The following is a 57671-nucleotide window of genomic DNA, read 5'->3' as shown; positions in this document are numbered from 1 at the left end:
CGAGGAAATTCTGAAAGAAGCGATGGTTGTTGACCTCGGTCAAACCGTCGATGTTGGCCAGATTTTCCAGCAATCGGTTCTTCTGGGCCAACTCTTCTGTCAGTTTTTCCAGCTCCATCTTGGATTTGATCAACTCGCGGTTCATCTCCTCGTAGGAGAGATTGATCAGGCTGAGTCGAAGGTTGGCTTCCTGAAGAATTTCCGCGACCGATTTGACGGGCTTGATCTTGATGCCGAAATACTGCGCCGATTGATCAATGACCTTATCGATCATTTTCAGCACGGTATTGACTCCCAGTACCTTGAGGCCGAGGAGTTGCTTGGCCTCGGCGCGGAACTGCTTGTGATAATGCTCGGGGGTGTCTGAATAAAAAAGCTCGGCGAGCAGATTGGCGAGATGGGCGGTCCGGATGGTTTGTTGGTGTCGCAGATTGCTCCCCTGAAATGCCAGGGGTTGATGGTGGTATTTGATCGGGAGCAGGAGGCTCTCGGGCAGGCCCCAGGCTTCGGCCACCGCATACCCCACCTCGGCATGGGAAATGCCGAGAATGTCCAGTTCCGCCTCCGCACTCTCCGCGTTTGAAGCGGCATGACCGGAGGAACGGGCAGTGCGTTCGAGGACTTGGCCATACTGCTGAGGCAGGGTGACGGCGAGCACCAATTGCCCGATATTCTGCAGCAGGCCGCAGGTGAATGCCTCTTCGGCGTCGGTGTTGGTCACCTGCTCAAAGATCAACTTGGCGGCCGCGGCTTCGACCAGAGATCGTTCCCAGAATTGTTCGAAATCGAAGGGTGCGTGCCGTCGCTGTTTTCCCATGGAGAGCAGGGAAAAACTCAGGACCAGACTGCGAACCGCGTTGAGGCCAAGAATCGAGACTGCCTGGTTGATGGACGAAACCTGTTGCGGAAAGCTGTAAAAAGCCGAGTTCGCCACTCGCAGAACCTTGGCTGAGAGCGCCATGTCCTGGCTGATCAGATTGGCGATATCGGTGAGCGTGGTTTCCGGGTGGGCGGTCAGTTCCAGCAGTTTGGTGGCTATGATGGGCAGGGTGGGCAGATCCCTTGAAGCGAGAACGTGCTCCAACACCTGTTCTGCAGTGCTGTTCGATCCCGACATGCGCCTGGTATCCACAAGAGTCGATCATCCGGAGGGGTTTGACAACGCCAAAAAAAACAATCGGTATCTAATATAGAGTGTTTTTGGAGATTCTCCAAGGGGGACGCACGAAGAATCTCCGTCAGAGATCGATTCGGTTGGGATAGGAGCAGTCATGGCCCAGGTAGGTGGTGAAATCGAGCGTGTCGTCCAAGCGACGGATATAGGCCGGGGTGAGGGGGATCTTGCCGCCGCCGCCGGGGGCATCCAGGGCATAGGTGGGCACGGCCATGCCGGAGACATGGCCGATCAGGTGGCGCATGATGGCCAGACCGGTGTCCACGGTGGTACGAAAATGATCGGTCCCCTTGGTCAGATCGGCTTGAAAGAGGTAGTAGGGCTTCACCCGAATGCGGAGTAGCCGGTAGAGCAGTTCCCGGATGATCTCGGGGCTGTCGTTGACCCCCCGCAACAGGACGGTCTGGCAGCCGAGGGGGATACCGGCATCGGCGAGACGGGCGCAGGCCAATTCCGCTTCGGCGGTGATTTCGGTGGGATGGTTGAAATGGGTGTTGATGTAGAGTGGATGATATTTTTTCAACATCGCAGCCAGTCCGGAGGTGACGCGCATGGGCAGGGTGCAGGGGACCCTGGTGCCGATGCGGATGGTGGCAATGGAGGGAATCGCCCGCAAGGCTTTGAGGATACGTTCAAGCCGGGCCAGGGGAAGCATGAAGGGGTCGCCTCCCGAAACCAGCACGTCGGATATGGCGGGGGTGCGGCTGAGATAGTCGAGACCGGCGGCAATGGTGGCGTCGTCGATGATCATGTCCGGCGTGCCGACCTTGCGCTTGCGGGTACAGAACCGGCAGTACATGGCGCATTCGCCGGCAACGAGGAAGAGGGCTCGATCAGGATATTTGTGCACCAGGCAGGGGACCGGGCTCAGGTTTTCCTCGTCGAGGGGATCGGTCAGGCCGACTGAATCGGTCAGCTCCCTGGGATCGGGAATCGCCTGCCGCCAGAGCGGCAGGCCATGCTGCCTGATCAGGTCGAGGTAATACCGGCTCACCCGCAGGGGATAGACGGCATGCACGGCCTGTAGCGGTTCGACAGGAATGCCGAGGGCCTGGGCAAGATGCTCCGGAGTGGTGATGAAGGTGGCGGGGGGTGACTGTTCGCTGGGCATTGTTCCGTAAGGAGAAGATATCGACTGACTGACGAACGGAGAAATGGCCGTCTCTTCTTCCGGTCATGGTTGGGGTGACGGCAGGTGCGATTGACGAGCACTACGGCATCGTGGATGAAAACCCCACGGGATGGCGCTGCACGATACCGGTGGGTCGCTCTCCTGTTCCTGCATACCAGAAAACGTCCTCTTTTCCAATCCCGTCGCACCGTCACCGCTGGCCACGACAAAACCATCAACGGAAATTGGGCGGATTTCCCCGGGCAACAGGGACGCAATCAGCAGAAATCCAGCCATTTTGCCGGCGCCATCAATGGGCGCTCAGTGGTATCATTCTGAAATTATAGAAATTTTTTATTGCAACCTTGTCACTGCTCTTTCTTCTGCTAAAATGACTGTTGGAGGGCAACACAGAGAGGCGGCCCGCTTGGTCCGGATGAGTGACTGTGTGCGGGATGGCTCAACATATCAAATGACCACACAAGGAAAAAATCATGTTCAAGACAGCAGTAGCCAAGGCAATAGGGGTAGTGACGATTCTCGCGATGTTTCCGGTAGTTCCGACCTATGCCGAGCCGATCGTCATTACATTCAGCCACGTCGTTGCAGCCGACACCCCCAAGGGGCGTGCGGCCGAGTTCTTCAAGAAGCGGGCCGGGGAACTGACTCAGGGCAAAGTGAAGGTCGAGGTTTATCCGAACAGTAAACTGTACCCGGATAGGGAAGAGATGTCAGCCCTGCAGCTCGGCTCGGTGCAGATGCTGGCACCCTCGCTGGCGAAATTCGGCCCACTCGATATCAATGATTTCGAGGTGTTTGATCTGCCTTTCATGTTCAACGGCTACGAAGACCTCCACAAGGTCACCACCGGCCCTGTGGGCAGGCAGCTGCTGGACAAGTTGGAGTCCAAGGGGATCAAGGGCCTCGCCTATTGGGACAACGGCTTCAAATCCTTCTCGGCCAATACGCCGATCAAAACCCCTGAAGACCTGAACGGCAAGAAAATGCGTATCCAGTCTTCCAAGGTGCTTGAAGAGCAGATGCTCGAACTGAAGGCTATTCCGAAAGTCACGGCTTTTTCCGCGGTCTATAAGGCCCTGCAAACGGGCGTTGTCGACGGTACCGAAAACCCGATCTCCAATTTTTATACGCAGAAGATGTACGAAGTGCAGAAGTACCTGACCGTCACCGAGCATGGTTATCTGGGGTATGCGGTTATCGTCAACAAGAAGTTCTGGGAAGGGCTCCCCGCCGATATCCGTACTCAGCTCGAGACCGCCATGCAGGAGGCGACCGACTATGCCAACAAGATCGCGAAGGAATCCAATGACAAGGATCTGGAATTGGTCAAGGCGTCGGGCAAGACCGAGGTCACGACCCTGACCCCTGAGCAGCGAGCCGCCTTCAAGAAAATATTGGCCCCGGTGCATGAGAAAATGGCCAGCAGGATCGGTGCGAACACCGTCGATGCGGTCCAGAAGGCGGTAGGTTTCACCAAATGAGTGACGTTCGGTGGAGAAGAAAAGAAAGGATTTGAGGAGGAGGCAGGTTGTCCTTTGCGCATGTGAAGCAGGACATGCAAGCAACATGAGAATTTTTTCAATCTCTCTTGGCGAGCACAATGGATTCTTTAACGTTCCCGGCAAAATAGGACGATTCTGATGGCCACCAGGTCACGTTTGCCTGACCGGGACAACACCGGCACCGAAATTGGGCGGATTTCCCCTCTCGACGACGAGCCGATTGGCGGAAATCCGCCTGTTCTGCCGGTGCCGTCGGAGGATGGCAGCACCATTTGGCCAGGATTCAGGTCGGTTATCCATTGCCAGCCTTGTTGGTCTTTATTTTGCTATAACAACCCTTGGAGCACAATACAGAGGTGCAGCCGGTTTGCGCCGGTCGAATGGCTGTATGTGGGATGACTCGGTGCGTCGTCCACAAAGCATACGAAAAGAAAGTGATATATTTTTCTGGTGTTCGGAATCGATTTTTGATAATGCACTTTCGCGATGCGTCAGAGGAGCACGGAGCCACCTGCTGTGTTTGGAGGTGACGGTATCTTGCTCTTCTTGGCGCTTTTCCCGCCGGCAGATGAAGTTACCGGGGTTTGTCACGCCAAAAATCAAAATGGAGGATGGGGTATGAAACGCTTATCGGTGATGATGTTCATGCTGTCAATCGTATGCGGAGCCGCTTTTGCCGGCCCTGCTACGGCTGAAACACTGGAGTTGGGAATTCCTTTGCCACTTACCGGGGCCCAGGCCAAGTTCGGGGAAATGGAAATGCGCTCGTACCAGATAGCCATGGAAGAGATCAACGCCAAGGGCGGAATCAAAGGCATGACCGTTTCGCTCAATTTCGAAGATGGGCAAGGCAAACCGGAAATCTCCCGCGCCATTGCCGAAAAACTCATCGATGTCAAAAAACAGCCAATTATTTTCGGGGATTACAGTTCTTCCTGCTCCAAGGCCATCGCGGCAGTGGCCAATGAAAGAAAAGTCCCCTATCTGGTGGTGACCGGCGCGGATGACGCCATCACCCAGCAAAATTATGAATACGTTTTCCGGATGAACCCGTCCAATGCCTACTATGCCGCCGGCCTGGGTTCTTTCCTTTCGCAGGTCGTCAAACCGACTTCCATCGCCATTTTATATGAGAGTTCGGATTTTGGAACATCCGGCGCCGATGAGATGGAAAAGTATGGCGAGAAGATCGGCATGAAGGTGGTGGTCAAAGAAAAATATGAAAAAGGCGCCGTGGATTTCAAGCCGATTCTGACCAAGGTCAAGGCGCAAAAACCCGATGTCATTTACATGGTATCCTACGTCATGGATGCCTCCCTTCTGATGAAACAGATCAAGGAGTTGCGCATCGAGGCCAAGCTCTTTGCCGGCGGTGCCGCAGGGTTTGCCATTCCCGAGTTCATCAACAATGCCAAGGATGCCGCCGAGTACGTGGTAACGGCCACGCTGTGGAGCACCCAGGTCAACTATCCCGGAGCAAAGGAATTTGCCGAGAAGTATAAAGCCAAGTTTGGCGATTATCCGTCCTACCATGGGGCAGAGGCCTATTCTGCGCTTTATATCGTCAAGGATGCGATCGAGCGGTCAAAAAGCATGGATCCGGCCGATATTCGGGCCGCCATGAAAGCCACCAAGATGATGACGGCGTTTGGCCCCATTCACTTTGCGGACAAAGATGGATACCAGAATCAGAATTTCATGGAAACGCTGGTGCTTCAGGTGATCAACGGCAAACACGAGACTATCTGGCCGGAAAGCACTGCCAGCGCCAAATATGTTTACCCCATTCCGAAGTGGAGAGACAGAAAGTAAGCGGCGAGTCGGATATCGCTTGAGTATTTGCCATTCAATAATGGGGGCTCGATCGGAAAATTTTCCGGTTGGCCCCCCACAAATTGGTGGGCGAGACAGTCTCCCGGTGCCCTGGAAAAATGGGGAAGAGCCAGAACATTGTGGGCGCGGCCGTTTGCCATGAAAAATCAGAAGCAAGAACAATAGCGATGGAGACCGGTTTTTCATTGCCATGCTGAAAAGCGTGGCAATGTGTATCTTCCGCTCTCCAGAAGGATGGGATGATTATGGAAAGTTTTTTACAAACGCTCATTGCAGGAGTGCTTCTTGGCGGTCTGTATGCGCTGATCGGCATAGGCATGACGCTTATCATGGGCGTAATGAAGATCATCAATCTCGCCCACGGCGAACTGATGATGGTGGGCATGTACATCGCCTTTTGGATGTTTACCCTGTTTGGAATCGATCCCTACCTGTCCGTGTTCATCGCAAGCCCGATACTGTTTTTCCTCGGTATCCTCATTCAAAGATTCCTGATCAATCCGGTGCTGAAAGTGGATTCCATCTTGCCGGAAAATCAGGTAATCTTGACGGTGGGCATCGGCATGGTGCTGGCAAATCTGGCAACCATCTTTTTTAAATCCGATTACCGCGCCACGCCGGTCAGCTACGGTACCAGTGCCTGGTATCTTTCCGATTACTGGGAAAGCGCTCCCTTCGATCTTTCCTTGTCCGTACCCTGGACCGTATCCTTTGTCATTGCGGTGGCTATTACCATTGCCCTGTGGTTTTTTCTGTCAAAAACCGATTCGGGCAAATCGATCCGTGCAACGGCGCAAGATCTGGACGCAGCCCTTTTGATGGGAGTCAACGTCAAACTCATGCGGGTGGTCACCTTTGGCCTGGGGTCGGCTTTGGTTGGTGCCGCCGGATGCCTGTTTATCCCAATTTATTATCTGTTTCCCTCCATGGGCGGGCAATTTACCCTGATAGCCTTTGTCATCACCATTCTGGGTGGCCTGGGCTCGACCAACGGCGCCATTTTTGGCGGATTGATATTGGGAATTTTTGAATCCATGACTGCAACGTATGTGGGTATGGGGTGGGCGCCGGTAGGTCGTTTTCTGATTTTTGTGGCTGCCCTGATTTTTCTGCCCGGCGGGATGGCATCTCTTTTGAAAAAGAAACGGATTGGAAAATGAAAAAATATCTCCCTCTGATAGTGCTGGCCTGCTTGGCGGTATTGCCGCTGGTCGGGCTGAGCTCCTACATGCTGCACATGATTGTCTTGGTCGTCATGTGGTCGGCGGTGGGAATGGCGTGGAATCTTCTTGCCGGCTACTGTGGTCAGGTCTCTTTCGGCCATGCCGCCTATTTCGGCGTCGGGGCCTATACATCCGGTATTCTATACTACAAGCTCAACATTTCTCCGTGGTGGGGGATTCCCATCAGCATCGTCGTGGTCACCGTTTTCTCGTTTCTTCTCGGTCTGGTTGTTCTGCGACTCAGAGGACCGTTTTTCGCCCTGGCGACTTTGGCTATGGGCGAGATGATGCGGGTGTCGGCCGAGAATCTGAATTGGCTGACGGGAGGAAACATCGGTATTCTAATTCAAGAAAGGACCTGGATCGACAAAACCTACTACTATTACATCGTGCTGGCGATTGCGACCGCCACTTTTCTCGTGGTCAAATATCTGATGCAATCCAAGATAGGATATTATTTCGTGGCCATTCGCGAGGATCAGGATGCCGCGGAATCTCTGGGCATCGACACCACCTGGTACAAAACCATCGCGCTGTGCATCAGCGGAGCTCTCACCGGCATTGCCGGCGCATTTTACACCAACTATATGGGCTACATTGATCCGCATATTGTCTTTGCTCTGCATGACGTATCCATAGTGACGATCATGATCGTGATGGTCGGCGGCGTGGCCACGCTATTTGGTCCTTTTGTCGGCGCGATCATCATGGTTTTCCTGGCGGAATTGGTCCGTTCCATTCCCGGACTGGGAGTGGCGCATCAGACATTTTTTGGAATTTTGCTGATTTTGATCATCATCTTTCTGCCGAATGGGATTGTCGGAGATTTTCAAAAAATCAAACGACTGTTCAAATTTGGAGGCGCTTGCAAATGAGTTTGCTGGAAGTCAGAAATGTTTCAAAACTCTTCGGGGGATTGGCCGCCTCCTCGGACATTTCCTTTACCATCCAAAAGGGAGAAATCCTGGGATTGATCGGGCCGAACGGCGCCGGCAAAACGACCCTGTTCAATATCGTGGACGGAGTGTATCCTCCGACAAAAGGGCAGGTGCTGTTCAAGGGGCAGGTCATTTCCGGTTTGAAACCCCATCAGATCTGTAAACTCGGACTCGCCCGGACATTTCAGGTCGTCAAACCCCTTCAGCGGATGAGCGTGCTGGACAATGTCATTGCATCGGCGTTTCTGCGGGCCAAAAACAAGGCCGAGGCCGTTGAAATCGCAATGGAGACGATTCAGTTCACCGGACTTGAGGAGGACATGGACGTTATCTCCCGTGGGCTGCCGCTGGGTAAGCGCAAAAAACTGGAAATTGCACGGGCCCTGGCGACCCAACCGGAACTGCTCCTGCTGGACGAATCTTTTGCCGGTCTGAATCACTCCGAGTTGAATGAGTCCATCGAGATTATCAAAAACATCAAAGCCCGCGGGGTTACGATCATGATTATCGAGCATCACATGAAAGTCATCATGAGCATTTCCGACAGGATTGTGGTGATCAATTACGGCCAAAAAATCGCCGAGGGGACCCCTCAGGAGATTCGCAACAATCCGCTGGTCGTTGAAGCCTATCTGGGAGAGTAGAAACGGTGCTTGAAATAAAAAACATCGATGTGTCGTATGGGGATGTCCAGGTCATCTGGGATTTGTCTTTCGGTGTCAAGCAAGGTGAAGTCCTGGCATTGATCGGTGCAAACGGTGCCGGAAAATCCACAACACTTAAAACCATCTCCGGCATTCTTCGTCCGATGAGAGGGGAGATCCTCTTCGAAAATCAACCCATCCATACAATCGAGCCCTTTTATCTCATTGAGATGGGGATTGCGCATGTGCCTGAGGCCAGGCGTCTTTTTGTGGAGATGACGGTTGAAGAAAATCTGGACATGGGGTCGCTGAAAGGGGAGGCCCGCAAAGCTCGCGCAACAACCAAGGAAATGATCTTCAATCTGTTTCCCCGCCTGCGGGAACGCCAATACCAACCCGCAGGCACCTTGAGCGGCGGGGAGCAGCAGATGCTGGCCATTGCCAGGGGATTGATGTCCAAACCCAAACTTCTGATGCTGGATGAACCGTCTCTTGGGCTCGCGCCCATTTTGGTCCGTGAAATATTCAATGTCATCAATCGAATTCGTAAAGAAGGCGTGACTGTGCTGATTGTTGAACAGAACGTCAAACAGACTCTTGCCATCGCAGATAGGGCATACGTGCTTGAAAATGGCAAAGTTACCCTTGAAGGAACCGGTGCTGACCTGTTGAACGATCCGCATGTGCAAGCGGCGTATCTCGGTGTATAATTATTCTCGATGACAGGATCTCAGCAATCTTGATTCTTTTTCGTCATTAGCCAACATCAATACCGGAGGTCATCCCCCCATGCTCGTGAAAAATTGGATGAATACACCAGCCATTACGATAGATATGCACAGCTCCATGCAGGAAGCTATGAATCTATTGAAAACGCACAGGATTTCCATGCTGCCGGTCATGGATAAAAACCGCCTGGTGGGCATTGTAACGGACAGAGATTTGAAAAAATCATCTCCGTCCGATGCTACCACCCTGGAAATTCATGAACTCCTGTATCTGCTGTCAACCGTTCAAATCAAAGACATCATGTCGCCGAAACCGATTACGGTTCCAGCGGATTTCACGATTGAAGAAACCGCCGAAATATTGATGGTCAACAAAATATCCGGTGTCCCGGTTGTGGATAATGACGGCAGTGTCGTTGGAGTCATAACCCATACCGATCTGTTCAAGGTCATTATTTCCCTGACAGGCATCGGAAAAAAGGGGATCCAGTTTGCCTTCAGTCTAGAAGACCGAGAGGGCTCAATCCTGGAAGTTGCCCACATCATCCGTCAGTTCGGGGGAAGAATTGCCAGTATTCTGACCTCGTATGAGAAGGCGCCGGAAGGATATCGCAATGTCTATATCCGTATGTACAGCATTGATCGGGTCAAATTGGAAGGATTGAAAACCGCGCTCAAGGAAAAATCCAGGCTGCTGTACATGGTGGATCATAAAAACAACACCCGAGAAATCTATTGATCGTGGCGGTATTGGCGAAGAGCCCTGCTCCGCAGGGCAATTGCAGCCGGGCACGTCAGCGCTTTCCAGGTCTCCCTTGAAAAGTCGGTTTTCAGTGGGCAAGAAAAGGGGAAACCGGAAGAGTCTTCCATCAATCGGAGCACCCCCTCCCATATTTTTCAGGGCAATCCGACAACAAAGCAATTTCTTCCCAACGTGTTGTGGAAGAAGCCAAACATTCCTCCCGGCTCTGCAGAGCTGGGCATTGTCGCTCGGCATGATGTGAAATGTGAATCGTGCCCGGGGGCGGACGGTAGGGGGAACGTCCGCCTCAGGGTGCATTGGACGATCCCGATAACGCTATCCTCGGCGGCGCACGCAGACGAATATGCCACTCGCCCGTGGCTGTTGTCGCCTCATTTGTAATCGCTTTTGTCCAAACCGTACTTGCGCATTTTGTCGGAGAGCGTTTTGCGCGGGATGGCCAAGGCATCCATCACATCCTTGATGCTGCCGTTGCTGGCCAGCAACGCCTGCTCGATCAACGCCCGCTCGAAACTTTCCACCTGGCCGGCCAGGCTGTAGTCCTGCTTTTTTTCCGTTCCCGACAGCATCCGATCAAGTGACCAGCCATACTGGCTGCCCAGAAGCACGTAGCGTTCGGCAAGATTGCGTAATTCCCGGACATTGCCAGGCCAACCATACGCCATGAGCGCATTCATTTGCGCAGGTTTCGGCAAAGGAACCTCCTGTTGATACCTGTGGCCAGCCACCAGGAGAAAGTGGTGAAAGAGCAGAGGAATGTCTTCAAGCCGAGCCCTGAGGGGAGGGATCTCCAGGCACACCACGTTGAGACGGTAATACAGATCCTCACGAAACCGGCCGGCTTCCGCTGCCTGGAGGAGATTGATCTTTGAGGCGGCCACCACACGCACATCAAGCGGGATCAGCTTGTTGGAGCCGAGCCGTTCCAGCACCCGCTCCTGCAGCACCCGCAACAGGTGCACCTGGGTTCTAAGCGGCATGGATTCAATCTCATCGAGGAGCAGGGTGCCGCCGTTGGCATGTTCGAATTTGCCGATCCTGGTTTTTTTGGCGTCGGTGAAAGCCCCGGCTTCGTGGCCGAACAACTCGCTCTCAATGACGCTTTCAGGAACGGCGCCGCAGTTGATGGCCACAAAATTTTTCGTCCGGCGCTGGCTGTGCTCATGCAGTGAGCGGGCGACCAGTTCCTTGCCGGTCCCGGTTTCTCCGACAATGAGGATATCCGCGCCAGTGTCGGTTATTCTGGCAATGGTGGCCCGCAGCCGCACCATGGCCGGTGTCTTGCCGATAATGCGCGGTCCCGGTGCGCTGTGGGCCTCCAGCTCTTGGCGGAGGACACGATTCTCCAGGGTCAGCGATCTTTTCTCCAGTGCCCGGTGCACGGTTTTGACCAAGCGTTCCGCTGAGTAGGGCTTTTCGATGAAGTCATAGGCTCCGTCGCGCATGGCTTGCACCGCCGTGGAAATGTCGCCGTGACCGGTAATGAGCGTGACCGGGAGATCGCGGTCGATTTTCTGGACCTGCAGCAGAAATTCGAGGCCGTCCATATGCGGCAGACGGATATCGCAGATGACCACGCCAGGCCAATCCATGGACAGATGCGGCAGCGCGCTTTCAGCGTCTTCGAGGCAGAGCACGTCAAAGTCGGCCAGTTCGAGCGTTTGCATGTTGGCCTGGCGGATGTGCTTTTCATCGTCAATGAAAATGACGTTGTTCCCTTTTTCCATGGTTCCTGCTCAAGCTTCCTCGAAGATACACTCGAATTTTGCCCCACTTTCGGTGGCAGCCACCCGAATAACCCCATTCATTTCGCGGAGAATCCGCTCGGTGATGGTCAGGCCCAGGCCCAAGCCCTGTCCGGCCTGCTTGGTCGTGAAGAACGGTTCAAAGATGTGTGGTAAATGATCGGGTGCAATGCCCGGACCGCTGTCCGCCACACTGAGAATCACGTTGCCCTCTTTGCGATAGCCACGAATATTGATCTCCTGGCGCATCGAATCTTCGACCGCATGCAGGGCATTGCTGACCAGATTGACCAAAACTTGCTGCAATAATACATGATTGGCATGAACGTCAAGATCTTCGGGATCAATGACCACCTTGATCCAGATGTCGGTCTTGCGGATGACAGGATACAGAATCTCCAGGGCGCCATCAATGGCCCCGTGCAATGGGACCGTGCTGAGCTGTCCGCTGGTCTTGCGGGAAAACTGCTTGAGCTGGACACCGATTTGGGCCATGCGGTCGGTGAGTTCGCTGATCTGCTCGAGATTCCACAAGGCTTCCTTGAGTCGCCCTTTTTCCAGGAATAATCTGCCATTGTCCGAGTAGCTGCGGATGGCTGCCAGGGGTTGGTTCAATTCGTGGCTGATGCCGGCCGACATTTGGCCAAGAGCCGCCATCTTGGCGGCATGGACGAGTTCCGACCGGGTGTTTCCGAGAGCCAGCTCCACCCGCTTGCGGTCTTCGATTTCCTTGCGGAGCAGCGTGTTGGTTTCCGTCAGCTCCTGAGTTCGCTCGGTCACCCGCGTTTCGAGTTGTTCATTTGCCTCTTGCAGGACCCGACGGGTCTGCTCCTCGAAGCGTTTGAGATCGACTACCCGTTGCTGCCGCTGCTTGAACAGGAGAATGAGCAGGAAGCTCAAGGCAAAAAAGGCATTCACCGTCACGAAGGCGAGGAACACAAATCGCTCGACCCGCCAGGTATCGGTCAGAATATGCACGTTCCATCCCGCCTGTTTCATGGCGTGGGTTTGCAACAGATATTCTTTTACCTGGTGCTGGGGCGTCATCCGAACCCTGACAATTGCACCCGCATCGCTGCGTTCTTCCCGGACCACATCGAGTGCTTCCAAAGGCACGTCGGGATAGCGGTAGCTAGCGATGATGCGTTGGCGAATCTGATCCGGTAAATGTGTGAGCGTGCGGAATCGCCATTCTTTCTTGGTCGACAAAAAGATGACGCCCTCGGCATCGGTGACGAGAAAGGTTTGGTCGGCATGGCCCCAGTTCTTTTCAACGGTATCAATATTGATCTTCAGAACGAGAGCGCCGAGAATGCGGTCGTGCTGGCGGACCGGATAGGCAAAATAATACCCTCGAACGCTCGATGTCATTCCAAGGGCAAAGTATCTGCCCAAGCGTCCTTGCATGGCTTCTTGGAAATAGGGGCGGTAGCCGAAGTTCTGGCCGACAAAGGGGGCCTGTTCCTGCCAGTTGCTGGCCGCGATGGTCAACCCTTCGTTGTTCATGAGATAAATATCCGAAGCATTGCTGATGCCGTTGATCTTTTCCAGATATCGGTTGAGAAAATTGATTTTTTCCGGCGTGTCGGGAGCGTTGAGTTGTTGCACCAGCACCCTGTCGTTGGCGAGCAACTCGGGGAAGTTTTCGTATTTCTCCAACACTCCCTGCAGATAGGTGATGTAGAGTTCGAGCCGCGATGTGCCTTCCTCGGCGAGATCCTTCAATTTCTGATGATAGAGCCAGGTAAAGGACCACCAGACATTCCAGGCAATGACCAACAGAAAAATGAAGAGAGCAAGAAAATAATTGATCCGAGGGGATGGTTTCATGGTGAAACGGGAACAAAGGCCACCACGGGAGCGGCTCGTTCAGAAAGGCCGGATGACGAAAAGAAGTGGTGAACCGGTCTTTCTTCAAAAAACGCAAGTGACAATATGTATGGTCCATTGTCAAGGACAAGGTGACCAGCCTGAGCCCCTCCCGGGGAGGATGCCTGGAGCAGTGAGGACGGTCTATCAAGGACGCTCGATGACGCGTGAGGGCAGGGACAGCGGGGAGGCTGTAACCGGAGAGATCGGCCGGCATAAACGACGCCTCTGTTGTCGGCGGGAACGCAAGACATGCATAAAAAAAGGGCTATACCGCCGTCAAGCGGTATAGCCCTCACATCGAACTGTCAATGAAACAGACGGATATCGATGAGGATCAATGATCAATGGTGAACGAGGCTTTGAGGAACTCCCTGTTCAGCCGGGCGATGTTGCGGATGGTGATGCCCTTCGGGCAGACATTCTCGCATTCCCGTTCGTTGCCGCAGTTGCCGAATCCTTCCTTGTCCATCTGCAGAACCATATTGATGGCCCGCTTTTTCGCTTCCAGCTTACCCTGAGGCAACAGGGCCAGTTGGGAGACTTTGGCGCCGAGGAAAAGCATCGGCGTGCCGTTGGGACAGGCCGCGGCACAGGCGCCACACCCGATGCAGGCGGCTGCGTCCATGGCCTGCTCGGCAACATGCTGCGGAATGAGGATGGTGTTGCCATCCTGCGGGGAACCGGTGTTGACCGACACGTATCCGCCGGCGGCGATGATCCGGTCCAGGGCGGAGCGATCAACGATGAGATCCTTGACAATCGGGAAACCCTGCGAACGGAACGGCTCGATGACGATGGTGTCGCCATTCTTGAAGCGCCGCATGTGCAACTGGCACAGGGTTGTCTCTTTGTCCGGACCATGGGCCGTGCCGTTGACCACAGCACCGCACATGCCGCAGATACCCTCGCGGCAGTCATGGTCAAACGCGATGGGCTCAAGCCCTTTGATGGTGAGCCATTCATTCAGCACGTCGATCATTTCCAGAAAAGAACTGTCGGTGCTGATGTCCTTGAGAGCATGTTCCTCGAAAGCGCCTGTAGCCAGAGGACCATTCTGTCGCCAAATTTTTACATTTATATTGATCGTTTTCGATGACATATTCGTTCTTCTGCGTTGGAGTTTAAACTTCAGTAATGAACCCGTTTATACAAGTGCACAAGTATGCATTACTTGTAGCTGCGCTGTGAAGGAATGACATATTCGAAGGTCAGCGGCTCCTTGTGCAATGCCGGTACCGTTCCCTGGCCTTTGTATTCCCAAACAGCGACATAGCTGAAGTTTGCATCGTCACGTTTGGCTTCGTTTTCCTCTGTCTGGCTTTCTTCTCTGAAGTGGCCGCCGCAGGACTCTTCCCGGTTGAGTGCGTCACGAACCAGCAGTTCACCGAACTCAAGGAAGTCGGCAACGCGACCGGCGCGCTCCAGCGACTGATTGAGCTCCTGACCCGAACCGGGCACGACGACATTTTCCCAGAATTCGGCACGGATTTCGGGAATGCGCTTGAGAGCGTATTCCAATCCTTCCTTGTTCCGGGCCATGCCGCAGTAATCCCACATGATCTTGCCCAGTTCCTTGTGGTAATGGTCGACGGTCTGGCCGCCTTTGCCGCTCTTGGTGTTTTTCATGAGCTTGGTGATCTGCTCTTTCACCTCGTTGGCGGTTGCTTCGAAGGCCGGATCGTCGGTGCTGGTCGGAACCGGCGGCACGGTGGCCAGGTAATTACCGATGGTGTAGGGCAGGACGAAGTAGCCGTCCGCCAGGCCCTGCATCAGGGCGGATGCACCCAGACGGTTGGCACCGTGATCGGAGAAGTTGCATTCGCCGGTGGCGTAGAGTCCAGGAACGGTGGTCATCAAATGATAATCGACCCAGAGACCGCCCATGGTGTAGTGGATGGCCGGATAGATCATCATCGGCTCTTTGGTCGGATCGCTGTCGGTGATCTTTTGGTACATGTGGAACAGGTTACCATACTTCCGCAGGATCACATCCAGGCCGTCACGCTTGATCGCATCGGCGAAATCGAGATAGACGCCGAGTCCGGTCTCACCGATACCCTTGCCTTCGTCGCACGCCTGCTTGGCGTTGCGGGATGCCACGTCGCGGGGCACGAGGTTACCGAAGGACGGATACTTGCGCTCAAGGTAATAATCGCGCTCGGATTCGGGGATATCGGCCGCTTTGCGCTTGTCGCCGACATTCTTGGGCACCCAGACGCGACCATCGTTGCGCAGACTCTCGCTCATGAGGGTCAGCTTGGACTGGTAATCGCCATGGACCGGGATGCAGGTCGGATGGATCTGGACATAGCAGGGGTTGGCGAATCCCGCCCCCCGCTTGTACGAACGATAGGCGGCGGTGACGTTGGAGGCCATGGCGTTGGTCGACAGGAAGTACACGTTGCCGTAGCCACCGGTGGCCAGCACAACTGCATGAGCAGAATACTTCTCGATCTCGCCGGTCACCAGGTTGCGGACGATGATGCCTTTGGCAACGCCATCGACCACCACCAAGTCCATCATCTCGCGGCGGGTGTACATTTTGACCTTGCCCGTGGCTACCTGGCGCATCATCGCCGAGTAGGCACCCAGGAGCAACTGCTGTCCCGTCTGGCCCCTGGCATAGAAGGTACGGGAAACCTGGGCGCCGCCAAAGGAGCGGTTGGCCAGGGTGCCGCCGTATTCACGGGCAAAGGGCACGCCCTGAGCCACACATTGGTCGATGATGTTGTTGGCGACCTGGGCAAGACGGTACACATTGGCCTCGCGGGCGCGGAAGTCGCCGCCCTTGACGGTGTCGTAGAACAGACGGAAGATCGAGTCGCCGTCACCCTGATAATTCTTGGCGGCGTTGATACCACCCTGGGCGGCGATGGAGTGGGCGCGGCGCGGGCTGTCCTGGATGCAGAACGATTTGACATTGTAGCCCAGTTCACCCAGGGTTGCTGCGGCGGAAGCGCCTGCCAGGCCTGTGCCTACGATGATGACTTCGTATTTGCGCTTGTTGGCAGGGTTAACGAGTTTGTTGGAAAAACGGCATTTGTCCCATTTTTCTGCTATCGGTCCTTCAGGTATTTTTGCGTCAAGCTGCATAGTCGTTTCTTTTTGCTGGAGTTAAAAGGAGTGGAACTTGTTGAGATGATGCCCATCCAAGCAAAAATGGCGCCGTGGAGGAATCATCCGTCGTCTCGAATAAACCGTAACAGTATCAGAGCAATTGATTCCGAGAGATGACCATAAGGAAGGTGATCAACAGAAATACGGCGCCCATGATACCTGCCAGCGCCCATGCGACGACGCGCAACGGAGAGTCGTATTTCGGATGGCTGATTCCAAAGGTCTGGAGCAGTGACCAAAAACCATGGCTGATATGGATAAACAGAAGGCTGATGCCCGCCGTGTAGATAAGGGTGAAGAAGGGATTGTTCAGAACTTGCGTGACGAAATCGGAAATGGTTTTTACTTCGGTTTTTTCGACAAAATGAAAGTTGGCCAGATGGATGAGGATGAAGATGAAAATGGCGACGCCGGTGTAGGGCATGGTCTTGGAGCCCAGAGTGCGGCCGCCGGCACTGGTCTCGACGGCGTATTTGCCGCCGCGGGCCTTGCGGTTTTCCAAAAAGAGGATGATGCCGGTGATGACGTGCAGGAAGAAAATGGTGTACAGCCCGATTTCAAAGATGGGAACAAAAATGCCTAATGAGTGCAGATGATGCGCGTAGGCATTAAACGCGCTTCTCCCCCAGAAAATTGTACTGTTGCCTATGGTGTGGACGAGCAGAAACCCCGCCAGCATAAACCCAGTAAAAGCCATGATGTACTTTTTGCCCAGTGAAGATCGAAAAGTTTGAATGAACCACGACATAATTACCTTTCCTGATTGAGAGTTAAAAAGAGAGAAACAGTTGATACGACTGGTAAAACCGGATTTGCACATACACAGTATGCGGAACTGAACGGTGATTCATTACCAACCAGTTGTCCGTCCTGTCAAGGAAAAAAAGGGTGTTGCATCCTGTTCGGAATGATCCGGAACGCCTCGCCGGAGGATGTGTTCGCCTTGTTCGGCACGCGGGAGCTGGCTATTGGCAGATGTTTTTCGGTGAATCGCGCCTAGTCGGTGTTTTTTCGAGCGGATGGCGGCAGGGGGCCGTCCGGAGCCGCCCGCCGTGCGGCTGTCTGTGCGATGGGTGTGATGCTGAAACGATGGGGCGGTTCGACGGCGATGGGATGCCGGGAGGATGCGCCGTCATGGCGCATCGAAAGAGGTGTGGCGTCCGGTGCGGCGGGTGTCGTCACCTGACGGTGGGGCTCGGGCGCTCGTCGACGCGCTGAAGGCCCTCCATGAGCAGTTTCATGAAATAGCCGATTTCCGGGACATCGAAATCCTCGGGGGGAAGCCCCGGAGTGAATTTGAACCGCCCGCTTTTTTCCCTGAGCACCTCGTAGAAGGCTGTCTCGCCCTTGTTGCCGGCGTAGCTCGCTTTGATCAGCGCTCCCTGGCGGAGGGAAAACCGAGCCGTGCCCTTCAGCAGTTGGGTGATGGTGAGTATCCCGGTTTTGTGGTTGAGATTGAGGGTTTGGAACAGCGCCTCGGGCGGTATTTCCTCCAGTTTGCCGATCATGCCCGAGGCGTAGTCGTCGGCCCGGACGCGGTTCGAATCGGCCAGGCGCTTGGCCAGCAGTCGGGTGAAATAGGTCTGAAGCGCCGGATACTTCTGGACAAGCGCCTTGAAGTGCTTGTGGTCGATGGTGAGAAACTGGCAATCGCTGCCGGCCTGGACAGTGGCGCCGACATTCTCTTCGCAGATCAGGCTCATCTCGCCGAACACATCGCTGCGTGCGAGGGTGGAAATGGGAATGCCGGCATCGTTGAGGATGTCGACCTGCCCGGACACGATGACATAGAAATGACCGCCGGGATCGCCCTTGCGCAGGATGATCTCGTTTTTTTTGCAGGTCCGCAGCCTGAAGTATTTGATGACGCTGTTGAGGTTGTTCGGATCGATGTGGCGGAAAAAGGAGAAGCTGCCCAACAGGTGCAGAATGCCGCCGATCTGGCGGTCGATGCCATCCGGCGCCTCCTCTTTGGCGATGGCCCGGAAATGTTCCAGCCGGATGGAGCCGGTACAGCCGGAACAGGAGATCATGCAGTCGGGAATTTGATCGGCCCGTTCGTATTCGATGATGATCCTGGTGAAGTCGCCGTTGAGGATTTTGCAGTTGCCCCGGTCGGACGGCGAATGGACCATGGTGGTGTTGATGAAGGAGTGTTCCCCCTGGCTCTCCATGCAGATGGCGATTCCGGAAATCTGAAAGACATCGCCATACCGGAACAGCGGGCAATGTCTGACCTCGCACACACGAAAACTCATTTTGGGAAACCCCATGGACCACTCCTGAAACAATAGGCAAAACACACGGCACGTGCTAATAAGGCTCCACACCCCCGTGGGCACATTATGCATGAGATATGCCAGGGATACAAGGGAATCCTGCCGCGGCCGCTGGCCGTTTGCCATGGTTTCTCAGGATGCGGAACGGATGGACTGAGACGGATATGCTGACAACATCGATACAACCCGACGGCCGTTTCCGGGTCGGCCGGCACACCCCCTCCTATACGGTGGCCAACCTGCGTGAACGGGACTGTCGTTGCACCCTCGGGCAGCTCGCCGACGGCACCGAGGTGGGCAACACCGCCAATTTCCCCGCAGGCGACGTGACCGTGGCCGGAACTAGGACGATCTACGAAATTCCCAATCCCTTTCCCTTTCGCGGCTGCACGTACATCGATTCCGGCTGGGCCGACGCCCGGGCCGCCGATCCGGGATCGATCCGCATGGCGCCGCCGCCGCAGGTTTCCCTGCGAACCGTGCTCGACCGGCATTGTTCCGCCGCTGCGGTGCGCGAGATCGTCTCCCAGCTGCCCCTGCCGCTCCGCTACCAGTTGGCAGCCTCTTCCACCGATTCCGAGGAATTGACCTGGCTGGCGCACTCCTGCTGCCGGTTCGTCTGCGCTGCTGACGGCACGCCCGCAGGGGTGCGCTATCAGGAACAGAACGGCCGGATTCGCCCGGAGATCGACGACTTCGAACTGTTCGAGACCATTGCCAATAACCAGTATCTCCCCGATAACTATAAGGAGATCATGGTGCTGCGGCCGGGGGTACAGGGCGGCAGCGAAATCGTCGGCGATTACCGCCACGGCGCAACCGAGGTGTTCGAGTATCTGCGCGGCAATTCCTACATCCCCTGGGGACATTACGCCGCCAACTGCGCGCCCGCGGCCATCCGCTACCGCATCGCCGATCTGTCCGATGAAGACATGGTAGGGCTGCGCCATCTCTACTATCAGCGCGTGTTCGTGATCCTTGCCGACAGGCTGGGAATAGCGCCGGAGGTGCGCCGCCGCCGGCTCAGCGGCGAGGAGTTGGAGGCGCTCCGGCAGGCGATCGTCGCGCGTCTGGCCGCCGGCAACACCGATGTGGAGGCCTTTGCCACTCTGTGGGGCTGGAACTTCGGCTACGACTTTTCCGGGTCCGGATACCGGCTGCACGCCTCGCACCAGATGATCCATCAGCAGTATGCCCTGGTTCCGCAGTGGGTTGACGACGCCGATGGTTCGGTTTTCCCCGCCTACTGCTGCGGCGATCTGGTCGCCGAGGTGGTCGCCCGCTATCGTGAGGAGTATCATTCCGATTTCTTTAACGATTATTTGCTGGCCCTGGCCAACAACACTCGCACCGACGGCGGCACGGGCAGGCAGTCGCTCGTGGTCTGGGAGGATGACCGCGTCGTGCTCTTCGTGCCCAAGGCCCAGGTTTCCCAGTGGGAGCTGCAGTTGCTGGTCAAGGCCGACTGCGCCGGCAAACCGGTGGGCAATGTCGTGGAGGCGGATACCTCGGTACGCAGTTCCATCGACACGGGCATGCTCAAGGCGCAGCAAGTGCTGGCCCGCTTGGGTGCCACCATGGTGACCTCGATCGAATACGCCAAACGGCTCGGGACGGCCAACGGTCAGCGGCTGCTGTACGCCTTCCTGCCCAAGCTGCCCTGGTCGATGGGGGGCTTCAGCGAGGCCCAGGGGCGGTTCATCCTCGGGCATTATCCCGAGGATTTTGCCGAGGCCTGCCGCCGCCGACTGGATTGAGGCCGTTTTCGCGAAAAGGCCAAGAAAAGAACTGAAGATTGCGTGGCGACGTGCTACAAATGACGGTTGCCCAGCCGGTGGCGGCAGGTCTGCCTCGGCCTGGTTTCGTCGGATCATTTCACGGATAGAACAGCAATGAAAAAAGGATATTATGGACAGTGGGGCGGGGCCTTCATCCCGGAGGTCCTCCATGCGACCTTTGCCGATTTGAACAAGGCCTACGAGCAGGCTCGGGCCGATGCGTCGTTCTGGCAGGAATATGTCGAGTTGATGGGCAATTACTCCTGCCGGCCGACGCCGCTCACCTTTGCGGAGAACCTGACCCGTCATTTCGGCGGGGCCAGGATCTTCATCAAGCGGGAGGACCTCAACCACACCGGCGCCCACAAGGCCAACAACGTCATGGGCCAGGGTTTGCTGGTCAGGCGGATGGGCAAGAAGCGGGTGATCGCCGAGACCGGCGCCGGGCAGCACGGCATGGCTACCGCCACTATGGCGGCCCGTTTCGGCTTTGCCTGCACCATCTACATGGGTGAGGAGGATGTCGCCCGCCAGCGGCCCAACGTCTTCTGGATGGAGAAATTGGGCGCCACGGTGGTGCCGGTCACCGACGGCAGCCGCACCCTCAAGGACGCCATGAACGAGGCCTTCCGCGACTGGGTGGCTTCGATGGACGACACCCACTACGTCATCGGCACGGTCTGCGGTCCGCATCCCTTTCCGGAAATGGTGGCCTGGTTCCAGTCGATCATCGGTCAGGAGGCGCGGCAGCAGATCCTCAAACAGCACGGCCGCCTGCCGGACCGGGTCTATGCCTGCGTCGGCGGCGGCTCCAACGCCATGGGCATTTTCCAGGGATTCCTCGACGAACCCGGCGTTGAGTTGGTCGGGGTCGAGGCCGGCGGCGAGGGCATTGCCACCGGCAGACACGCGGCCCGGATGATCGAGGGCAGCGGCGCCACCCCCGGCGTGGCGCAGGGATACAAGACCATGTTCCTCCAGAGCCCGGAGGGACAGATGCTCGATACGCATTCCATCGCCGCCGGCCTCGATTATGTAGGGGTCTCGCCGATCCTGGTCGACCTCGGCGAAAGGGGCAGGGTGCGGTTTGCCGCCGCCACCGACCGCGAAGTGATCGAGGCGCTCAGCCTGACCATGCGCTCCGAGGGCATCATCCCGGCCATGGAATCGGCGCACGCCTTTGTCCAGGCCTTCAAGGAAGCGCCGGCCATGTCGCCGGACCAGGCGATCATCATCAATATGTCCGGCCGGGGCGACAAGGATATTTTCACCATTGCCCACGCCTTCGACGACCCGTCATGGAAGGACTTCATCGTCAAGCGGGCGGCGGCGTACAGCATCGGTTGAACGGCTGGGCCTCTCGCCGGTGCGGGTTTTTTCTTATTGAGGTGCGATGTGAGCGGAAATTTGGAGCATGAGCTGAAACAACGGCGGCAACAGAAAAAAATTCTTCTTATGACCCATCTGGTGCTGGGCTATCCCTCGCTGGCGATCAACCGCGAGGTGATCCGGCAGATGGCGGAGGCCGGCGTGGACTGCATCGAGTTGCAGATCCCCTTTTCCGAGCCCATCGCCGACGGCCCGGTGATCCTCAAGGCCAATCAGCGGAGCCTGGACCAAGGCATCACCGTGGAGGAATGCCTTCGTTTCGGCCAGGAAATGGCGGCCGCCTTTCCCCAGGTACGTTTTTTGTTCATGACCTACTACAACATCGTGTTCAAATACGGCGAGGCCGCCTTCCTCCGCCGCACCCGCGACATCGGCTTCTGTGGCACCATCGTTGCCGATCTGCCGCCCGAGGAGGGGCAGGGCTACCTGGCGACCAGCAAGGAATTGGGATTGGCGCCGGTACTGTTCTTCACCCCCACCTCCAGCGACGAGCGGATGCGGCAGGTGGCGGCCCAGGGAGCGGGATTCGTCTATTGCGTGGCCCGACGGGGGGTCACCGGCCGGCAGACCGCCTTTGACCAGGCCCTCGATCAGTATCTGGCCAGATGCCGCCGGGCCACCGCCCTGCCGCTGGCGGTCGGCTTCGGCATCAGCAACCGCGAGGATGTGGCCAGGCTCGCCGACAAGGCCGATATGGCGGTCATCGGCACCGCCACCATCAAACTGGTCGACGCCCAAGGGCCGGCGGCAGTGGGGCCTTTCATCGCCGGCCTGAAGGTGAGTCTCTGATGCGATCAGGTTATTGACCGCAAAGGACATGGCCGCGGAAAATGCTCCGAGCATCGACGATACCTTGCGGCGGATAGGTCGTAATATCGTCGAATTACAATGGATCGAAGGGGCGCTGAAGTATTTTGTCAGTCGGCAGGGGCTTCAGTTCAGCCTCAACCCCCGCGACCCTGAGCATCCCTCGCTGCAGGAACAGCTCAAGCAGCAAACCGCCGCTTACGCCACCAAGACCATGGGTTGCTTGAGCCGCTTGTTTCACGAGCGGGTGTTGACCGAACCGCAAGCCCAACCTAATGATGACCAACTCGCCCCTGGTGAGGCGCAGATGCGCTTCATTTTTCGTCCCTTTGGTGATGACGGCCAGGCTCAAAAAGAATTCGCCGGACGACTTCATGATCTCGCTGGAAAGCGAAACCGGCTGGTTCACCACCTCTTTTCCGACTTTGATCTCAATTCACCGGTGGGCTGGTGCAGGTTGGCGCTCTTTCTCGACGACCAGTTCAAGGAGGCCCAGACCCTGCGGCACGACTTGACCCAATTCTATCAGGTAACCCAAAAATTCGCCCAAATGATTGCCGATCCCGCCATGCAGGTCTTGCCTCATGGTCTGGACTCGGCCGGGCACTTGGTAATCGTTCATCTGATCTGGTATGCAGCCCCAAGGGGACTCGGCAAGGCGGGCGGACAAGGCTGGTGCAGGTTGGCCGCGGCTGGGGCCTATTTGCAGCGAAATTGCTCGGAGGCATTTACGGCGAGCAAAAAAAAGCACCGTTCGCTGAAGTCGTTTGTACTGGCAAGCGAACTGTTTGATATGATCGATGAACAGGGTGCCGCGTACCGGATCAAGCCCGGCTATTGGCTGGAAATTGATGGCAAAGGCAATTGCGCTCTTTGTAGAAGCGTGTCCGGGCTGACCGATGCGGATGGAACTGTGATGAAGGAAGATCTCGATGTCGTCGTCTCTCTGGGAGATCGTTGCGATTCGGAGCAGGCGACAATGTCATTTTCAGGTGATCATGATGCATGATAGCAATACTCAACTCGGTACCGCGACGGTACTGTGGGATCTCGGTGCCTTGTATCCGGCCGCGGATGGCCCGGAGATCCAAAACGACATAGCCCGTTGCCGGGAAATGGCCGAGAGCCTGGCCGCCGAGGCAACCGGCCGGATAGCCGCGCTCGACGCCGGGGGCCTCGATCGGGTGGTCGGGCATCTGGAGGCCATCGATACCCTTCTGGCCCGGCTGGGCGCCTTTGCCTATCTCCATTTCATCACCCAGACCGGCGATGCCGCCGCTTCGGCCCTGCTGCAGCAGGTCGAGGAACTGGAGGCCGCGGTGGGCAAGCTGACGGTTTTTTTCCGTCTGGAATGGAACCGGCTCGACGAGGAGAGGGCGCTAGCCTTGCTGCGCCAACCCGCCTTGCGCCGCTATCGCCATTATCTCGCGGTGTTGCGGCGGTTCGCTCCACATCAGTTGAGTGACAGGGAAGAGGAGTTGTTACAGGAACTCAGGCCGGTGGGCCGAAGCGCCTGGAATCTCCTGTTTGACAAACTGTTCGGGCAACTGCGTTTCGGCGCGCGGGAGCGGACCGAGGAGGAAGTGCTGAGCGATCTCTACCATCCGGACCGCGAGGTGCGCAGGAATGGGGCAGAGGAATTGACCGCCGGGCTCAGGGCCAATCTGCACATCTTGACCCATGTATTCAACACTCTGGCCGCCGAGAAGATGATTGCCGACCGGATGCGCCGCTATCCCGCCTGGGACAGCGCCATCAACCTGAACAACGAACTGGAGGAGCGGACCGTTGCCATCCTGGTTGACGCGGTGGTTGCCCGGTACGACATCGTCCATCGGTATTACCGCCTGAAGCGGCGGCTGCTCGGTGGTGGCGAGCTGTTTGACTACGACCGCTACGCGCCGGTGCCCGGCGGCGAGGAAGCGGCCATCCCCTGGGAGCAGTGCCGGCGGATCGTCCTCGAGGCCTTTGCCGGTTTTTCGCCGGAGATGGCGGCCATCGGCGAGCGGTTCTTCGCTGAACGCTGGATCCATGCCCCCATCCTCGCGGGCAAACGGGGCGGCGCCTTTGCCCATCCCTGTGTTCCGGAGGCCCATCCCTACCTTTTGGTCAACTACACCGGCAACATGCGCGACGTCGCCACCGTGGCGCACGAGCTGGGCCATGGCGTCCATCAGTTCCTGGCGGCGGAACAGGGGTTCTACAACAGCGATACACCGCTGGTCCTGGCCGAGACCGCCTCGGTCTTCGCCGAACTGCTGGTGTTCAAGGCCCAGGTCGGTCTGCTGGCGCCAAAAGCGAGGCTGGCCTTCATCTGCCAGAAGCTGGAGTCGATTTTCGCCACGGTCTTCCGCCAGGTGGCCATGAACCGGTTCGAGGCGGCGATGCACACCTCCAGACGGCAGCAGGGCGAGTTGTCGGCGGACCAGTTCGCAGCCCTGTGGCTGGAAACCCAGCGGCCGATGTTCGGCGATGCGGTGACCCTGCGGGACGACTATGGCCTGTGGTGGGCCTATATTTCCCACTTTCTCAGCACGCCCGGCTACGTGTATTCGTACGCCTTCGGCGAACTGCTGGTCCTGGCGCTCTATGCCCGTTATCAGGAGGAAGGGGAACGCTTTGTCGACCGCTACCTGGAGTTGCTGCGAGCCGGAGGCAGCGGTTCGCCCTACGACCTCGTCCGTCCTTTCGGTATCGATCTCGATGATGCGGCGTTTTGGCAGGGTGGCCTTACTCTCATCGACCGGATGCTGGCAGAAGCCGAGCAGGAGATGACGATTATTGTCAATAAGTGACAAATATTGGCGCGCATGCCGTCCATTGTCCGTATTTCCTTGGGGGACAAGCAAAATCGGGTGACAGCGAAGGCCCATGCCCGTTCGGCAGCCCCATGGCGTGCACTTTCTTTTTGATTTTTATTTTTTTTGCCCACACAATTGACCCTGAGGAGTTCAAAGTGGGGCAACGCATTTTTCAACACCGTTTTTGACGCAACGTCGTTCACCTCACCGCGATTTCCGCCTCTGCATGCAGGTTGACAGACCGCACCCGGCTTGCCGGGAATGGAAATTGCTCTGCTCTCCGTAGTGTTTCGAATATCCATACCATTGCTGGCGGTGCCGGACGAGCCGGCTGTTCGACAGCTGCTGCGATTATGCAATTGCCGGTTGCGGGCGGTTTTCCGAGTGTTGCCAGTGGTGTGCGGCTGATTCTTTGTTCTGCGTTGTTCATGTCCCGTGCTGGGGGATGGGAAATGCTTCTTATAAAAGAAGAATAACAATGGAGAACAGCAGTTTCCGGAAAAATGCGATGGTGACGAAAACGAAAAAAATCGATGGATTCTCCCTGGACAATATCGTGCAGATTTTTGCCATGGAGAAGAAGTCGCAGACATTGCATGTGACGAGGGAAAGCAATGTCGGCACGCTCGATATAGAGAATGGAGAACTCGTTCACGCCGAACTCGGCAGGTTGAGCGGATTGAAGGCGGCAATCGAGATTCTTCTCTGGGATGACATTCAGATAGAATTGTTCCCTCTGCGCACCGTTCCCAGGACGATCAATAACTCGCTCATCAATATCCTGCTCGAGGTTTCAAAACTCAAGGACGAACGGAAAAGCGCCCTTGACGAATCCGGTGAAGCCCTGCTTGCGACCGCCATTGAAAAGGCGGAACAGCAGCAATACAAGGAAGCGCATGTCGATCTTGTCCAATATCTGAAGAAAAACCGCAACAACGCCGCTGCCTGGGTCTGGTATTCCCGTATCCAGGGCAATGTGGAAATCATGAAGAAGGCCCTGAAAATGGCGGCGAGCCTTGATGCCGACGATCCGATGGTCAAGGAAGAGCACAACAAATTCGCTGCCGTCTCGGCTCATCTGACCGACGATGTGGTCCGCAAGTGTTATTTCTGTTGGGCTCCCCTCAATAAAGGCGCCGCCACCTGCAGGTACTGCCGGGGGCATCTGGTCATCACCCGCGAAACCCTGGTGCAGTCGGGATCGGTCGACACGGGCTGGCTCGAAAAGGCTCGGCAGCGTTATACCCGCATTCTGCGGAAATATCCCCGCAGTCTCATTTCTCTCTATTGCCTGGGCCTGATCAGCGTCAACAACCGCAATTTCCAGGATGCCCTGGCCTACCTCGACAAGACGGCGAAAATGGCCCCGGACAAGGCCCTGTTCGCCAATCAGTTGAAACTGCTGCTCGATCATTTGGCCCACCGGTCTCTGGAAGAGCAGCCGGTGCGCGGCAAGGTCGAGGTCGTCCCCGCCGCAATGTCCGACGAGGTCGTCGATACCTCCACGATGGCCGAGCGGAAAATGATTTTGGTGGTGGAGGACAGTTCCACCACCAGAAAGGTCATCTCCATCACCCTCAGCCGTCAGGGATACCGGGTGGTGGAGGCGGCGGACGGTCTCGAGGCCCTGAGCAAGATCAGCGAGGAACGGCCCGATTTGATCATGCTCGATGTCATTCTGCCGAAGATGGACGGCTACAAGATCCTGTCGATCATCAAGGGAAACAGGGAATTCAAGGATATACCGGTGATCATGCTCACCAGCAAGGATGGCTTCATCAACAAGATGAAAGGCAAGATGGCGGGCTCCTCCGCCTATCTCACCAAACCGTTCGATCCGGACATGATGATCGCCGAGATTCAAAAATACGTGTGACCATTCTGCATAGACACCTTGCAAAAGAAAACGAACCATAAGGAGAGCGCCATGGCCAAAGGGAAAATTCTGGTTGTCGACGACAGTCCCACCCAACTGAATATGATGCGGGCCCCGTTCGAGGAGAACGGGTTTCAGGTCGTCACCGCAATGGATGGCGAGGAGGCGGTGGCCATGGTGGAGACCGAAAACCCCAACCTGGTCGTGCTGGATGTGATCATGCCCAAGCTGAACGGTTTTCAGGCGTGCAGGAAGATCAAGACCATGAGGCAGGACCTGCCCGTTATCCTCCTGACGTCGAAGAACCAGAAAAGCGACGAGTTCTGGGGAAAGAAACAGGGGGCGGACGTCTATATGACCAAACCCTTCGACAGCGCCGAGTTGTTCGCCAACGCCGTCAAACTGCTGTCCTGAGCGCACTCGCATGGTTGTGTTCGACGGACGCATTGAATGAGGCAGCCAATGGCCGACTTGTCCCATCGCCCGGATACCGAAGGGCAGGAAAACTCCCTGCAGACGCTGCTCGCCGCCATCGACCGCGAAACCGCGCAGGAACTCGCGCTCGATGCGGCCCTGTTGAAGGAACGGGCGTCGCGGAACATCAGGAAAAAGAAGCCCTACATCGCTTTCCTGCTGGGAAATGACGAAATGGCGCTCGCCATCGATTCGATTCAGGAAATCGGTTACCTGCCGGCAGTGACCCCTCTGCCGAATCTTCCCCCATGGATCAGGGGCATCGTGCAGATCCGGGGAGAAATCCTGTCGGTGATCGATTGCTGCCTGCTCTTCGGCATCAGGGAGGAGCGGTATCACCTGCGACGATCCTATGTCCTTTTCCAGCGGCAGGAATTGAAGTTCTGTCTGATGGCCGACCGGATCACCGGCGTCGTCAACCTGGATGAACAACGCGATCCGTTGGTTGCCTATGAACCCGAACAAAGGGGGCATCTGGCTCGGTTGGCCCCCTTCTTCAAAGGGGTGTATACCATGGACGACCGAACGGTTCATATCCTCGACGGTGAAAGGCTCGGTTCCTCGCCCCTGATTCGGGAATGGCAATGATCACGGTGAGCCGACTGCAAACTGCTGTATCGGGAGCAAGGTAATGGCGCAGGACAGGAACGATTTTTTTGCGGGATACGTCGAGGAGGTGCAGACGTATGTCCCGACCATGAAAGCCGCCATCGGGGAACTTCGGGTGGATCCGCGGAAGCGGGATACCCTGGAGGAACTGTACCGGCTGGCGCACATCATCCGGGGCGCTTCCTCCATGGTCGGCATTCACGGCCTCAGCCGGATTGCCGGCTGCATGGAGACCGCCCTGGAACGGACATTGGAGGAGCGGCAGGCGCTCTCCGCCGAGGCCTGTGCCGTCATGGAGGCGACTGTCGGCCGCATCGAGCACTACTGCCACGATCTCCAACAGGGAATCCCGGTAGACGAGGCCCGGCTGACCGCCCTCACCGAGGCCGATTTCAGCGGCCTCGATTCCTGTCCGGACGAGTTGTTTCCCCTTGATGCCATGCAGGAACCCATCGTTGACGAGGCGCTTTCGTCCGGGGCAGCGGCAATGGCGCCCGACGACGAACTGATGGCCGAGTTCCGGGTCGAAGCGGAAGAACATCTGGAGGTGTTGCACCAGTCGATGCAGACCTTGGAAACCCGGGTCATCGGCACCGTACCCATGGTTGGCGACCTGCGGGAAACGGTCCGCACAATCCGGCGGTCCGTGCACACCATCAAGGGGGCGGCCGGAGTCATCGGTCTTGCCGATCTCGCCGCCTACGCCCACCTGGTGGAGGATGTGCTCGATTGGTTGTACGAAACCGCGGCCGGCATGGAGCAGCGGATGGTGCCGCCCTTGTCCGCTTCTCTGGATCTGCTGGCAACGATGATCCTGGCTCCGGCGCGGTTCGATGAGCAGCGGGCGCAGACGGTGTTGGCCGAACTCCAGGCCTGCATGGAAGGGGGCCAGGTCCTCCCGCCGGGCGAGGGCATGGATGTGTTGAGCGAGGCGGTGCTCGAGGCGCTCGAATCCTCCGCCGCTTCCGCCGGGACACGGGAAGGGGGTTCCGGTGAGGGGGCGTTGCCGGGCGCGTTGTTCAACGACGAGGAAAAACAGCTGCTGCGCGAAGGCTTTCTCGAAGAGGCGGAGGAACATCTCCAGCAACTGCATAGCTCGATGCAGACGCTTGCCGCCGAAATCAGCGATCGGGTTGTCCTCAATACCGGGCAGAAAGAGGAGGTCCGGAAAATCAGAAGGGCCGTGCATACCATCAAAGGCGCTTCCGCGGTGATCGGTTTGCAGGACATTGCCGCCTATGCTCACGGTGTCGAGGATTTTCTGGACTGGCTCTACGAAGGTGCCCGCCACCTCGATCCGGAGACGGTCGATACCCTGGCCGGCACCCTCGATTTCCTGGGCCTGCTGGTGGAAGCCCCCGAAACGGCTGCGGCGGACAGGCAAACCGATCTCCTCCAGCGCCTGCTGGCCATTTCCCGGGAAGACGCACCCGCCGAGGAACCGCCGGTCGGAGAGCCGATCGCCACGGCGGTCGTGCCGGAGCAGGCCTTGCCGGGAGACGGCGCCGGACAGGAGCCCGATGCGACCGCCCCCCAACAGACCGTTGTTTCTGAAACGACCCGGACCATCCGGATCAACCAGGCGCAGCTCGATATCCTCATCAATCTGGCCAATGAGTTGCTGGTGGGGATCAGTGGTTTCGACCAGAACATGGGCTTGTTCCGGAAAGCGCTGGAAGAGATGGAGTTGACTTCCCGGAGGCTGAAGGACATTGCCCTGGAATTGGAAACCAAGTTCGAAGTCAAGGCCCTGGATCAGTTGTCCCGCCATTTCATCCACCTCGACAAGGCCGTGGCCGACATCAAGGCCAGCCAGAGTTTTTCCGAATTCGATGCCCTGGAGTTGGACCGGTACACCCAACTGAACCTGATTATCCGTTCCCTCAACGAGTCGGCGATCGACGTTGCCGCCATTCACACCAATCTGGCGGGTATTTACAGCGGCATCGGCGGCGATATCGGCCGCCAGCACCGGGTGATCCGTGAGTTGCAGGTCCAGATGATGCGTACCCGCATGAGCCCGATGTCGACCCTGTCGTCGCGACTGAGCCGCACCATGCGCGATGTGGCTTCCCGGTTGGGCAAGCGGGTTCGCCTGGTGATCGAGGGCGAACGGGTCGAACTCGACCGCATGGTCTGGGAGAAACTGGCCGATCCGTTCATGCACCTGGTCCGCAATGCCATCCATCACGGCGTCGAGTCGCCTGATGAGCGAAAGGGCTGCGACAAACCGGCCGTCGCCACCATCACCCTGTCCGGACGGAGAGAGGGCAATCACATCGTTATCCGTTTCAGCGACGACGGGCGGGGACTGGATTTCGACGCTATCCGGGACAAGGCACGGAACTTCGGGCTGGGGACTGCGGCCGACCGGATGGACGAGGAGCAGCTCACCGAACTCATCTTTTATCCGGGCTTCAGCACCAAGACGATCAGCGAAATCTCGGGTCGCGGCGTCGGCATGGACGTGGTGAGGGAAAACGTCAGGGAACTGCAAGGCTCCATCGCGGTGGAAACCCAGGCCGGCATGGGCACGACCTTCGTCATGCGCGTGCCCCTTACCCTCGGCGTTGTCCGGGCGTTGCTGGTGAAGATCGGCGAGGTGACCTATGGCATCGCCCTGAGCGACATCAAGGATATCCATCGGCTGGAACAGGATGGCATCTCCATCGAGGAGGGAACGTGCCGCATCGCCGGCGAGACGGTGCCCTGGTATTCGCTGGCCGGTCTGCTCGGCGTGCCCGACCAGAATACGGAAGAACGTGGCTCGCTGGTACTGAACATGTTTGCCGGCGGGCGGACCATCGCCCTCGCCATTCCCCAGATCACCGGGCAAAAAGAAATCGTCATCAAGGGGCTCGGTCCTCACCTGCGGTCGGTTGCCGGCGTGTCCGGGGCCGCGGTCATGGGCGATGGCAGCGTCGTGCCGGTACTGGACATCCCCGCTCTGGTGCAGGCGACGTTCCGTGCCGAGCAGGGCGACGCCACCGCCTTCAACCTGGAGATTCCCAGCACGTTCACCGTGATGATTGTCGACGATTCCATCTCCATCCGCCGCGTCATGAGCCGATTGGTGACCGCCAACGGCTGGGCACCGGTCGAGGCCAAGGATGGGTTGGATGCCATCGAACAACTGGAGATGGAGGAAGTCCGCCCCGATTGCATTGTCCTGGATATCGAGATGCCGCGGATGAACGGGTTCGAGTTCCTCGCAAAACTGCCCCATGTCCCCGGAGGCAAGGACATTCCGGTGGTCATGCTGACCTCGCGGACGTCCGGCAAGCATCAGGAAAAGGCGCTGCAGTTGGGAGCCAGGGCATTCTTGAACAAGCCGTGCAAGGATGAGGAGTTCGTTGACACCGTACTCAGGCTGACCGGCCGGGGCGATGTGTCCCCGCAGGCCGCCGGACGCGAGGTGATGGCATGAAAACGCTCTATCTCGCTCAGATAGGCCGGCAGTTGTTCGCGGTCGACAAGGAATGCGTGCTCGGTGTCGGTATGCTCCACGACGGCGCGGTCAAGCCGATGGAAGAGGAGGGCCGGTTGTATCTGCCCCTGCCCCATGGCAACCGGGCGGTGATCTGCGATGTGCGGGCACTGATGGGCAGAAACGGCGACAGGATCTCTTCCGGGCGGGGATGTTATTATCTGATCATCGGCCACGGGGAGCAGGTCATGGCCCTGACCATGAGCGGCAAGGGTAGAATCATCATGGCGGATGTCGTCGCTGCCCGTCCGTTGCCGCCCGCTTTCACCGGACAGTCGAGGGCGCTCATTCCCGGTGTGCTGGTCAATGGCATGGACCTGATTCTGTTGATCGACCTGCAGGCCGCGCTGGCGGCAACGATGGGAGATGTCCCGGAACCGGGCATGGTTGCGGACCGGGCGCGGGAACGGATGGAGGCATGATCATGGCACACGAACGGCAACAGGCCGGTATCCGAAGTTTTCTGCTACCCCTGTCGATCAACGGTGCCGCGGAAAACGTTGCCTGCCTGTTCAGTCAAAACCAGGTCGTCGAGATCCTCGGGCCACGGCCCGTGGAATACATACCTGGGAGTCCGGGGTATCTCAGGGGTGTGATGCTGTACCACGACAGCCTGTTGCCGGTGGTCGACCTCGAGGCATTATGCGACCGGCATCAGCCTGTCCGGCAGGAACAATACCGGCAACTGGTGGTGGTCCGTACCGGCGCGGTCGATCCGGTGACCGGCGAATCGCTGAAAGCGGTGGTGAGTGCCAAGGTCAGGATGCAACTCGCCAAGATATCCGGCCAGGAGCTGGCGCAGGCGTCCGAGCAGGGGAAGGTCCCCTCTTCCCTGCGCGAATCGGGCCTAGTGCGTGGCTGTTTTCGGCGTCAGGGCGATTCGGTTGTCCTGTTCGATCTCGGGCCGGTGGTGCAGGGTACGTATGCCGGCCGCGTCAGGGAGGTGTGCCGGTAATGGTGGAGCAAAGCGTTCTCGACAACCGGATTCGGGTGGTGACCAGGCGAATGGAGGGGGTGCGTTCCATATCGCTCGGATTTCTCATGGCTGCCGGTCCGATGGATGAGGCGGAGGACCGGAATGGTGTCGCCCATCTGGCCGAGCACCTGATGTTTGACGGAACCAAGCAGCGGGATGCCGACGAAATCGCCCGGATGATGGATACCACCGGTGGCCAGATCGGCGGTTTCACCTCCCGCGACTACACCTGTTTCACGACCACGGTACTGGATGACTATCGGACCTATCTGATTGATCTGATGGGTGATCTGCTGGTGAACTCCCAGTTTGCCGAGTACGCTGTCCATCAGGAAAAGGAGACGATCATCAGGGAATTGAGCGCCCAACTCGACCGGCCGGATGTCTGCGCCCACGAGCGATTGAAGGCACATGTCTGGCAGGGACATCCGCTGGGGCGGCCCATCGGCGGCACCATCGCCTCGGTGGCGGCCTTGCAGCAGGAGGATGTGATCCGCTATGTCCGTGACAATTATCAGCCGCGCCGGTTGATCGTCGCGGCCGCCGGCAATGTCCGCCATCAGGACATGGTCACCAATGTGGCCGATGCCTTCTGGATGATGGCGGACGACGGCAAGACCGACGCCCGGCCGGTTCGTCCCGTTTTTCACGGCGGCGTGACGGTGGAATGCAAGGGTGTCTCCCATGTCTATTTTTCGATCGGGCTGCAAGCGGCCCCCTACGCGGCGGCGGAGCGCTACCTCCTCCATCTGCTCACGGCCATCCTGGGCGGAGGCATGAGTTCCCGCCTGTTCAGGACCCTGCGGCAGGAATTGGGGGTGGTGTATGAAATAACGGCTGAATATCAGGCCTATCGGGATGACGGTGTCATCGTGATCGAGGGGTCGACCGCCCCGGAACTGCTCCACCCGGTCCTTTCCCGGATCTTCCAGGAGATCAAGGGCATGGCCCTGCAAACGTCGCCGATTCTCGAGGAGGAACTCTGGATCGCCAAGATGCAGTTGCAAGGGCAGCATATCATCGCCCAGGAAAACTCCCATACCTGCATGAGCAGTCTGGCCACCCAGGCCTTTTACTTCAACCGGTTTGTCGATTCGGCCGAGATTTTGGATCAGATTCTGCATGTGGACATGGAGGGGATGAATGCCATCGCGGCACGCATGCTGGCTACGGGCCTGCGCCATTCGGCCATTGCCCTGGTCGGCCCGTCCTGCGAGCAGGTGTGTAACACGGTGGCGATTGAAACAATGGTGCGGGATTTTCAGTAACCCGCGCAATCACCACAACAACAGGAGGATATCGGTATGGCTCTGGATGCAATCATCAAGAAGAACTGGATTGAGATTCAAAAGAAGAACACCGTGCCGGTGAATGCCATTGGCGTGAAAATCAATCCCAAGGACGAGCGGACGTTGAAAGTCTGGAAGGAAGAAGGCATCGACGCCTTTGTCAAGAAGTGACGGGTACGACCGGACCGTGTTCCCGCGGTCCGGTCGTGGTCGACGTTTTTTCGCGGGAACACGTTAGTGTGGGGCATGCCCTGACAAAAGAAGAGCTTTGCCGGCGCCCGCCAACCCTTCGGGACAGCGGGCGCGGCGGCACCCCGGTTGCTTGTCGACAACGAGATTTGATTTCAGTTGAGGAAGGAGGTTCGGAGGCAGAATGGAAGAAGACAGAAAACAAAGGCGCTGGTTGGGCAACCCGTTTTCGGCATTGACCGATAAGCTCAATATTCGCGGTAAGCTGATGGTTGCCTTTACCGTCATGATCGTCCTCACGCTTGCCGTTATCGTGATCGCCACCATTTCGCAGCGGTTCGCCAATACGACCATCGACGAACTCGTCCAGGTGCACGGCAAAATCGCCCGGCTGAGCCTCGACATCGAGAAGACGGTGCGGGTCATGAACGGGCACGAGAAGGATTTCCTCCTCAATTACAATAAAATCGGCATTACCGAGGCCAAGACGCAATATCTGAACAAGTTCATCGCCGCCGGCGGTGAAGCCTATCAGAAGTTGTACGAGATTCAGCAGACGGCGGTTGACGCCAAGGACAAAGCGGACGCCCAGCGGGCCATGGACGCCATCAACAACTACCTGGCGACATTCATGAGCACGGTGAACATCCTGGAACTCCAGGTCAACCCGGAGTTCGGCGAGTTGACCAAGCTGCGCCAGTCGGTCGATGCGTTGCGGAAATCCATGGCCACGGTCGCCTCTCCCAGGATCCAGTCGCTCTTCCAATCCTTGCTGTACAGCATGCAGGAATATACGCTCGTCCCCGACAGCCAGAGCGGCGAGAGGGTACTGGTCGAGGCGAAATCCTTTGAGGAGGCGATCAGGGCGTGGACGGAAAACCCCGCGGCGCAAGGCACCCTGCTCACCCAGACCGGTGATTTTGCCAAATGGTTCGCCGACGTCGTCAAGACCGACGAGACAATCAGTAACCGCATTCTGGCGTATCAGAAAGCGGTCAAGCAGGCGGAACCGGTTATCCAGGCCTTCCTCAAGGATGCCGTGGCCAACGAACAGCAGGCCGTGGCCCGCATGGAGGAGGCCGCTGCGCTCGTGCAGAGGATTGTCGTCGGCGTGGGTATCGCTGCGGTTCTGATCGGTCTGCTGATTTCGTTCGGGCTGTCCAGGGGCCTGACCCGGCAGATCAACCTGATCATGGACCTGCTCAGTGAGATGGGCATGGGTAACTTTCAGGCCCGTACCGAGGTGGTGAGCCGCGACGAACTCGGCGACATGGCCACCGCCCTCAACGGCATGCTCGACAATATCACCGTCCTCATTCAGAGCCAGGAGGAGCGCGACGCCATTCAGGAGTCCATCATGAAGCTGATGAACGAGATCGCCGACCTCACCGAAGGCGATCTGACCGCGCGCGCCGAGGTGACCGAGGACATCACCGGTGCCATCGCCGACTCCTTCAACACCATGGCCGAGCAGTTCGGCAGCATTGTCCGCCAGGTGCAGTCGGCGACGTTTTCGGTCGATGCCACCGCAACCGACGTCTCCAAACGGACATCCGACCTCGCCGTCAAGAGTACCGACCAGGCCCAGCAGGTCAACGCCGCCATCCAGGCGCTCAACACCATGGCGGCTTCGATTCGGCAGGTTTCCCAAAACGCGGCGAGATCGGCGGAAGTTTCGGAGATTTCCCGTTCCAATGCCCGCGAAGGCGCCGAGGCGGTCGAGAAAACGAACCGCGCCATGGACGAAATCCGCGAGCAGATCAACGAAACCGCCCGTTCCATCAAGCGTCTGGGCGAGAGTTCGATGGAGATCGGAAACGTTGTTGAAATTATTAATAATATTGCAGATAGAACATCCATCCTTGCCTTGAATGCCTCCATTCAGGCGGCCATGGCCGGCGACGCCGGTTACGGTTTTGCCGTCGTTGCCGAAGAGGTGCAGCGGCTGGCAGAAAGTTCGAGCAACTCGACCAAGCAGATTGACATGCTGGTCAAGAGCATTCAGTCGGAAATCAAGGACGTCAGCAATCGTATGGATGAGAGTATCGGCAAGGTTGTCCAGGGTTCGCAGCTTGCCGACGGCGCCCATGAGAAGTTGCAGCAGATCGAAACCGTTTCCAACCAGCTGGCGGACCTGATCGAGGCTATCACCCAGGCCGCCGCCCAGCAGGTGCAGATGTCGGAGAACCTCGTCGAGAACATGGTCGTCGTGGGCGGCGTCAGCAACGAGACCTCGCAGACCTCACAGGAAACGGCAGGTCTGATGAACCTGCTCAACACTACGGCGAGCAAGCTGCGCGAGGCTGTCGAGGCGTTCAAGATCGAGCGAGCGCAGACCGTGTGATGTTCGTTGTTTATCCCGGTTGCCACCGCGCACCTTTTTAATCACTTGAGAGGAGAAAACATGAAACGACGATCCATGGCCGGTCTCTTCGCCTTCGTTCTTGCCGTCGGACCTGTACCCACGCTGCTCGCCGCTGACGGCGTCATCAAGCTCGGAGTCAGTTCCAGTAAATCCGGGAGCTTCACCAATGTCGGCTCCAGCACCAAGAACGGCGCGGAAATGGCGAAAGAGGAAATCAATGCCGGCAACGGGCTGCCTGTCGGCGGTAAGACCTACACCATGGAACTGGTGTATGTCGATAATGGATCCGACCGGTCGAGCGCCAGCACGAATGCCCTGACGCTGATTAGCCAGCATCAGGTCATGGCCATTGTCGGTCCCCAAAGCAGCGACCGTGCCATTGCCGTCGGAGAAGTGGCCAACTCGTTCAGAACGCCCATGATTACTCCTTGGTCGACCTCGCCGCTGACGACACAGAACAGGCAGTTCGTCTTCCGCATGCCGGTCATGTATGACATCCAGGCAATCGCGACCACCAAGTTCGCGGCCAAGGAGTGGAAGGCGACCAAGGCGGCCGTGTTGTATGATGAAATCAGTCCCTATCCCACCGGCATGGCCAAGGCCTTCAGACAGGCCTTTGAAAAGGCGAACGGACAGGGCTCGGTGGTCGTCTTTGAGACATTCAGGACCAGTGATGTTGATTTTTCTAAGCAATTACAGGAGATTGTCAGTTCGGGCGCCGATTTCCTCTATACGCCGCAGCATTATGAAGAGGTTCCACTGATTGTGCATCAGGCAAGGAAGATGGGCTGGAAGAAACCGATCACCGGTTCCAATTCCTGGTCCGGAGGGGATCTGATGGGGAAATGCGGTGATGAGTGTAAGGGGTTGTATTTTACAGGAAATTTTGCATCAGGCGGGGTGGAGGGCAAGGCGAAGACCTTTACCGACAACTATCAGAAAAAGTATAAGGTCCTGCCCGACGAGGTTTCCGCCCTGACCTATGACGCAGTACGGTTGATCGCGGAATCCCTGAAAAACACCGGAGGATTGACCGGGAATCTTGTGGAGGACAGGGTCAAGCTCCGCGATCAGATCGCCGCCACCAAACGCTTCGAGGGGGTAACCGGCACGTTGGGATACTTCGGCACCGGCGATCCCACGAAGTGTACGGTGGTGATCAAGATCGACGACCAGGGCCTGCTGACCAACCACGAGCAAGTGTGCCCCTAGGGTCGCCCATCAGGCGTGATCGTCAAGGGGAAGGCATCCGCCGGCGCTGTCACGGGCGGATGACCTTCCCCTTTTGCACGATGAGCATGGCCGGCAGGATGATCACAATACCGAGCATCGTCCGCATGGTTGGAAGATCCCGGCGCAGGCACCATTCGATCAGTACGATGAGGGGCGGATACAGATACGAATAGGCCATGACCCGGGTAGGGCCGAGGCGAAGGGTGGCCCACTGGGAAATGAAGAAGGTGACGATGGTGGTGAACACCGCCAGATAGCCGATGCCCAACCAAACGATCGCCGGCACCGCGCTCCATGGCACCATGGGGAGTTTCGTCGCCGAAAAGAGCAGCAGCCAACCGCAGCCGGTGATCAGAATCCACAATGTCATGACGGCCATGGGTTCGCCCCGATGGAACAGCCTGACCAGGGGCGTGTACAAGGCCATCAGCAGACAGCCGCAGAAGAACAGCAGATCGCCGCGGTTGAGCACCATCGCCCGCACCCGTTCCGGGTCTCCCTCGAAGATCACCCACAATGCGCCGGCCATGGCGAGCAGCAAGGCTACGGTCCGGTACGGCCCCAGTCGTTCCCTGAGCAGAAACCAGCTGTAGATCCCCGAAATACCGGGAACCGTCGTGAAGATTGCGCCTGTGTTGAGAGGGGTGGTCATCTGGAGCGAAAGGAACATGAGCCAGAAGAAACCGACCAGCGCACCGCTGATCAGACCGTAGCGGACGATGGCGAAGCGGTCGGACAGATGTATACCATGGCGGCGGCCGACATAGGGGGCGAAGAGCAGGGCGGCGAGCACAAAGCGGACGAGGGTCAGGACGACCGGATCAAGAAACGGGGCGATGGCCTTGCCGACGGTGAAGGAGGTGGCGACCAGCGTTGCCGACAGCAGCATGCAGCCATGGAGCGCCCAGGAAGGAAAAGGGCGGGTGCCGGTGTCGCTCATCGGATGCGTTCGAGGAGCTGGTGGTGCAGGCCGCCGTTGCTGGCCAGGATGTCGGATGCGAAGGGTGAAAAAGGTGTGCCGGAAAAGGTGCTCACCGTGCCGCCCGCCTCTTCGACCAGCAACCAGCCGGCGGCCGTATCCCATGGTTGCAGGTTCATTTCATAAAAGCCGTCGAGACGGCCACAGGCCACATAGGCGAGATCGAGCGCCGCTGCCCCTGCCCTGCGGATATCGCGGACCAGGGGCAGCAGTGTTTTCAGCTGCCGTATGACCGTGGGCAGGGTCGCCTCGATCTGATAGGGGAAACCGGTGCCGACGAGCGCCTCGATGAGGCGGTTCGTGCCGGTGACCGAAATCGTCCTGTCGTTCAAGCGGGCGCCGCATCCCCGGACCGCATAGAAGAGTTCGTCGCGCAGGGGCACGTAGATGGCCCCCGCCATGGGTCTGCCACGGTCGAGCAGGGCGATGGAGACCGCAAAAAAAGGGAAGCCGTGGGCGAAATTGGTGGTGCCGTCCAGCGGGTCCACGATCCAGAGTCGCTCCGCGGCTGTGGCATGGCTCGCTTTGGTTTCCTCGGCCATGATCGGTATGCCGGGCGTGTCCGCTGTCAGCGAAGCGGTGATGATCGCTTCGGCCGCCACGTCGGTTTCGGTGACCAGATCGATAGCGCCCTTCATCGTAATGGTATGGGGCTGTTCGTACCGCTCCCTGATGAGGTCGCCTGCGGCGAGCGCGGCCCGGCAGGCGGCGGCGAGCCAGGTTCTGTGTTCATTCTCGGTGCAGAGCGAGAGAGAATTCGGTATTCTGTCCATAACAGGGCCTGTGTTGATGTTCGATGGAAGGCGGTAAGAGGTGTTTGGGCGGCACATGCTCATGCCGTTTCCCGCCAGATGGCGAGCGCCTTCTTGTACACCTGGGACCGGGGAAGATCAAGGTCCGAAGCAATGCGGACAACAGCCTGTTTGAGACTCGAACGCTGCTCGTCACGATACCAGCGCAGCAGATCCTCAAGGGCTTCGGGTCGCTCCGACGGCAGGGGTGCGGCTCCCTGTACAATGAGAACCAACTCGCCCCTGACGCCATTGCGCACCTGTTCCCGGAGAACCGAAAGCGGCCCTTCCAGGCATTCCTCGTGGATTTTGGTCAACTCGCGGAACAGTTGTGCCTGCCGGTCGCCAAGCGTTGCCAGCATGTCGGCGAGGGCGGCTTGAATCCGGTGGGGCGTTTCATAGAAAATCAGTGCGCAGGGCAGGGTGGCGACATTTTTCAGCACGTGTTTTCGACTGGCCGCATTGGCGGGCAGAAAGCCGCCGAAGAAGAAATGGGCCTCGGTCAACCCAGCGATCGAAAGGGCGGCGGCCAACGCCGAGGGACCCGCGACGGCAACGACCTCAATCCCGGCGGCCCTCGCCTTGTTCACCAGAACGGCTCCGGGATCGCAGATCGCCGGCGTGCCGGCATCGGCGACAAGGGCGATCTGTTTTCCCGCGCGCAGCAATTCCAGCAGGGCCGTTGCTTTTTCCTGTTCCTTTTCCCGGAAATAACTGACCAAGGGGGTCGTGATGTGCAGATGGCGACAGAGTTTTTTCGTGTGTCGGGTATCCTCGCAGGCAATGAGGTCGACCGTGGAAAGCGTTTGGACGGCGCGGTGAGTTATATCACCCAGATTGCCGATGGGCGTGGCGACCACATACAGCCGTCCCGGCTTGTTGGTGTCGTGTATCGGGTCAGGCGGAGGGCAGGCCATGGTCGGGTATCGAGCTGTGGTGGCCCCTCAGGGGGAAAGGTGGTAAAAGTTCAATCATATAAAATAGATGTGTTGTCAATGGGCGCAGCCTTCGGATGGGGGGAGCATGACTTCCTGGTATGAAGAGATGTTTGCGCAATCAAGCATTCCAATGTTGCTGCTTGATGTTACAGTGTTGCGAGAAAAGTGTAAAGATATTCAGAGGAATTCTTGGAAAGATCTTGACAAGTATCTGTATGAAGAATTCTCTTTAAAAAGATATTTAGTATCTTTTTTTAGAATTATTGCGATAAACCAGGCGTTTCTCGATTTATTCGGCATTGAAAAAATGTCGGATATCGGCACGAAGGAGAGTCTGTTGGTTGATTCGGTCTATGATCGGATAAAGCAGATAATTGTCAATGAAATATTTTATGAAAAAATTGATATTGTTTATGAATACAGCAGCAACAATCTCCCTCCCAGAGATTCGGTGTTGAAAATATATGTCAATTTTTTTGAAAATAATGAAAAGTATTTGTCGACTGTCTCGATAATTGATGTTTCCAGCTATAAGAAGTCTGAGTTTATTTTAACTGAATTTGTCGAAAAATATTATTTATTGTTCAAGTCCATTAAGGACGCCATATTCATAATTGACCTCGCTGCCGGGCATATTCTCGAGTTTAATGATAAGGCGTCTGATTTATTGAAAATTCCACCGGAAGATATTGTCGGCAAAAATCTTTCATCGTTTGTCTGCCAAGAACACAGGCCGAAATATGAATTTTTTCTGAACAAAAAAATCTATGGCGAGGGGAACGGAGACGAAACCATCACCCTGTTCATCGTCGTCAGCAATGGCGACTGTCTCCCGGTGCAGGTGGGGGTAACAATCGCCGTGGTCGGGAATGTCCAGGTGGCCCAGGTGGTCCTCCACGACATGAGCAACCGGTTCAAGATGGAAGAAGGGCGAAGGTTGTTGGCGACGGCGGTGGAGCAGGCGGCCGAATCGGTGATCATCACCGATATCTACGGCAATATTCAGTATGTCAACCCCGCCTGCGAGGATGTCAGCGGCTATTCCTTCACCGAGATGCTGGGGAAGAATCCCAGGATGCTGCAAAGCGGCGAGACGCCCTCCTATCAATATAAATTGCTGTGGGAGGAAATCACCAAGGGGAATGTGTGGCGGGGAATGTTCATCAACCGGAGAAAGAATGGCGAGGTGTACCAGGAGGAGGCCACCATCACCCCGGTGAAGGACAATAACGACAAGATCATCAGTTATGTCGCGGTCAAGCGTGATATAACCCAGCATCTACTTCTGGAGAATCAGATACGGCAATCCCAGAAAATGCAGGCCATCGGCACGCTGGCCGGCGGCGTGGCGCATGATTTCAACAACATTTTGACGGCCATCATGGGCTATGCCGAGCTGTCGCAGTCCCAGTGCGACAGGGATTCGTTGGTGTACAATAACCTGGTGGAAATCATCCGGGGGGCCGACCGGGCCGGCAAGCTGGTGGATCAGATTCTGAAGTTCAGCCGGCAGAGTGAAAAAAATGTATCGAATCTGCAGCTTGGGCTCATCGTCAAGGAAGCCATTCGACTTCTCCGGGCAAGTCTGCCGGCGAACATAGAACTTGTCTGCGAGTGTCAGGAGGATTTTTTCGTGAAAGCCGACCCGACCCAGATGCACCAGATCGTGATGAATCTGTGCACCAACGCCTACCAAGCCCTCGAAGGCAAGGGCGGGGTGATCCGGTTGCGGCTGTTCAGGAAGATGTTGTCGCCGCAGGAGGGGGTCATTACCGGCAATCTGCCGCAGGGCGCGTATGTCTGTTTGCAGGTCGAGGACAACGGAACCGGGATTGCGCCGGAATATCTGCAACGGATTTTCGAGCCGTATTTCACGACCAAGAACCTGCACGAGGGAACGGGGTTGGGACTCTCCGTCGTGCACGGCATCGTCAACGACCATCGCGGGGCGGTGACCGTCGAATCGACACCGGGCCAGGGGAGTTGTTTCACCGTTTTCCTGCCGGAAGCCAAGGAAGATGCCGGAAAAAACGTGTCCCCCGAGACGGACGCCCCCGCCGTGTTCGAAGGCACCATCCTGGTGGTCGATGATGAACAGCCCATCACCTTTTTTCTCGTGCAGGTGCTTGAGCATTTGGGATACAAGGTCGAAGCCTGCCTCTCCAGCGACGACGCCTTCAACACGTTTCTGGAGCGGCAGGATGCGTTCGATCTGATCATCACGGACATGGGCATGCCCGGAATGACCGGTTTGGAACTCGCCGAGAAAATCAAGACGATGAACGCCGACATTCCCATCATGCTCTGCACCGGCTACAGCGAACACGTCACGGCGGAAAACTACCAACAGATGGGGTTGGCCGGTTTTGTCGCCAAACCGTTCAATGCCGAGCATCTCGCCAGGGAAGTGGCCCGGATCATAGGCGAGGCGCGGGGTGCCCGGGCTGCGCACCGGCACCGCGAGACCGCCGGTCGACCCGCCGGGGCCGGGCAGGGAGGCGGGGCATGACGATGCGCTCCCCGAGACTGTCCCCCGAGGCCTTCGCCCGCCTCGTCGAGCAGGCCATTGCCCGCATTCCCGAATCCATCCGGGCGTACCTGGACAACATCCTCATTTCGGTACAGCAACGGCCCTCGGCCGATATCCTGGAGGAGTTGGGAATGGCGCCGGACGAGACGTTGTTCGGCGTGTATTCGGGGGTGCCCCTGATCGAGCGCAGCGCGATCGAGCCGCCCCTCTATCCCGATACCATCTTCATCTTTCAAGAACCCCTGGAAAACGCATGCACCACCCGCGAACAACTGCTGGAAGAGATCGAGATCACCGTGGTTCACGAAATCGCGCATTTGGTCGGTTTTACCGACGCGGAACTGGAAGCCCTGGGGTATGGTTGAACCTCGCCCCTTGTCGCCGGCCTGCGCTTGCCCGTGCAGGACTCGGCCGCCGCGCCGGTTCGCCGTTTCCAGCCGCGGGCGGGGACACCGTGAACCCATGATCGAACCGGGCCGCCGCATGCCGCAACCAGTGCTCATCCTGTGTGCGTTTCTGACTGCCGTCCTGCTCGTTGCCTGCGGCGAGGGGGAGAAACCGGTCAAGGTTTCCCTGGACAAACGCCGGGAAATCGCGGCCAAGCCGCCGCAGCCGGCCATCACCTACGCCTATCTCCCGCAGTACTCGCATACCGAGTCCTTCCAGCGGCACCAGCAGTTGGTGGAGTACCTGGCCGAGGAGACCGGGCTCTCCATCCGGCAGGTGTTCCCGGATACCTTTGCCCATCACATCAGCATGTTCGGGCAGGGCAAGATCGACATCTCCTTTTCCAACCCCTTCGTGTATGTCAACCTGGCCAACCGGTACGGCGCCAGGGCCATGGCCCGGATCGTCGAGGAGGACGGCCGCGCGGAGTTCCGCGGCCAGATCATTGCCCGCCGGGACAACGAGGCCATCCGGTCGGTCGAGGATTGCCGGGGCAAGTCCTGGGTGGCGGTGGATCCGTCCTCCGCCGGCGGCTACCTGTTTCCCCTGGGGTTGTTCGTCGATCACGGCCTGACCCTGCGCGATTTCCAGGAGGTGGTCTTTTCCGGCGGCCGGCAGGAGAATGTCATCCTGGGCGTCTACGCCGGCCTGCACGATTTCGGCACCATCCGCGAAGGCTCGCTGAAGGTGGTGGAGGACAAGATCGACATCGGCCAGATCAAGGTGGTGGCCACCTCCAGGCCGTATCCGGGCTGGGTGTACGCCTACAGCCCACGTCTGTCCCAGGAGGCGGCGGACAAGATCCGGGCGGCCATGCTCAAACTCGATTACGCGCACGATCCCCGGCACCGGGCCATCCTGGAGGCGGCCCGATTCATCGGCTTCGTCCCCTCCGACGACCGGGATTTCGATCCCATCCGGGAGCTGAACAGGAAGGTGGGGCTGGAAGGTGAGTAAGCATCTGCTCAAGGGGCTGCACAGCCTGCAATTCCGGACCAAGATCACTTTGGGGATGGCCCTGATGCTGATCTTCAGCGGCCTGAGCATCGGGCTGCTCCTCTCTGCCATGTCCTCGAGGGCGCTCCTCGACGAGGGCAAAAAGCGGGGCATGGCCCTGAGCGCCGGGCTGGCCTTTCGCCTGGCCGAGCCCTTGCTGGCCATGGATTTCCTCCAGATGAAAAATCTCATCGACAACACCCACCATCAGTATGGTGACGTGCTCTACATCTTCCTGACCGACACCAGCGGCAACGTCCTTTCACACACCTTTTCCGGGGGCGGTTTTCCCCACGACCTGCTCAGGGTCAACCGGGACAGCCGGCGTCCCCAGCCTCTTCTCCTCGAGACCGAGCGGGGGGCGGTCTACGATTTCAACGTCGGCATCATCCTCGGCGAAAAAAACCTGGGATCGGTCCGTCTGGGGCTGTCGCGGAGCAAGATGGACGCCCAGATCCGGCAGCAGCGGCTGATCAGCCTGGTCGGCACGCTGGGGGTGGTGAGCCTGGGCATCGTGCTCGCCCTCTGGTTCGCCCGCACGGTCACGCTCCGGCTCAACCGGCTCAGGGAGTCGGCGGAGGAGATCGTCAAGGGTAACCTCAACGTGCAGGTCGGCGTCCCCCTGGAGAAAAACTGCTGGGACATCATGGAGTGCGCGAAACTCGACTGCCCCGCCCACGGCGACACGCGGCGGCGCTGCTGGTACCTGGCCGGCACCCTGTGCCCGCACTGCCGGGGCAAGGAGTATCCGCTCAAGATCGAGAGCTGCCGCCACTGCCCGGTGTTTCGATACAACTTCGGCGACGAAATCCAGGACCTGGCCGAGGCCTTCGATGTGATGGCGGTGACGATCAAGAACCACATCGAGGAATTGACCGAACGGGAAAAGACCATCGCCCGGCAGCAGGAGTTGCTCAAGACCATCATGAACGTCACCCCGGACTTCATCACCCTCCAGGACAAGGAGCTGACCTATCGGTTCGCCAGCAAGGCGTTCTGCGACTATTTCAACCTCAACGAGGACGAGGTGATCGGCAAGACCGATTTCGACATCTTTTCCGAACGACAGGCCGATCTCAATTTCCACGAGGACAAGCAGATTCTGCTCACCGGCCATTCGCTGGCCAAGGAAATCACCTTCAAGCGGCCCGACGGCCAGCGGTGGTTCCATATCGTCAAGGTGCCGGTCGCCGACCAGGACGGCGGCATCATGGGCCTGCTGCTGACCGCCAGGGACATCTCCATGCTGAAAAAAATCCAGGAGCAGCTCATCCAGTCGCAGAAGATGGAGGACCTGGGCCGTCTCGCCGGCGGCGTGGCGCATGAGATCAACACGCCGCTGGGGATCATCCTGGGCTACACCCAGCTCTTGATGGACGACATCACCGACCAGGAACTCCTGGAAAATCTCCAGGTGGTCGAAAAGCAGGCCAAGATCTGCCGGAAGATCGTCGCCGACCTGCTCGGGTTCTCCCGCCACTCCCAATCGGTGCGGGAGGCCGTGGACCTGAACGGCTCCCTGCGCGAGGTGGTCCAGTTGGTGGAGCATGCCTTTTCCCTCAAGGGCATCACCATCATCCAGCATCTCGACGAGACCGTCCCTCCCCTCGACGGCAACAAGGAGCGGCTCAAGCAGGTCTGGCTGAATCTGCTCAACAACGGAGCGGACGCCATCGGCCAGGACGGGGTCATCGTCGTCCGCAGCCGGCGGGGCACCGGCGGCCAGATCGAGGTCAGCGTGGCCGACACCGGCCAGGGCGTGACCCAGGGGAATCTCAACAAGATTTTCGACCCCTTCTTCACCACCAAGCAGGTGGGCAAGGGCACCGGCCTGGGACTGTCCGTGTCCTTCGGCATCATCAAGGAGCACGGCGGCACCATCTCCGCCCAGAGTCCCGCGCCGGTGGAATACCTGGCCGGCGCCGTTCCGCCCTTCGGCCTGTCCGGGCCGGGCACCGTCTTCCTCGTCGAACTGCCTCCCAGAGAAGTGGTGTATTAGGTAGATTTACCTAGACGGCCGGGGGAGCAATCCTCTATAGTGCGTGCCAACCTCGGCAAGGCCGTCCCGTATCGGATTCCCGGGAATCAATGCAGAACCGCTGTCTGCCATGTATCGGTCCGGCCTGGCCACCGCCTGCCCCGGGTGCTGCCCGGTGTCGACAGACACGGGGCCGGGACCGATCCTTTCCTTCCTGAAGTGGCGCTCCGGCGCATAGCCGTCTTGCCATCCCTTTTCCGATCCGGTTCGCGATGCATCCCTTCCGTCAAATACGCCTGAGCACCAAGATCGCCTTGCTGAGCGCCGGTTGCGTGCTGCTCACGGCCATGACCCTGGTCCTGCTTTCCGTCTGGCAGAGCGGCCAGTACAACCTGCTGGCACAGGGCGAGGTGGATGCCCTCATCGAGGCCGATCTCGATCATATCACCCAGGGGATGTACCACCTGGTGCGCACCGCCGACGAAACGGCACAGCTCCAGGTGAACAACAATCTCAGGGTCGCCGAACGCCTCTTGACCGATGCCGGCGAAGTCCGGCTGGGGGAGGAGACGGTGGCATGGCAGACGGTCAACCGGGCGACCGGGGAAACCGGCCAACCGGTGCTGCCCGCATTTTTCGTCGGCAATCGATGGATCGGCAAGAACCGCGATCCGGCCGTCGAAACGCCGGTGGTCGATGAAGTGGGCAGACTGACCGGGGCGAGCGCCACCCTTTTCCAGCGCATGAACGAGCGCGGCGACATGCTGCGCGTTGCCACCACGGTGCGGACGCCGACCGGCGCGCGCGCCATCGGTACCTGCATCCCGGCCGTCGACGCCGATGGCGGCGCCAATCCGGTGATCGCGGCGGTCCTGGCGGGCAGGACCTTCCACGGTCGCAGCCATGTGGTCAACGATTGGTATCTGACCGCCTACGCGCCGGTCCGCGACAACGCCGGCCGCCTAGTGGGAATGCTCTATGTCGGCCTCCGGCAGGAGGCGGTGGCCGCCCGTGTCCGCCAGGCCATTGTGCAGAGCACGATAGGAAAAACCGGCTACGTCTACGTGCTGGGCGGCGGCGGTGAGGAACGCGGCCGGTATGTCATCTCGTACAGGGGGGAGCGGGACGGGGAGCAGGTGCTGAACGTTCGGGACAGCGACGGTCGTCTCGTCATTCGGGAGATCCTCGACAGGGCGACCCGATTGCAGCCCGGTGAGATGGCCACGGTGCGCTACCGCTGGCAGAATCAGGGGGAGCCGGCGCCGCGCCCGAAGGTGGCCCGTCTGGCCTATTACGCGCCCTGGGACTGGGTGATCGGCACCAGCGTGTACGAAGACGAATTGCAGAACTACAGCAATGTGCTTCGCGAGGGCAGGGCCCGGATGATCCGCATCATGCTGGTCGCCGGTTGCGGCATCACCGTGCTGGTGGGCCTGGCCTGCCTGGTCGTCACCTGGTCGCTCATCCGGCCGGTGCGGCAAATGACCGAAGTGGCGCACAAAATCATCGCGGGCGATTTCACCCAACTCATTCCGGTGAAATCCGGGGATGAAATCGGGATTCTGGCGCGCACCTTCAATCTCATGACCGGCGAACTCGAACGGTACACGGAAGGGTTGCGCCAGAGCGAGGAAAAGTACAGGGGCATTTTCGAGAATGCGCTGGAAGGGTTCTATCAGAGCAGCCTGGAAGGCCGTTTCCTGACCGCGAATCCGGCCCTGGCCTCCCTGCTCGGGTATGCCTCGCCCGAGGAATTCATCGCCGCCGTCATCGACAGCCGCCATCAGTTGTACGCCGATCCCGACGACCGGAACAGGTTGCTCGCCGCCCTCTCGGAGCATCGGCAGGCGCTGGTCGAGGTGCAGGTGCTCCGCAAGGACGGGCGCAGGATATGGGTGTCCATCAGTGCGCACCTGCGCCGGGGCGCCGCCGGACAACCCGAGATGATCGAAGGGTTCATCTCCGACATCACCACCCGCAAGCAGGCGGAAGATGCCCTGGCCGAGTCGCGGAACTATCTGGACGAGATCATCAACAGTTTCGGCGATCCCATGTTCGTCAAGGACCGGGAGCATCGCTGGATGCTGGTCAACACGGCGATGTGCGCGCTCATGGGGCGTCCTCGCGACGAGGTGCTGGGGAGAACGGACTACGACTTTTTTCCGGCGGCGGAGGTGGAGGTGTTCTGGGCAAAGGATGCCTCGGTGCTGGCCAGCGGCCGGGAGAACATCAACGAGGAATGGCTGACCGACGGCCGGGGCGTCCGGCATGTCGTCCTGACCAAGAAAACCCTGTACACGGACAAGAACGGCGATCCCTACATCGTCGGCATCATCCGCGACATCACCGAGCAGCGGCGGGCCGAGGAGGAACGGGTCCGCCTGGAGGCCATGCTCAACCAAGCCCAGAAAATGGAGGCCATCGGCACCCTGGCCGGCGGCATCGCGCACGATTTCAACAATATTCTCCAGCCCATGCTGGGATACAGCGAATTGCTGCGCCTGCGCCTTCCGCCGGACAGCGCCCAGCAGAAATACGTGGAGCGGTTGCATGCCGCCGGGTTGCGCGCCAAGGAACTGATCGGCCAGATCCTCGCCTTCAGCCGGCAGGCGGAGCACAAGGTCGTGCCCGTGCGGATGCAGGCGGTGCTGAAGGAGGTTTATAAACTCTGCCGGGCCACCATCCCGGCGAACATCCAGATCAAGATGGATATCGACACCCAGTGCCCGAGCGTGCTCCTCGATCCCTCGCAGGTGCACCAGGTGGCGATGAACCTGATCATCAACGCCTACCACGCCGTCGAGGCATCCGGAGGCAGGATCGACATCCGGCTGCGAGAGGTGGCGCTGACGCGGCCCGCAGCCGCCGATTCCCCGCTGCCGCCGGGGCGGTATGTCCTGTTCTCCGTGGCCGATACCGGCTGCGGCATCGACCCGGCCATCCTGGACCGGGTGTTCGATCCCTACTTCACCACCAAGGAGCAGGGTAAGGGCACGGGGCTGGGGCTTGCCGTGGTCCACGGCATTGTCAAGGAACACGGCGGCGACATCGCGGTGGCGAGCGAAGTCGGCCGGGGCACCACCTTCAGGGTCTACCTGCCGCTGCTCGACGAGGCCGTGGAACAGGCGGCGCCGACGGCGCCCGAGGTGTATTCCGGCGGCGATGAACGCATTCTCGTGGTGGACGACGAGGCGATGATCGTTGAGATCATGACCGTGCTCCTCGAAGGGCTCGGCTACCGGGTCACCTCGCGGGAAAACGGCCGCGCGGCCCTGGCGTTGTTCACCGCCGATCCGACCGCCTTCGACCTGGTGCTCACCGACCTGATGATGCCGCACATGACCGGAGAGCAGCTCGCCAGGGCAATACTGGCGATCCGGCCGGACATGCCGATCATCGTCTGCAGCGGCTTCAGCGAACGGCTCGGCCGGGAACGGGCCCGGGATGTCGGGGTCAGGGCGCTGCTGACGAAACCGCTCGGCATCGCGGAATTGTCGTGCGAGGTACGGGCCGCGCTGGACGCCCGCCCGCCCGGATGAAGCTGCCGCCGATGCCGCCGGAACATGGGGGGGGATGAGATAACTGAATGGTAGGAATTGCGATAAGTGTGGTTGACGATGGTTTACGCGAGGTTGGATTTGGTTGAAAAGAGGAGTGCGATCAAGAAAAGTTTGAAGAGGTTTTAAGAAAGTTTTTTTTACCCGTCAGAAAGGAAGAGGCCGCCAAACAGGCAACCTCTTTTACCTCCCCCACGCTGATCAGCGTGGGGGAGGAATTAAAACTTCGCGGCTTTTTTATTTAAGCGCGAACGTCTTTCCCAAAGATTCATGGTCATTGTCCTTCCAGACGCCGTCACAGAGAGAATGGCAGGCCCGCTTGGCAATGTACATTTTATTCTGTTCTCTATTCAAAAAGATAGAACAATTGTGCCCTTTTGAAAACAAATTTAACGGTTTGGGCAATGAATTAGGTTTATCGGAGACCTTGAAGGCAATCTCCAGGCCACCATCGTATTCGTTGTCGAGCGAACGGCCTAGGCTCACTTTCGCAGCACTGAGATCGGTGGCATATTCATTCAATTTTGGGCAAGATTGAATGATTTTAGGAGCGACAGCTTTACCTCTAGCGATCAGTTCCGGATCGCCCTCGCTACTTATCGAGAACCTTTGTTTTTGGAGGCGCGCATCTTGGCTTTCAGAGCATGACACGCACAAAAAAAAAGGAAGAATTGAAAAAATAATCAATAGTATGTTCATTTTCTCTGTTCCCGTCGTGAGATTATTTTTAGGCGCTTTTTTTCCGTTTGCTGGCGAGGAGTTCGTTCAGCAGTTTCTTTTCTTCACTATATTTTAAAACATCACGCTGCGCGTCCTCATCCATCTCCACCAGTACTTGCTCTATCAACCACATTACCTTCCCCTTGGTCTCTGTTTTTTGCGGATGGTCCCCCTCCCCCACCAAGAGCCAATTGAGATCCAGCTTGAAATATCTCTTTAGAGATACAAGTATCTCTGCCCCCGGGGATTTTTCATTTTTTTCGAGCGCTGAAATATGACTTTGCGAGACGCCCAGCTCTGCGGCTAGCTCTTTTTGAGTCAAGTTACGCTCTTTACGAAGCTGTCTCAGTCGATCTCCAAACATAAAACTTCTATAGCGGTATTTTTTTGTTGATTGGATGCCTCTATAGAGGTATAAACACCCCCACGGGGAACAATATTACCCCTGGGCGGATAGTATCAGGGGCGGGCGTAATTTACAACGTCCGTATCCCCGTAAAAACAGGACAGTTGCCGCAGGGGCGGCGGACAGGAAAGAGAACGTGGCACCGGTTCAGCTCAACATCTTCAATTATTCCAGCCTGCATACGGTTGTCCGCGATGTGAAGGAAGCATTGAACGCCGAGGTGGAGAAATCCGGGAAGTCCAGGGATAAGGTGCTCGACCGGGTCAATGAATTGGCGAAGCGCCACCGGATGCCCCTGACCGGACAAGGCGGTTTGAGTAAAGCCCTGTTCGAAAAATATCTGAATCCAGAGGACGAGAGCCGGGTCCCGGGTCTCAAGGCCCTGGTGCTGATCTGCGCTGCCCTGGAAACATCGACGCCGCTGGCGGTGATCGCGACGGCCCTTGGCGGGGGCCAACTGATCGGACCGGAAGAGGCCAGGCTGCTCGAATGGGCCAGGGCACACCGGGAATCCAAGCGTCTGCGCCAGAAAATGCGCCGACTTGAAGAAGATATGTGATGGCGAGAAAAGCGAAAAAGCGCAATGGCGAAAAAATCTACACGTGGATGAGGAAGAACAAGCTCACCTATGTCGACATTGCCAGAGAACTCGAATACGCGAGCCACGTGCCGGTGTGGCGCACGGTCCACGGGGAAAAGAACCTGCGGAAGGTGCTGCGATACCTGCTGGATCATGGGTGCCCGCCGCGCATCCTCTCCCTGCCGGACGATATGGAGGCCGCCCAGTGACGACCTACAGACGCATTGAGGCGGTGCGGGTGTCGATCGACATCCTGCGGTACCTCGCCGAAGTGAAAGAGCCGGCGACCGGCAAGGATGTCGCCGTGGCGGTGGACATGCCGCACGGCACGGTGATGTGCCACCTGGCCACGCTGGAAGATGAACGGATGGTGCGCTGCGTGGGCGGCGCCTGGGAGTTGGACTTGGGGATGGCGATGTTTTGGGCGCGGAAAAAAGCGCAGCTCGCGTCGCGGATAGCCAGGGACAGCAAGGATCTTGAATCGTTGGGAGAATGAAATGAGCGACATTACGAAAAGCCTTAAAGAGGCTTTGAGGCGGCGGCAGACGGAAATCGATCCTGTGTCCGAGGCGTCCAAGGATGTGGTGGCACTGGAACAACAGCGCGAGGATCGGGCGCTGTCTGCCCAAGAGGAGCGAGAGCAAAGGATCGCTGACAGTTATGAGTTAGCGGGGCGAATTCAGGCGTTCACGTTTGTCGAAAAAGTGGCGACGGTCGCCAGTTTGGTCCAGTTGAAGAAAGTCAAGGAATCCAAGGTTTATCGCGATCTTCCTGGGATAGGGTCGTGGAATAACTATTGTGAATACATAGGATTATCCAGAAGAAAGATTGATGAGGACTTGCAAAATATCGCTTTGTTCGGAGAGCAATTTTTGGCGACGGTCGCCAGTTTTTCCCTCGGCTACCGCGAGCTGCGCAAGTTGCGTCGGCTGACCAACGAGGGCACCCTCCAGGTGACGGACAGCGAGGTTGTGATCGGCGAGAAACGCATTCCACTGTCGCCCGATGCAAAGGACGAACTTGAGATCGCCCTGGAACAGCTGATCGAGGCCAAGGACCAGGTCATCGAGGAAAAAGAGGCCACCCTTCGGGCCAACAAGAAGCTGATCGCCTCCAAGGAGGAGTTGATCCGGCGTCAGGAAAAAGACCTGGCCAAGTACGAAAAGGAAGTCGAGGCCAAAGGGCCGGAAGCCTTAGAATTGGAATTCATCCAGAAAATGCAGAATGCCCGGATCACTATCGAGGGCTGGCTGAACCAGTTCGACCCGTCGCTCAACCCGCTGCCCGAGGACTACACGCCCCGGATGGCGAACGAGATGATGATCACCCTGCAGTCCCTGCTGCGCTCCATCAAGGCATCCTACGATACCGCCGCCGATATTTACGGCGACCCCGACCTGGACGGCGGTTCGGGCTGGGTGCCGCCGCACCTGCGCACCGACGAGACGGACAAAGAGTGACCCATGGAATGGGCCAGGGAGATGGTCGACCGGCTCATCCATGCCGGCGCCGGCGATCGGGGGCGGATTATCGCCGAGTACCGGCACCTATCGGGGAAGTCGGCGGCCACGCTGTACCGGATCGCCGCGCAGCACGGATTCCGGGCCAACAGGTCCGAGCGAGCGGACAAAGGCCAGCTTAAATGCGGCGTGACCGAGGGACAGTTGCAATTTATCTCGGCGCTGATCTCGACCAGCGCGCGCGAGGTCAAGGGCACCATCCTGCCGCTGTCCGAAGCGAAGAAGATCGCGGAAGACAACGGCGTGCTGGCGCCCGGGCAAGTATCGCTGGCGAGGTTGCAGGCCATACTCAGGGAAAGGGACATGAACAGCACGGCACTCAACACGGAATCACCGTCCATCAATATGGCGAGCCTGCACCCGAACCACGTGCACGTGTTCGACGCCTCCATCTGCATCCAGTATTACCTCAAAAACGGCAAGGGGTTACGGATGATGGACGAGCGGGATTTCCGCGAAAAGAAACCGGTCAACATGGGGAAAATCAAGGACCGCATCTACCGCCTGGTGTTGGCGGATCACTTCAGCCACTGTCTGTTCGTCAAATATTACAAGGCATTGGGCGAAAACTCGGCCATGACCTTCGATTTCCTCACCTCGGCCTGGCGCGGCGGCCATCACGAGAAGCTGCCCCTGCGCGGAGTGCCCTTCTTCCTGCTGATGGACGCCGGCGCTGCCAACGTGGCCAAAGGGATCATGGCGCTGCTGGAGCGCCTGGAAATCGACATCCCGAAGAACATGCCGCACAACCCGCGGCGGCAGGGCTCGGCCGAGTGCGCCCAGGAAATCATCGAGACCCATTTCGAGGCTCGGCTTCGATTCGAGCCGGCCACCACCATCGAGGATCTGAACGCCTGGGCGGCCGACTGGCTGGTGGACTGGAACGGCACCAGGACACACCGGCGCCACCGGATGACCCGCAACGCCTGCTGGCTGACCATCCGGCAGGAACAGTTGCGCGACCTGCCGACCGACGAGATCCTGCGCGATCTCTACGCCGAGCCCGAGGTGGAACGCACGGTGGCCGCTGACAACACCATCTCCTTCCGCGGCGAGTCCTACCGGGTGAAGCACATCGAGGGCATCCGGCCCGGCAGGAAGGTGCAGGTGGTGCTGCGTCCGTATCACTGGCCCGAGATCGCGGTGCGGTACAACGATGCCACCTACCTCGCCCGTCCGGTGGGCAAGATGGCCGGCCGGTTTGCTGCCGACGCGGCGATCATCGGCCAGGAATACAAGGCGCAGCCAGAGACCCCGGTGCAGAAGGTGCTCAAGGCCAACGACAATTTGGCCTACGGCGAGGAGCGCGGCAAGGATGCCCTACCCTTCGGCGGCACCCTGCGCATGATGGGGCACATGGCCGACGCGATCAAGGCCGTGCCCATGCCGAGACGGGGGACGGTCATGGAGGTATCGAGGGAGGATACCAGGAAAATGGTGCCGATCATGGAACTGTTCAAACGATTGCGGGCCGCAGGCGTGTTGTTGGACGGACCGACCAACCAGGCTCTGCGGGCCGAGTACGGCACGGCCATCGATGCCGCCGAGGCCGACCGGATCGTGCTGTCCATGGCGGCCGGGTCGGAATGGCGGCAAACCGAACCGAACCTGCGGCACGCTACCGAGGCATAGCCGGCAACAAGGGGGAGACGACAATGGGCAAAGCAGAGGCACATCAGATGGCATTCGCCCCTCTGGTCCTTAAGCAGATGATGCTTGAATGCGATATCAGCCAGCCGGCACTGAGGAACAGGATAGCGGCACTCCTCGGCCGGGAGATTTCCCGGCCGACCGTCAACCTATGCGTCAACAGGGGCTATGTCCCAAAGACCATCGACGGGTTTGTCGCGGCGGTGGACAAGATTGTGACGACGGATGCCGCGTGTTCGGCCTGGCTTGAACGACATGGCCTGACCGTGGCGGACATTTGGCGCAAGCAGGGCCGCGAAATGCGCCACGCCAAGGCCCGCGGCCATGGCCGACGGGTGAGACTGGGCATCAAAACCGGCATCAGCCACTCGCAATTAACCGGAGATCCTACTGAGATAACCATCACCAGGGAGGTGGAGATGATCACCACGGCAGCGTTGCGGCACTTCAAGCTGTTCCGCAATCCATTCATCGACGACATCCAGAAAGATGCCGACGTCTACATGAGCGACGAGCATCGATACATCGAGGCCGCCATGCTCGACGCGGCCATGCACGGCGGCTTCCTGGCGGTGATCGGTGAGGTGGGCAGCGGCAAGTCGGTGATGCGCCGCAAGGTGGCGGAGACGCTCAAGCGCGACGGCGGCACCATGGTCATTTTTCCGCAGATGATCGACAAGGGCCGGCTCAACGCCTCTTCCATCTGCGACGCTATCGTTATGGACGTGAGCAGCGAGCGGCCGAGGATCAGGCTTGAGGACAAAACCCGCCAGGTGCAGCGGCTGCTGCTCGACCGCGCCAAAAGCGGGTTCCGCGCCTGCCTGATCATCGAGGAGGCGCACGACCTCAAGGTACAGACGCTCAAATACCTGAAGCGATTTTACGAGCTTGAGGACGGCTACAAGAAGCTGCTCGGGATCGTCCTCATCGGCCAGACCGAGCTGAAGCACATGTTCAACGAAGCGCAGAACGTGGACATGCGCGAGGTAATCCGGCGGGTGCAGGTCGCCGAAATCAGGGGCCTCAACGGCCACCTGCACGATTACCTGGAGGTGAAGTTCAAACGGGTGGGCGGCAAGCTCGAAGATATCTTCGCCGAGGACGCCTATGCCGCCCTAGGCAAGCGGCTGACCAGCAAGAGCCGTGACGGCAAATCCACCATCAGCCATGCCTATCCGCTGACGGTGAATAACTACATCGCCCGGGCAATGAACTACGCCTGCGAGACCGGTGAGGCCAAGGTGAGCGCCGAGGTGATCGACGCAATCTAAAATCGGCCCGGAATTTTAAAAACCAGGCCGAAATTATAACCGTTTTAATAACAAAAGGGAGGCGAGATGAAGGTGGGATCGTACCAACTCGGCACAAAGGCCGAACGCATGGAGATGCGGAAGAAGTTATCGGGCGGCAAAATCTGCCCGGTGACCAACGGCCTGCCGACCGTGATGAGCGAGGAGGGCTTCCGCACCGCCTGCGAGCGGCGGCGGGAGCAGGACCGGCATGAATGGAGCGAGCGGCGCCCCTACAAATATACCTGGTGCGATGAATGCCGAGGGAAGCAGCGGCCGGATGAGCTGCGGATCGTGAACCTGGCCGCGATGATCGCGGCGCGGGAGATGAAGAAAATGGTCGGAGAGAGGCTGCCACCGCTCTCCGACCGGAGCTGAGCATGAGCACAATCTAATCAATTGGCCCGCAGCCACGATACACCGTGGGGAACGGGGCCGCAACCACGGAGAAAGACAATGAACAGTAATGCGGAAAAACAGATGCAGGATCAGCTGCGCGACATCGGCGCCACTATGGAGTCGGTGCGCGCCAACGTGCCGCGCGTGAAGCGTACTATGGGATTGGAGGATCACTTGTACAGGGTGTGGGATGCCTCCCAGGAATTGCAGCGAGCCCTGGAATTACCGGGGGTGATCTCCGGATACCGCGCAGACGCCGTGGATCAGGTGCTCCGCATCATTCAGTTGATGGATGAGTGTGACGCCGCTCCGGACACGCGGCAATTGATCAGCATCGGCTACGCCTGCGAACTGGCGCGGGACAAGATCCGGGCCTACCTGGCCCTTGACCGCGCCGCCGTCAACAAATCCATCCAGGCCGGATGGAATCAAGGAGATGAGGAATGAGCAAGGTGAAAGGCAAGGCCACGCCCCGGATCGCGGTGCCGCAGAGCAGGGAGGAGGCCGAGACCTGGGTCCGGCAAATCGGAGAATTCCGCCGCCAGGTAGTGCGGATCGAGACGGCGATGAACGACGAGATCGCCCGGATCAAGGCCGAGCACGAGGAAAAGGCGCGGCCGTACCGCGAGGATGTCGAGGCCCTGCTGGCCGGTCTGCAAGCCTGGGCC

General features: G+C 58.3%; 49 protein-coding genes (1 of these 49 running past the window's edge). 36 read left to right on the top strand and 13 right to left on the bottom strand.

Annotated elements, in window-relative coordinates; genetic code table 11:
* Positions 1-1117: the 5' portion of a sensor domain-containing diguanylate cyclase gene (locus Q362_RS0109445; protein WP_028318485.1), read on the bottom strand. It extends 470 nt beyond the left edge of the window; 1117 of the gene's 1587 nt are visible here — the first part of the coding sequence; its start codon is at positions 1115-1117; its stop codon lies off the left edge, out of view.
* A gap of 121 nt (positions 1118-1238) precedes the next feature.
* Positions 1239-2285, bottom strand: coding sequence for a KamA family radical SAM protein (locus Q362_RS0109440; RefSeq protein WP_028318484.1), 1047 nt, complete (start codon positions 2283-2285; stop codon positions 1239-1241).
* Between the two features lie 545 nt (positions 2286-2830).
* On the opposite strand from Q362_RS0109440, the gene Q362_RS0109435 reads away from it, so the two are divergent.
* From Q362_RS0109435 to Q362_RS0109405, 7 genes are all read left to right on the top strand, one after another.
* On the top strand, positions 2831-3787 hold the full coding sequence (locus Q362_RS0109435; RefSeq protein ID WP_051554009.1) for a DctP family TRAP transporter solute-binding subunit: 957 nt from the start codon (positions 2831-2833) through the stop codon (positions 3785-3787).
* Between the two features lie 639 nt (positions 3788-4426).
* A complete protein-coding gene (locus Q362_RS0109430; protein WP_035216226.1) occupies positions 4427-5620 on the top strand; it encodes an ABC transporter substrate-binding protein in 1194 nt (397 codons plus the stop codon).
* A gap of 266 nt (positions 5621-5886) precedes the next feature.
* Positions 5887-6801 (top strand): branched-chain amino acid ABC transporter permease, encoded by a 915-nt coding sequence (locus Q362_RS0109425; protein WP_028318481.1) that lies wholly within the window; start codon positions 5887-5889, stop codon positions 6799-6801.
* Entirely contained in the window at positions 6798-7739 is a 942-nt protein-coding gene (locus Q362_RS0109420) for a branched-chain amino acid ABC transporter permease (protein ID WP_028318480.1), read from the top strand. The genes Q362_RS0109425 and Q362_RS0109420 overlap by 4 nt, the downstream gene beginning before the upstream one ends.
* The gene (locus Q362_RS0109415; RefSeq protein WP_028318479.1) at positions 7736-8446 is read left to right on the top strand and encodes an ABC transporter ATP-binding protein; all 711 of its coding nucleotides are present in this window, start codon (positions 7736-7738) and stop codon (positions 8444-8446) included. Before Q362_RS0109420 ends, Q362_RS0109415 begins: the two co-directional genes overlap by 4 nt.
* A 5-nt stretch (positions 8447-8451) precedes the next feature.
* Positions 8452-9156 (top strand): ABC transporter ATP-binding protein, encoded by a 705-nt coding sequence (locus tag Q362_RS0109410; protein ID WP_028318478.1) that lies wholly within the window; start codon positions 8452-8454, stop codon positions 9154-9156.
* Positions 9157-9235: 79 nt separating this feature from the next.
* Positions 9236-9913: a CBS and ACT domain-containing protein gene (locus Q362_RS0109405; protein ID WP_028318477.1), complete on the top strand. Its 678-nt coding sequence runs from the start codon at positions 9236-9238 to the stop codon at positions 9911-9913.
* Between the two features lie 395 nt (positions 9914-10308).
* Here Q362_RS0109405 and Q362_RS0109400 read toward each other — a convergent pair whose 3' ends face one another.
* From Q362_RS0109400 to Q362_RS0109370, 6 genes are all read right to left on the bottom strand, one after another.
* A complete protein-coding gene (locus Q362_RS0109400) occupies positions 10309-11664 on the bottom strand; it encodes a sigma-54-dependent transcriptional regulator (protein ID WP_028318476.1) in 1356 nt (451 codons plus the stop codon).
* Positions 11665-11673: 9 nt separating this feature from the next.
* Entirely contained in the window at positions 11674-13512 is a 1839-nt protein-coding gene (locus tag Q362_RS20005) for a sensor histidine kinase (RefSeq protein ID WP_084312516.1), read from the bottom strand.
* Positions 13513-13888: 376 nt separating this feature from the next.
* Complete coding sequence (locus Q362_RS0109390) at positions 13889-14653, bottom strand: succinate dehydrogenase/fumarate reductase iron-sulfur subunit (RefSeq protein ID WP_028318475.1); 765 nt, start codon at positions 14651-14653, stop codon at positions 13889-13891.
* A 68-nt stretch (positions 14654-14721) separates the two neighbouring features.
* The gene (locus Q362_RS0109385) at positions 14722-16647 is read right to left on the bottom strand and encodes a fumarate reductase/succinate dehydrogenase flavoprotein subunit (RefSeq protein ID WP_028318474.1); all 1926 of its coding nucleotides are present in this window, start codon (positions 16645-16647) and stop codon (positions 14722-14724) included.
* Positions 16648-16762: 115 nt separating this feature from the next.
* The gene (locus Q362_RS0109380; protein WP_028318473.1) at positions 16763-17419 is read right to left on the bottom strand and encodes a succinate dehydrogenase cytochrome b subunit; all 657 of its coding nucleotides are present in this window, start codon (positions 17417-17419) and stop codon (positions 16763-16765) included.
* Positions 17420-17849: 430 nt separating this feature from the next.
* Positions 17850-18944, bottom strand: a complete 1095-nt coding sequence (locus Q362_RS0109370) for a cyclic nucleotide-binding domain-containing protein (RefSeq protein WP_028318472.1) — start codon at positions 18942-18944, stop codon at positions 17850-17852.
* A 170-nt stretch (positions 18945-19114) separates the two neighbouring features.
* Here Q362_RS0109370 and Q362_RS0109365 point away from each other — a divergent pair, with 170 nt between their 5' ends.
* From Q362_RS0109365 to Q362_RS0109295, 15 genes are all read left to right on the top strand, one after another.
* A complete protein-coding gene (locus Q362_RS0109365) occupies positions 19115-20707 on the top strand; it encodes a hypothetical protein (protein ID WP_028318471.1) in 1593 nt (530 codons plus the stop codon).
* 135 nt (positions 20708-20842) lie between these two features.
* Positions 20843-22075, top strand: a complete 1233-nt coding sequence (gene trpB / locus Q362_RS0109360; protein ID WP_028318470.1) for a tryptophan synthase subunit beta — start codon at positions 20843-20845, stop codon at positions 22073-22075.
* A gap of 48 nt (positions 22076-22123) precedes the next feature.
* The gene (gene trpA / locus Q362_RS0109355; RefSeq protein ID WP_028318469.1) at positions 22124-22906 is read left to right on the top strand and encodes a tryptophan synthase subunit alpha; all 783 of its coding nucleotides are present in this window, start codon (positions 22124-22126) and stop codon (positions 22904-22906) included.
* Positions 22907-22934: 28 nt separating this feature from the next.
* The gene (locus Q362_RS0109350) at positions 22935-23933 is read left to right on the top strand and encodes a hypothetical protein (RefSeq protein ID WP_028318468.1); all 999 of its coding nucleotides are present in this window, start codon (positions 22935-22937) and stop codon (positions 23931-23933) included.
* Positions 23923-25719: a M3 family oligoendopeptidase gene (locus tag Q362_RS0109345; protein WP_028318467.1), complete on the top strand. Its 1797-nt coding sequence runs from the start codon at positions 23923-23925 to the stop codon at positions 25717-25719. Before Q362_RS0109350 ends, Q362_RS0109345 begins: the two co-directional genes overlap by 11 nt.
* A gap of 514 nt (positions 25720-26233) precedes the next feature.
* Positions 26234-27601: a response regulator gene (locus Q362_RS22240; RefSeq protein ID WP_051554023.1), complete on the top strand. Its 1368-nt coding sequence runs from the start codon at positions 26234-26236 to the stop codon at positions 27599-27601.
* A gap of 51 nt (positions 27602-27652) precedes the next feature.
* The gene (locus Q362_RS0109335) at positions 27653-28015 is read left to right on the top strand and encodes a response regulator transcription factor (protein ID WP_028318465.1); all 363 of its coding nucleotides are present in this window, start codon (positions 27653-27655) and stop codon (positions 28013-28015) included.
* Positions 28016-28063: 48 nt separating this feature from the next.
* Positions 28064-28663, top strand: a complete 600-nt coding sequence (locus Q362_RS22235) for a chemotaxis protein CheW (RefSeq protein ID WP_028318464.1) — start codon at positions 28064-28066, stop codon at positions 28661-28663.
* A gap of 43 nt (positions 28664-28706) precedes the next feature.
* On the top strand, positions 28707-32111 hold the full coding sequence (locus tag Q362_RS19995) for an Hpt domain-containing protein (RefSeq protein WP_035216222.1): 3405 nt from the start codon (positions 28707-28709) through the stop codon (positions 32109-32111).
* Positions 32108-32593 (top strand): hypothetical protein, encoded by a 486-nt coding sequence (locus Q362_RS0109320; protein WP_028318463.1) that lies wholly within the window; start codon positions 32108-32110, stop codon positions 32591-32593. The genes Q362_RS19995 and Q362_RS0109320 overlap by 4 nt, the downstream gene beginning before the upstream one ends.
* Positions 32590-33126 carry a chemotaxis protein CheW gene (locus Q362_RS0109315; protein WP_028318462.1) on the top strand — a complete coding sequence of 179 codons (537 nt, stop codon included), beginning with the start codon at positions 32590-32592 and terminating at the stop codon, positions 33124-33126. Before Q362_RS0109320 ends, Q362_RS0109315 begins: the two co-directional genes overlap by 4 nt.
* Positions 33126-34415, top strand: a complete 1290-nt coding sequence (locus Q362_RS0109310; protein ID WP_028318461.1) for a M16 family metallopeptidase — start codon at positions 33126-33128, stop codon at positions 34413-34415. The genes Q362_RS0109315 and Q362_RS0109310 overlap by 1 nt, the downstream gene beginning before the upstream one ends.
* Positions 34416-34451: 36 nt before the next feature.
* Entirely contained in the window at positions 34452-34607 is a 156-nt protein-coding gene (locus tag Q362_RS24065; protein ID WP_169737395.1) for a hypothetical protein, read from the top strand.
* A 202-nt stretch (positions 34608-34809) separates the two neighbouring features.
* Positions 34810-36969 (top strand): methyl-accepting chemotaxis protein, encoded by a 2160-nt coding sequence (locus Q362_RS22230; protein ID WP_051554007.1) that lies wholly within the window; start codon positions 34810-34812, stop codon positions 36967-36969.
* Between the two features lie 60 nt (positions 36970-37029).
* Complete coding sequence (locus Q362_RS0109295; RefSeq protein WP_028318460.1) at positions 37030-38202, top strand: ABC transporter substrate-binding protein; 1173 nt, start codon at positions 37030-37032, stop codon at positions 38200-38202.
* 49 nt (positions 38203-38251) lie between these two features.
* Here Q362_RS0109295 and Q362_RS19985 read toward each other — a convergent pair whose 3' ends face one another.
* Genes Q362_RS19985 through rsmI form a run of 3 tightly spaced genes read right to left on the bottom strand, consistent with a single transcriptional unit; the run spans position 38252 to position 40910 of the window.
* The gene (locus Q362_RS19985) at positions 38252-39163 is read right to left on the bottom strand and encodes a DMT family transporter (RefSeq protein ID WP_051554005.1); all 912 of its coding nucleotides are present in this window, start codon (positions 39161-39163) and stop codon (positions 38252-38254) included.
* Positions 39160-39975, bottom strand: a complete 816-nt coding sequence (locus tag Q362_RS0109285) for an inositol monophosphatase family protein (RefSeq protein ID WP_028318459.1) — start codon at positions 39973-39975, stop codon at positions 39160-39162. Before Q362_RS0109285 ends, Q362_RS19985 begins: the two co-directional genes overlap by 4 nt.
* Before the next feature lie 59 nt (positions 39976-40034).
* Complete coding sequence (gene rsmI, locus Q362_RS0109280) at positions 40035-40910, bottom strand: 16S rRNA (cytidine(1402)-2'-O)-methyltransferase (RefSeq protein ID WP_051553999.1); 876 nt, start codon at positions 40908-40910, stop codon at positions 40035-40037.
* Positions 40911-41016: 106 nt separating this feature from the next.
* Here rsmI and Q362_RS19980 point away from each other — a divergent pair, with 106 nt between their 5' ends.
* The 5 genes from Q362_RS19980 (at position 41017) to Q362_RS22225 (ending at position 50421) form a co-directional block, all read left to right on the top strand.
* Positions 41017-43440, top strand: a complete 2424-nt coding sequence (locus tag Q362_RS19980; protein ID WP_169737394.1) for a hybrid sensor histidine kinase/response regulator — start codon at positions 41017-41019, stop codon at positions 43438-43440.
* Entirely contained in the window at positions 43437-43826 is a 390-nt protein-coding gene (locus tag Q362_RS0109270; protein ID WP_051553995.1) for a metallopeptidase family protein, read from the top strand. Before Q362_RS19980 ends, Q362_RS0109270 begins: the two co-directional genes overlap by 4 nt.
* Before the next feature lie 97 nt (positions 43827-43923).
* The gene (locus tag Q362_RS0109265) at positions 43924-44865 is read left to right on the top strand and encodes a phosphate/phosphite/phosphonate ABC transporter substrate-binding protein (protein ID WP_051553993.1); all 942 of its coding nucleotides are present in this window, start codon (positions 43924-43926) and stop codon (positions 44863-44865) included.
* A complete protein-coding gene (locus Q362_RS0109260; protein ID WP_211248474.1) occupies positions 44858-46903 on the top strand; it encodes a two-component system sensor histidine kinase NtrB in 2046 nt (681 codons plus the stop codon). The genes Q362_RS0109265 and Q362_RS0109260 overlap by 8 nt, the downstream gene beginning before the upstream one ends.
* 251 nt (positions 46904-47154) lie before the next feature.
* Positions 47155-50421 (top strand): Cache 3/Cache 2 fusion domain-containing protein, encoded by a 3267-nt coding sequence (locus Q362_RS22225; RefSeq protein WP_051553990.1) that lies wholly within the window; start codon positions 47155-47157, stop codon positions 50419-50421.
* Positions 50422-50676: 255 nt separating this feature from the next.
* Here Q362_RS22225 and Q362_RS23560 read toward each other — a convergent pair whose 3' ends face one another.
* A complete protein-coding gene (locus Q362_RS23560) occupies positions 50677-51138 on the bottom strand; it encodes a hypothetical protein (protein WP_157470007.1) in 462 nt (153 codons plus the stop codon).
* A 28-nt stretch (positions 51139-51166) separates the two neighbouring features.
* Positions 51167-51523, bottom strand: coding sequence for a helix-turn-helix domain-containing protein (locus Q362_RS22220; RefSeq protein WP_084312510.1), 357 nt, complete (start codon positions 51521-51523; stop codon positions 51167-51169).
* A gap of 178 nt (positions 51524-51701) precedes the next feature.
* On the opposite strand from Q362_RS22220, the gene Q362_RS0109245 reads away from it, so the two are divergent.
* The 9 genes from Q362_RS0109245 to Q362_RS0109205 form a co-directional block, all read left to right on the top strand.
* Positions 51702-52124: a hypothetical protein gene (locus Q362_RS0109245; RefSeq protein WP_028318454.1), complete on the top strand. Its 423-nt coding sequence runs from the start codon at positions 51702-51704 to the stop codon at positions 52122-52124.
* Positions 52124-52354, top strand: a complete 231-nt coding sequence (locus Q362_RS24060; protein ID WP_028318453.1) for a hypothetical protein — start codon at positions 52124-52126, stop codon at positions 52352-52354. The genes Q362_RS0109245 and Q362_RS24060 overlap by 1 nt, the downstream gene beginning before the upstream one ends.
* Positions 52351-52641, top strand: a complete 291-nt coding sequence (locus tag Q362_RS24055; protein WP_028318452.1) for a helix-turn-helix domain-containing protein — start codon at positions 52351-52353, stop codon at positions 52639-52641. Before Q362_RS24060 ends, Q362_RS24055 begins: the two co-directional genes overlap by 4 nt.
* A gap of 1 nt (position 52642) precedes the next feature.
* The gene (locus tag Q362_RS23550; RefSeq protein WP_157470003.1) at positions 52643-53605 is read left to right on the top strand and encodes a hypothetical protein; all 963 of its coding nucleotides are present in this window, start codon (positions 52643-52645) and stop codon (positions 53603-53605) included.
* A 3-nt stretch (positions 53606-53608) separates the two neighbouring features.
* Positions 53609-55297 (top strand): hypothetical protein, encoded by a 1689-nt coding sequence (locus Q362_RS0109225; RefSeq protein WP_028318450.1) that lies wholly within the window; start codon positions 53609-53611, stop codon positions 55295-55297.
* A gap of 47 nt (positions 55298-55344) precedes the next feature.
* Positions 55345-56586 carry an ExeA family protein gene (locus Q362_RS0109220; protein ID WP_169737393.1) on the top strand — a complete coding sequence of 414 codons (1242 nt, stop codon included), beginning with the start codon at positions 55345-55347 and terminating at the stop codon, positions 56584-56586.
* A gap of 66 nt (positions 56587-56652) precedes the next feature.
* The gene (locus tag Q362_RS0109215; RefSeq protein WP_028318448.1) at positions 56653-56982 is read left to right on the top strand and encodes a hypothetical protein; all 330 of its coding nucleotides are present in this window, start codon (positions 56653-56655) and stop codon (positions 56980-56982) included.
* A 78-nt stretch (positions 56983-57060) separates the two neighbouring features.
* Positions 57061-57450, top strand: a complete 390-nt coding sequence (locus tag Q362_RS0109210) for a hypothetical protein (protein ID WP_028318447.1) — start codon at positions 57061-57063, stop codon at positions 57448-57450.
* The coding region (locus Q362_RS0109205; protein ID WP_028318526.1) for a host-nuclease inhibitor Gam family protein at positions 57447-57671 on the top strand (225 nt) is incomplete at its 3' end. The genes Q362_RS0109210 and Q362_RS0109205, both read left to right, overlap by 4 nt.

It is taken from the genome of Desulfobulbus elongatus DSM 2908 (assembly GCF_000621145.1).
In the GTDB taxonomy this organism is placed as follows: Bacteria; Desulfobacterota; Desulfobulbia; order Desulfobulbales; family Desulfobulbaceae; genus Desulfobulbus; species Desulfobulbus elongatus.
The sequence above is the reverse complement of the archived record's forward strand: the minus strand, read 5'-3'. Positions and strand labels throughout refer to the sequence as shown.

Excerpts from the sequence above, each read along its gene's own strand:
- Q362_RS0109315 (WP_028318462.1), top strand. The coding sequence starts at position 32,590 with ATGATCATGGCACACGAACGGCAACAGGCCGGTATCCGAAGTTTTCTG.
- Q362_RS19980 (WP_169737394.1), top strand. The coding sequence starts at position 41,017 with ATGACTTCCTGGTATGAAGAGATGTTTGCGCAATCAAGCATTCCAATG.
- Q362_RS22230 (WP_051554007.1), top strand. The coding sequence starts at position 34,810 with ATGGAAGAAGACAGAAAACAAAGGCGCTGGTTGGGCAACCCGTTTTCG.
- Q362_RS0109335 (WP_028318465.1), top strand. The coding sequence starts at position 27,653 with ATGGCCAAAGGGAAAATTCTGGTTGTCGACGACAGTCCCACCCAACTG.
- Q362_RS0109320 (WP_028318463.1), top strand. The coding sequence starts at position 32,108 with ATGAAAACGCTCTATCTCGCTCAGATAGGCCGGCAGTTGTTCGCGGTC.
- Q362_RS0109365 (WP_028318471.1), top strand. The coding sequence starts at position 19,115 with ATGCTGACAACATCGATACAACCCGACGGCCGTTTCCGGGTCGGCCGG.
- Q362_RS0109225 (WP_028318450.1), top strand. The coding sequence starts at position 53,609 with ATGGAATGGGCCAGGGAGATGGTCGACCGGCTCATCCATGCCGGCGCC.
- Q362_RS0109405 (WP_028318477.1), top strand. The coding sequence starts at position 9,236 with ATGCTCGTGAAAAATTGGATGAATACACCAGCCATTACGATAGATATG.
- Q362_RS0109345 (WP_028318467.1), top strand. The coding sequence starts at position 23,923 with ATGATGCATGATAGCAATACTCAACTCGGTACCGCGACGGTACTGTGG.
- Q362_RS0109350 (WP_028318468.1), top strand. The coding sequence starts at position 22,935 with ATGGCCGCGGAAAATGCTCCGAGCATCGACGATACCTTGCGGCGGATA.
- Q362_RS22220 (WP_084312510.1), bottom strand. The coding sequence starts at position 51,523 with ATGTTTGGAGATCGACTGAGACAGCTTCGTAAAGAGCGTAACTTGACT.
- Q362_RS0109430 (WP_035216226.1), top strand. The coding sequence starts at position 4,427 with ATGAAACGCTTATCGGTGATGATGTTCATGCTGTCAATCGTATGCGGA.
- Q362_RS0109285 (WP_028318459.1), bottom strand. The coding sequence starts at position 39,975 with ATGGACAGAATACCGAATTCTCTCTCGCTCTGCACCGAGAATGAACAC.
- Q362_RS22235 (WP_028318464.1), top strand. The coding sequence starts at position 28,064 with ATGGCCGACTTGTCCCATCGCCCGGATACCGAAGGGCAGGAAAACTCC.
- Q362_RS24060 (WP_028318453.1), top strand. The coding sequence starts at position 52,124 with ATGGCGAGAAAAGCGAAAAAGCGCAATGGCGAAAAAATCTACACGTGG.
- Q362_RS0109295 (WP_028318460.1), top strand. The coding sequence starts at position 37,030 with ATGAAACGACGATCCATGGCCGGTCTCTTCGCCTTCGTTCTTGCCGTC.
- Q362_RS19985 (WP_051554005.1), bottom strand. The coding sequence starts at position 39,163 with ATGAGCGACACCGGCACCCGCCCTTTTCCTTCCTGGGCGCTCCATGGC.
- Q362_RS0109310 (WP_028318461.1), top strand. The coding sequence starts at position 33,126 with ATGGTGGAGCAAAGCGTTCTCGACAACCGGATTCGGGTGGTGACCAGG.
- Q362_RS0109380 (WP_028318473.1), bottom strand. The coding sequence starts at position 17,419 with ATGTCGTGGTTCATTCAAACTTTTCGATCTTCACTGGGCAAAAAGTAC.
- Q362_RS0109390 (WP_028318475.1), bottom strand. The coding sequence starts at position 14,653 with ATGTCATCGAAAACGATCAATATAAATGTAAAAATTTGGCGACAGAAT.
- Q362_RS0109215 (WP_028318448.1), top strand. The coding sequence starts at position 56,653 with ATGAAGGTGGGATCGTACCAACTCGGCACAAAGGCCGAACGCATGGAG.
- Q362_RS22240 (WP_051554023.1), top strand. The coding sequence starts at position 26,234 with ATGGTGACGAAAACGAAAAAAATCGATGGATTCTCCCTGGACAATATC.
- Q362_RS22225 (WP_051553990.1), top strand. The coding sequence starts at position 47,155 with ATGCATCCCTTCCGTCAAATACGCCTGAGCACCAAGATCGCCTTGCTG.
- Q362_RS0109400 (WP_028318476.1), bottom strand. The coding sequence starts at position 11,664 with ATGGAAAAAGGGAACAACGTCATTTTCATTGACGATGAAAAGCACATC.
- Q362_RS0109420 (WP_028318480.1), top strand. The coding sequence starts at position 6,798 with ATGAAAAAATATCTCCCTCTGATAGTGCTGGCCTGCTTGGCGGTATTG.
- Q362_RS24065 (WP_169737395.1), top strand. The coding sequence starts at position 34,452 with ATGGCTCTGGATGCAATCATCAAGAAGAACTGGATTGAGATTCAAAAG.
- Q362_RS0109270 (WP_051553995.1), top strand. The coding sequence starts at position 43,437 with ATGACGATGCGCTCCCCGAGACTGTCCCCCGAGGCCTTCGCCCGCCTC.
- rsmI (WP_051553999.1), bottom strand. The coding sequence starts at position 40,910 with ATGGCCTGCCCTCCGCCTGACCCGATACACGACACCAACAAGCCGGGA.
- trpB (WP_028318470.1), top strand. The coding sequence starts at position 20,843 with ATGAAAAAAGGATATTATGGACAGTGGGGCGGGGCCTTCATCCCGGAG.
- Q362_RS19995 (WP_035216222.1), top strand. The coding sequence starts at position 28,707 with ATGGCGCAGGACAGGAACGATTTTTTTGCGGGATACGTCGAGGAGGTG.
- Q362_RS0109415 (WP_028318479.1), top strand. The coding sequence starts at position 7,736 with ATGAGTTTGCTGGAAGTCAGAAATGTTTCAAAACTCTTCGGGGGATTG.
- Q362_RS0109265 (WP_051553993.1), top strand. The coding sequence starts at position 43,924 with ATGATCGAACCGGGCCGCCGCATGCCGCAACCAGTGCTCATCCTGTGT.
- Q362_RS0109220 (WP_169737393.1), top strand. The coding sequence starts at position 55,345 with ATGGCATTCGCCCCTCTGGTCCTTAAGCAGATGATGCTTGAATGCGAT.
- Q362_RS0109435 (WP_051554009.1), top strand. The coding sequence starts at position 2,831 with ATGTTTCCGGTAGTTCCGACCTATGCCGAGCCGATCGTCATTACATTC.
- Q362_RS20005 (WP_084312516.1), bottom strand. The coding sequence starts at position 13,512 with ATGAAACCATCCCCTCGGATCAATTATTTTCTTGCTCTCTTCATTTTT.
- Q362_RS23560 (WP_157470007.1), bottom strand. The coding sequence starts at position 51,138 with ATGAACATACTATTGATTATTTTTTCAATTCTTCCTTTTTTTTTGTGC.
- Q362_RS23550 (WP_157470003.1), top strand. The coding sequence starts at position 52,643 with ATGAGCGACATTACGAAAAGCCTTAAAGAGGCTTTGAGGCGGCGGCAG.
- Q362_RS0109385 (WP_028318474.1), bottom strand. The coding sequence starts at position 16,647 with ATGCAGCTTGACGCAAAAATACCTGAAGGACCGATAGCAGAAAAATGG.
- Q362_RS0109210 (WP_028318447.1), top strand. The coding sequence starts at position 57,061 with ATGAACAGTAATGCGGAAAAACAGATGCAGGATCAGCTGCGCGACATC.
- Q362_RS0109425 (WP_028318481.1), top strand. The coding sequence starts at position 5,887 with ATGGAAAGTTTTTTACAAACGCTCATTGCAGGAGTGCTTCTTGGCGGT.
- Q362_RS0109370 (WP_028318472.1), bottom strand. The coding sequence starts at position 18,944 with ATGGGGTTTCCCAAAATGAGTTTTCGTGTGTGCGAGGTCAGACATTGC.
- Q362_RS0109440 (WP_028318484.1), bottom strand. The coding sequence starts at position 2,285 with ATGCCCAGCGAACAGTCACCCCCCGCCACCTTCATCACCACTCCGGAG.